At 63.8% G+C, this 55,000-nt stretch carries 58 protein-coding genes and 2 pseudogenes (1 of these 60 cut by a window edge); 19 read left to right on the plus strand and 41 right to left on the minus strand.

The features are described 5' to 3' along the window. From AC0L3D_RS12795 to tesB, 4 genes are all read right to left on the minus strand, one after another. On the minus strand, positions 1-1,151 hold a 1,151-nt coding region (locus tag AC0L3D_RS12795; protein ID WP_473644558.1), incomplete at its 3' end, for a DNA translocase FtsK 4TM domain-containing protein. Positions 1,152-1,523: 372 nt separating this feature from the next. Then, entirely contained in the window at positions 1,524-2,951 is a 1,428-nt protein-coding gene (locus tag AC0L3D_RS12800; protein WP_091592240.1) for an ammonium transporter, read from the minus strand. Between the two features lie 31 nt (positions 2,952-2,982). Beyond that, the gene (locus AC0L3D_RS12805; RefSeq protein ID WP_023800571.1) at positions 2,983-3,321 is read right to left on the minus strand and encodes a P-II family nitrogen regulator; all 339 of its coding nucleotides are present in this window, start codon (positions 3,319-3,321) and stop codon (positions 2,983-2,985) included. A gap of 219 nt (positions 3,322-3,540) precedes the next feature. Continuing rightward, positions 3,541-4,416: an acyl-CoA thioesterase II gene (tesB, locus tag AC0L3D_RS12810; RefSeq protein WP_128173684.1), complete on the minus strand. Its 876-nt coding sequence runs from the start codon at positions 4,414-4,416 to the stop codon at positions 3,541-3,543. A 158-nt stretch (positions 4,417-4,574) separates the two neighbouring features. On the opposite strand from tesB, the gene AC0L3D_RS12815 reads away from it, so the two are divergent. Continuing rightward, positions 4,575-5,834: a ubiquinone biosynthesis hydroxylase gene (locus AC0L3D_RS12815; RefSeq protein ID WP_473629508.1), complete on the plus strand. Its 1,260-nt coding sequence runs from the start codon at positions 4,575-4,577 to the stop codon at positions 5,832-5,834. Positions 5,835-5,876: 42 nt separating this feature from the next. On the opposite strand, the gene AC0L3D_RS12820 is transcribed toward AC0L3D_RS12815, so the two are convergent. The 3 genes from AC0L3D_RS12820 to AC0L3D_RS12830 all read right to left on the minus strand — a co-directional run bounded on the left by AC0L3D_RS12820 (position 5,877) and on the right by AC0L3D_RS12830 (position 7,089). Then, complete coding sequence (locus tag AC0L3D_RS12820; RefSeq protein WP_473629507.1) at positions 5,877-6,404, minus strand: hypothetical protein; 528 nt, start codon at positions 6,402-6,404, stop codon at positions 5,877-5,879. Between the two features lie 112 nt (positions 6,405-6,516). Beyond that, positions 6,517-6,873, minus strand: a complete 357-nt coding sequence (locus AC0L3D_RS12825; RefSeq protein ID WP_473629506.1) for a YciI family protein — start codon at positions 6,871-6,873, stop codon at positions 6,517-6,519. A 3-nt stretch (positions 6,874-6,876) separates the two neighbouring features. Next, the gene (locus AC0L3D_RS12830; protein WP_473629505.1) at positions 6,877-7,089 is read right to left on the minus strand and encodes a hypothetical protein; all 213 of its coding nucleotides are present in this window, start codon (positions 7,087-7,089) and stop codon (positions 6,877-6,879) included. Between the two features lie 195 nt (positions 7,090-7,284). Here AC0L3D_RS12830 and AC0L3D_RS12835 point away from each other — a divergent pair, with 195 nt between their 5' ends. After that, positions 7,285-7,710, plus strand: a complete 426-nt coding sequence (locus AC0L3D_RS12835; RefSeq protein ID WP_473644559.1) for an OsmC family protein — start codon at positions 7,285-7,287, stop codon at positions 7,708-7,710. A 285-nt stretch (positions 7,711-7,995) separates the two neighbouring features. Here the strand turns inward: AC0L3D_RS12835 and AC0L3D_RS12840 are convergent, their stop codons facing one another. The 6 genes from AC0L3D_RS12840 to AC0L3D_RS12865 all read right to left on the minus strand — a co-directional run bounded on the left by AC0L3D_RS12840 (position 7,996) and on the right by AC0L3D_RS12865 (position 13,337). Further along, positions 7,996-8,634 (minus strand): YceH family protein, encoded by a 639-nt coding sequence (locus tag AC0L3D_RS12840; protein ID WP_473629504.1) that lies wholly within the window; start codon positions 8,632-8,634, stop codon positions 7,996-7,998. Positions 8,635-8,721: 87 nt separating this feature from the next. Continuing rightward, on the minus strand, positions 8,722-9,501 hold the full coding sequence (locus tag AC0L3D_RS12845) for a succinate dehydrogenase iron-sulfur subunit (protein WP_023800578.1): 780 nt from the start codon (positions 9,499-9,501) through the stop codon (positions 8,722-8,724). 382 nt (positions 9,502-9,883) lie between these two features. Continuing rightward, positions 9,884-11,722, minus strand: coding sequence for a succinate dehydrogenase flavoprotein subunit (gene sdhA / locus AC0L3D_RS12850; protein ID WP_091592471.1), 1,839 nt, complete (start codon positions 11,720-11,722; stop codon positions 9,884-9,886). A gap of 4 nt (positions 11,723-11,726) precedes the next feature. Continuing rightward, a complete protein-coding gene (gene sdhD / locus AC0L3D_RS12855; RefSeq protein WP_268929907.1) occupies positions 11,727-12,101 on the minus strand; it encodes a succinate dehydrogenase, hydrophobic membrane anchor protein in 375 nt (124 codons plus the stop codon). 23 nt (positions 12,102-12,124) lie between these two features. Beyond that, positions 12,125-12,544, minus strand: a complete 420-nt coding sequence (gene sdhC / locus AC0L3D_RS12860) for a succinate dehydrogenase, cytochrome b556 subunit (protein WP_023800581.1) — start codon at positions 12,542-12,544, stop codon at positions 12,125-12,127. A gap of 448 nt (positions 12,545-12,992) precedes the next feature. Continuing rightward, positions 12,993-13,337: a hypothetical protein gene (locus AC0L3D_RS12865; protein ID WP_023800582.1), complete on the minus strand. Its 345-nt coding sequence runs from the start codon at positions 13,335-13,337 to the stop codon at positions 12,993-12,995. Positions 13,338-13,565: 228 nt separating this feature from the next. On the opposite strand from AC0L3D_RS12865, the gene AC0L3D_RS12870 reads away from it, so the two are divergent. Next, complete coding sequence (locus tag AC0L3D_RS12870) at positions 13,566-13,937, plus strand: hypothetical protein (protein WP_473644561.1); 372 nt, start codon at positions 13,566-13,568, stop codon at positions 13,935-13,937. On the opposite strand, the gene AC0L3D_RS12875 is transcribed toward AC0L3D_RS12870, so the two are convergent. After that, the gene (locus AC0L3D_RS12875; RefSeq protein ID WP_473644563.1) at positions 13,921-15,141 is read right to left on the minus strand and encodes a GGDEF domain-containing protein; all 1,221 of its coding nucleotides are present in this window, start codon (positions 15,139-15,141) and stop codon (positions 13,921-13,923) included. The two genes, AC0L3D_RS12870 and AC0L3D_RS12875, sit on opposite strands and share 17 nt — an antisense overlap. A gap of 76 nt (positions 15,142-15,217) precedes the next feature. After that, a complete protein-coding gene (locus AC0L3D_RS12880; RefSeq protein WP_473644565.1) occupies positions 15,218-15,388 on the minus strand; it encodes a hypothetical protein in 171 nt (56 codons plus the stop codon). Positions 15,389-15,504: 116 nt separating this feature from the next. Here AC0L3D_RS12880 and AC0L3D_RS12885 point away from each other — a divergent pair, with 116 nt between their 5' ends. Then, positions 15,505-15,816: a hypothetical protein gene (locus tag AC0L3D_RS12885; protein ID WP_027153728.1), complete on the plus strand. Its 312-nt coding sequence runs from the start codon at positions 15,505-15,507 to the stop codon at positions 15,814-15,816. A gap of 50 nt (positions 15,817-15,866) precedes the next feature. Here the strand turns inward: AC0L3D_RS12885 and leuC are convergent, their stop codons facing one another. The 5 genes from leuC to rplS form a co-directional block, all read right to left on the minus strand. After that, positions 15,867-17,276 (minus strand): 3-isopropylmalate dehydratase large subunit, encoded by a 1,410-nt coding sequence (gene leuC / locus AC0L3D_RS12890; protein ID WP_091592223.1) that lies wholly within the window; start codon positions 17,274-17,276, stop codon positions 15,867-15,869. A 272-nt stretch (positions 17,277-17,548) separates the two neighbouring features. Next, entirely contained in the window at positions 17,549-18,184 is a 636-nt protein-coding gene (locus AC0L3D_RS12895) for a class I SAM-dependent DNA methyltransferase (protein WP_287284731.1), read from the minus strand. A 56-nt stretch (positions 18,185-18,240) separates the two neighbouring features. Then, positions 18,241-19,056 carry an amino acid ABC transporter permease gene (locus AC0L3D_RS12900; protein WP_473644567.1) on the minus strand — a complete coding sequence of 272 codons (816 nt, stop codon included), beginning with the start codon at positions 19,054-19,056 and terminating at the stop codon, positions 18,241-18,243. A 250-nt stretch (positions 19,057-19,306) separates the two neighbouring features. Continuing rightward, positions 19,307-20,104 (minus strand): transporter substrate-binding domain-containing protein, encoded by a 798-nt coding sequence (locus AC0L3D_RS12905; RefSeq protein WP_287222735.1) that lies wholly within the window; start codon positions 20,102-20,104, stop codon positions 19,307-19,309. A gap of 257 nt (positions 20,105-20,361) precedes the next feature. Continuing rightward, positions 20,362-20,901 carry a 50S ribosomal protein L19 gene (rplS, locus tag AC0L3D_RS12910; protein ID WP_023800592.1) on the minus strand — a complete coding sequence of 180 codons (540 nt, stop codon included), beginning with the start codon at positions 20,899-20,901 and terminating at the stop codon, positions 20,362-20,364. Between the two features lie 333 nt (positions 20,902-21,234). Here rplS and AC0L3D_RS12915 point away from each other — a divergent pair, with 333 nt between their 5' ends. Next, positions 21,235-21,987, plus strand: a complete 753-nt coding sequence (locus tag AC0L3D_RS12915; protein WP_473629497.1) for a sulfite exporter TauE/SafE family protein — start codon at positions 21,235-21,237, stop codon at positions 21,985-21,987. Here AC0L3D_RS12915 and trmD read toward each other — a convergent pair. Together trmD and rimM are read right to left on the minus strand one after the other, a co-directional pair. After that, positions 21,969-22,667, minus strand: coding sequence for a tRNA (guanosine(37)-N1)-methyltransferase TrmD (trmD, locus tag AC0L3D_RS12920; protein ID WP_023800593.1), 699 nt, complete (start codon positions 22,665-22,667; stop codon positions 21,969-21,971). The two genes, AC0L3D_RS12915 and trmD, sit on opposite strands and share 19 nt — an antisense overlap. Continuing rightward, on the minus strand, positions 22,664-23,263 hold the full coding sequence (rimM, locus tag AC0L3D_RS12925; protein WP_473629496.1) for a ribosome maturation factor RimM: 600 nt from the start codon (positions 23,261-23,263) through the stop codon (positions 22,664-22,666). The genes trmD and rimM overlap by 4 nt, the downstream gene beginning before the upstream one ends. A 132-nt stretch (positions 23,264-23,395) precedes the next feature. Here rimM and AC0L3D_RS12930 point away from each other — a divergent pair, with 132 nt between their 5' ends. Continuing rightward, complete coding sequence (locus AC0L3D_RS12930; protein WP_473644569.1) at positions 23,396-24,334, plus strand: tyrosine recombinase XerC; 939 nt, start codon at positions 23,396-23,398, stop codon at positions 24,332-24,334. 113 nt (positions 24,335-24,447) lie between these two features. Next, a complete protein-coding gene (locus AC0L3D_RS12935) occupies positions 24,448-25,530 on the plus strand; it encodes a TraB/GumN family protein (protein WP_473644571.1) in 1,083 nt (360 codons plus the stop codon). A 708-nt stretch (positions 25,531-26,238) separates the two neighbouring features. Here the strand turns inward: AC0L3D_RS12935 and lpdA are convergent. From lpdA to mdh, 11 genes are all read right to left on the minus strand, one after another. Continuing rightward, complete coding sequence (gene lpdA / locus AC0L3D_RS12940) at positions 26,239-27,645, minus strand: dihydrolipoyl dehydrogenase (protein WP_128175390.1); 1,407 nt, start codon at positions 27,643-27,645, stop codon at positions 26,239-26,241. Between the two features lie 38 nt (positions 27,646-27,683). After that, positions 27,684-28,439, minus strand: coding sequence for an SDR family oxidoreductase (locus AC0L3D_RS12945; RefSeq protein WP_128175389.1), 756 nt, complete (start codon positions 28,437-28,439; stop codon positions 27,684-27,686). Continuing rightward, positions 28,436-28,924: a hypothetical protein gene (locus AC0L3D_RS12950; protein ID WP_287067342.1), complete on the minus strand. Its 489-nt coding sequence runs from the start codon at positions 28,922-28,924 to the stop codon at positions 28,436-28,438. The genes AC0L3D_RS12945 and AC0L3D_RS12950 overlap by 4 nt, the downstream gene beginning before the upstream one ends. Positions 28,925-28,992: 68 nt before the next feature. Continuing rightward, complete coding sequence (gene odhB, locus AC0L3D_RS12955; protein WP_128170454.1) at positions 28,993-30,300, minus strand: 2-oxoglutarate dehydrogenase complex dihydrolipoyllysine-residue succinyltransferase; 1,308 nt, start codon at positions 30,298-30,300, stop codon at positions 28,993-28,995. A 50-nt stretch (positions 30,301-30,350) separates the two neighbouring features. Continuing rightward, entirely contained in the window at positions 30,351-33,335 is a 2,985-nt protein-coding gene (locus tag AC0L3D_RS12960) for a 2-oxoglutarate dehydrogenase E1 component (protein ID WP_128175384.1), read from the minus strand. A gap of 148 nt (positions 33,336-33,483) precedes the next feature. Continuing rightward, positions 33,484-34,386 carry a succinate--CoA ligase subunit alpha gene (gene sucD / locus AC0L3D_RS12965; protein WP_023803366.1) on the minus strand — a complete coding sequence of 301 codons (903 nt, stop codon included), beginning with the start codon at positions 34,384-34,386 and terminating at the stop codon, positions 33,484-33,486. Between the two features lie 15 nt (positions 34,387-34,401). After that, positions 34,402-34,596 carry a hypothetical protein gene (locus tag AC0L3D_RS12970; RefSeq protein WP_473644572.1) on the minus strand — a complete coding sequence of 65 codons (195 nt, stop codon included), beginning with the start codon at positions 34,594-34,596 and terminating at the stop codon, positions 34,402-34,404. Beyond that, positions 34,586-34,816 (minus strand): hypothetical protein, encoded by a 231-nt coding sequence (locus tag AC0L3D_RS12975; protein ID WP_023803364.1) that lies wholly within the window; start codon positions 34,814-34,816, stop codon positions 34,586-34,588. Before AC0L3D_RS12975 ends, AC0L3D_RS12970 begins: the two co-directional genes overlap by 11 nt. 22 nt (positions 34,817-34,838) lie before the next feature. Continuing rightward, complete coding sequence (locus tag AC0L3D_RS12980; protein ID WP_091592200.1) at positions 34,839-35,210, minus strand: cupin domain-containing protein; 372 nt, start codon at positions 35,208-35,210, stop codon at positions 34,839-34,841. A 4-nt stretch (positions 35,211-35,214) separates the two neighbouring features. Continuing rightward, a complete protein-coding gene (sucC, locus tag AC0L3D_RS12985) occupies positions 35,215-36,408 on the minus strand; it encodes an ADP-forming succinate--CoA ligase subunit beta (RefSeq protein ID WP_473644574.1) in 1,194 nt (397 codons plus the stop codon). A gap of 42 nt (positions 36,409-36,450) precedes the next feature. Continuing rightward, the gene (mdh, locus tag AC0L3D_RS12990) at positions 36,451-37,419 is read right to left on the minus strand and encodes a malate dehydrogenase (protein WP_473644576.1); all 969 of its coding nucleotides are present in this window, start codon (positions 37,417-37,419) and stop codon (positions 36,451-36,453) included. Between the two features lie 238 nt (positions 37,420-37,657). On the opposite strand from mdh, the gene AC0L3D_RS12995 reads away from it, so the two are divergent. Further along, positions 37,658-38,086 (plus strand): GNAT family N-acetyltransferase, encoded by a 429-nt coding sequence (locus tag AC0L3D_RS12995; RefSeq protein ID WP_128175380.1) that lies wholly within the window; start codon positions 37,658-37,660, stop codon positions 38,084-38,086. A gap of 117 nt (positions 38,087-38,203) precedes the next feature. Here AC0L3D_RS12995 and zapE read toward each other — a convergent pair whose 3' ends face one another. Then, positions 38,204-39,406 (minus strand): cell division protein ZapE, encoded by a 1,203-nt coding sequence (gene zapE, locus AC0L3D_RS13000; RefSeq protein WP_128245823.1) that lies wholly within the window; start codon positions 39,404-39,406, stop codon positions 38,204-38,206. An 81-nt stretch (positions 39,407-39,487) separates the two neighbouring features. Continuing rightward, positions 39,488-40,027, minus strand: coding sequence for a protease inhibitor Inh/omp19 family protein (locus AC0L3D_RS13005; protein ID WP_128170462.1), 540 nt, complete (start codon positions 40,025-40,027; stop codon positions 39,488-39,490). A 293-nt stretch (positions 40,028-40,320) separates the two neighbouring features. Between AC0L3D_RS13005 and AC0L3D_RS13010 the strand changes: the two genes are divergently transcribed. The 9 genes and pseudogenes from AC0L3D_RS13010 to AC0L3D_RS13050 all read left to right on the plus strand — a co-directional run bounded on the left by AC0L3D_RS13010 (position 40,321) and on the right by AC0L3D_RS13050 (position 47,877). Continuing rightward, a complete protein-coding gene (locus tag AC0L3D_RS13010) occupies positions 40,321-41,331 on the plus strand; it encodes an MBL fold metallo-hydrolase (RefSeq protein WP_473644578.1) in 1,011 nt (336 codons plus the stop codon). A gap of 95 nt (positions 41,332-41,426) precedes the next feature. After that, complete coding sequence (locus AC0L3D_RS13015; RefSeq protein WP_023803355.1) at positions 41,427-41,588, plus strand: DUF1328 family protein; 162 nt, start codon at positions 41,427-41,429, stop codon at positions 41,586-41,588. A gap of 176 nt (positions 41,589-41,764) precedes the next feature. Further along, positions 41,765-42,649, plus strand: a complete 885-nt coding sequence (dapF, locus tag AC0L3D_RS13020; RefSeq protein ID WP_473644580.1) for a diaminopimelate epimerase — start codon at positions 41,765-41,767, stop codon at positions 42,647-42,649. Continuing rightward, complete coding sequence (mtaB, locus tag AC0L3D_RS13025; RefSeq protein ID WP_473644582.1) at positions 42,649-43,965, plus strand: tRNA (N(6)-L-threonylcarbamoyladenosine(37)-C(2))-methylthiotransferase MtaB; 1,317 nt, start codon at positions 42,649-42,651, stop codon at positions 43,963-43,965. The genes dapF and mtaB overlap by 1 nt, the downstream gene beginning before the upstream one ends. A gap of 11 nt (positions 43,966-43,976) precedes the next feature. Next, positions 43,977-44,819: a hypothetical protein gene (locus tag AC0L3D_RS13030; RefSeq protein WP_473644584.1), complete on the plus strand. Its 843-nt coding sequence runs from the start codon at positions 43,977-43,979 to the stop codon at positions 44,817-44,819. A gap of 67 nt (positions 44,820-44,886) precedes the next feature. Continuing rightward, positions 44,887-45,927 (plus strand): annotated as a pseudogene (gene ftsY, locus AC0L3D_RS13035) (signal recognition particle-docking protein FtsY); the annotation flags it as partial. Positions 45,928-45,989: 62 nt separating this feature from the next. After that, the gene (locus tag AC0L3D_RS13040; protein WP_023803351.1) at positions 45,990-46,664 is read left to right on the plus strand and encodes a septation protein A; all 675 of its coding nucleotides are present in this window, start codon (positions 45,990-45,992) and stop codon (positions 46,662-46,664) included. Between the two features lie 18 nt (positions 46,665-46,682). Continuing rightward, a complete protein-coding gene (locus tag AC0L3D_RS13045; RefSeq protein WP_473629483.1) occupies positions 46,683-47,303 on the plus strand; it encodes a pyridoxamine 5'-phosphate oxidase family protein in 621 nt (206 codons plus the stop codon). A 40-nt stretch (positions 47,304-47,343) separates the two neighbouring features. Beyond that, positions 47,344-47,877, plus strand: a complete 534-nt coding sequence (locus AC0L3D_RS13050) for an NADPH-dependent FMN reductase (protein WP_473629510.1) — start codon at positions 47,344-47,346, stop codon at positions 47,875-47,877. 211 nt (positions 47,878-48,088) lie between these two features. Here AC0L3D_RS13050 and AC0L3D_RS13055 read toward each other — a convergent pair whose 3' ends face one another. Further along, on the minus strand, positions 48,089-49,003 hold the full coding sequence (locus tag AC0L3D_RS13055; RefSeq protein WP_473524083.1) for an SMP-30/gluconolactonase/LRE family protein: 915 nt from the start codon (positions 49,001-49,003) through the stop codon (positions 48,089-48,091). Between the two features lie 292 nt (positions 49,004-49,295). Here AC0L3D_RS13055 and AC0L3D_RS13060 point away from each other — a divergent pair, with 292 nt between their 5' ends. Beyond that, on the plus strand, positions 49,296-49,445 hold the full coding sequence (locus AC0L3D_RS13060; protein ID WP_473629511.1) for a hypothetical protein: 150 nt from the start codon (positions 49,296-49,298) through the stop codon (positions 49,443-49,445). 89 nt (positions 49,446-49,534) lie between these two features. Here the strand turns inward: AC0L3D_RS13060 and AC0L3D_RS13065 are convergent, their stop codons facing one another. The 4 genes and pseudogenes from AC0L3D_RS13065 to ccmA all read right to left on the minus strand — a co-directional run. After that, entirely contained in the window at positions 49,535-50,113 is a 579-nt protein-coding gene (locus AC0L3D_RS13065) for a DsbE family thiol:disulfide interchange protein (RefSeq protein WP_023803345.1), read from the minus strand. Further along, entirely contained in the window at positions 50,110-50,277 is a 168-nt protein-coding gene (gene ccmD / locus AC0L3D_RS13070; RefSeq protein ID WP_023803344.1) for a heme exporter protein CcmD, read from the minus strand. The genes AC0L3D_RS13065 and ccmD overlap by 4 nt, the downstream gene beginning before the upstream one ends. Positions 50,278-50,426: 149 nt before the next feature. Then, positions 50,427-51,092 carry a heme exporter protein CcmB gene (ccmB, locus tag AC0L3D_RS13075; RefSeq protein WP_023803343.1) on the minus strand — a complete coding sequence of 222 codons (666 nt, stop codon included), beginning with the start codon at positions 51,090-51,092 and terminating at the stop codon, positions 50,427-50,429. Between the two features lie 27 nt (positions 51,093-51,119). After that, a pseudogene (gene ccmA / locus AC0L3D_RS13080) lies at positions 51,120-51,695 on the minus strand (heme ABC exporter ATP-binding protein CcmA); the annotation flags it as partial. A gap of 285 nt (positions 51,696-51,980) precedes the next feature. Here ccmA and acnA point away from each other — a divergent pair. Beyond that, the gene (gene acnA / locus AC0L3D_RS13085) at positions 51,981-54,671 is read left to right on the plus strand and encodes an aconitate hydratase AcnA (RefSeq protein WP_473644586.1); all 2,691 of its coding nucleotides are present in this window, start codon (positions 51,981-51,983) and stop codon (positions 54,669-54,671) included. Positions 54,672-54,747: 76 nt separating this feature from the next. On the opposite strand, the gene AC0L3D_RS13090 is transcribed toward acnA, so the two are convergent. Beyond that, positions 54,748-55,000: the 3' portion of a ceramidase domain-containing protein gene (locus tag AC0L3D_RS13090; protein ID WP_473644588.1), read on the minus strand. 443 nt of this gene lie beyond the right edge of the window; the window shows 253 of its 696 coding nt (coding positions 444-696); the start codon falls outside the window, past its right edge — the gene reads right to left on this strand; its stop codon occupies positions 54,748-54,750.

Genomic DNA, 55,000 nt, shown 5'->3' on the forward strand with positions numbered 1-55,000 from the left:
TGGTCGTTGGGCGCGCACAGCACAGCCCGCCAGGGCTTTGCGATTGGTGCGGCGCCGATCCGCGCGGCCGGGGCGGCGCGCGGGCCCCGCGCGCCCGGCCCCGGCCGCGGCGCCGGCGCCGCGACGCGGGTGGCTGCATCGGAGCGGAACGGCTGCACCTTCGCATTGGGCGCAGCGCGGCGCTGGCCCGCGGGCTCCGGCGCAAAATCGATGTCATCGTCAAAAACATCGGCGTCGTCGGGATCGAGCGAGGCGCTGCGGTCGTTGACCATGGCGGCGAAGAATTCCGGCTCGACGCGGGCCCGGCCGTCGGCGCTCATCCGCGATTCGGCGAATTCGGCCGATTCGACCCGTTCGGCAGCGCGCCGCCAGGCGCTGGCGCGCGGCTCCGGTTCGAAATCGTCGCGCTCGCGGCGGCGAGCGGCGCGGCGGCGGAGATAGGCCCGCAACGACAGCCACCAATGCGTGATCGCGCCTAGCGCCAGAATGCCCTCGTCGCCCTCGTCCTCATCATTGTCGAAAAGCAGGTCGTCCTGGTCGGCTGCGGCCGGTTGCTCCAGGACGGCGAAACCATTCTTGCGTGCAATCAGCGCCGAGCCGTAGGCAAACAGCCACAGTGCCGGCGCGGACAGAAGCACGGCGAGCACGCTGGCGATGAGACCGGTCGGATAGCCGCCGACGACGAGGCCGGGAATCTTCAGCACCATGTCGCCGAACACGCCGCCGAGACCGGTCGGCAGCGGCCAGGTCTTGGGAGGCACCACGCAGCCGGCCATGGCCGCGGCAAGCACCGCGTAACCGAACCAGGCGAGCCCGCGCTTCGGCAGCCTGTCGACGCCGGGTGCCGAAAACAGCAGAAATCCCCAGGCCACCGCCGGCACCAGCGCCGCGACCGCGGCAAGGCCGAAGAACTGCATGGCTAGGTCAGAGAAGACAGCGCCCACATAGCCCATGGCGTTGGTGACGATGTTGTCGGTGGCGTGGGAGAAGCTTGGGTCGGCGACGTTCCAGGTGGCGAGGCTGGCGACGCCGAAGGCGACCAGCGCAAACAGGCCGGCGCCAAGCAGCCGGCCGACCTGACGCCGCGCGAACGCCCGGATGCCGTGCCCCGTATCGGCCAGCGCAAGCGGTGCTGTAGCCCCTGAACGCATTCGTCGTTCCCCGTCTGTCTTGGACTGGCCGGACGCATGACGCACTCCGGCAGATTCGGATGCCAGACTATCGGCGCGAAGGTTAAGGCCGCATTAACCATGGGTGCGTGCCGGCGCTCCCCGATTGGAAACCAGTCACACAAATGGCGGGCACGCTGGCCAGCCCGATGTTTCATCGCCAAGATCGATCAGGCGCCCGATCAAGCGATTGTGACCGAGCCTGGACTGCCACCGGGCGCGGCATCGCACGAAAAAAGAGGCCCGGAACCGGTCCGGGCCTCAATGCGTGAGCCCTTTTCGGGAGCGTCACGACGGGAGGGAAGGTGTTGGGCGGCCGAGGCCGCCCCAGACAAGACCCACAGGTGGCCTGGCTTACGGGTGATAGGCCGCTTCGCCATGCGCGGTGAGGTCGAGCCCTTCGCGCTCTGCATCGGCTGTCGGGCGCAAGCCTACGATCATATCGACGATCTTGTAGAGGATGGCGCTGCCGATGCCCGACCACAGGACGGTTACCAGGACACCCTTGAACTGCGACCACAACTGGGTCGCCGTGCCGGCATAGCCGGCGGCGAAGTCGGCCGTCGAATAATCGACGATGCCGGCGCCGCCGAGGGCGGGATTGACCAGGATGCCGGTGCCGAGCGCGCCGATGATGCCGCCGACGCAGTGGATGCCGAAGACATCGAGGCTGTCGTCGTAGCCGAACTTGTTCTTCACGACCGAGACGAAGAAGTAGCAGACGCAGCTGGCGACGATGCCGAGCACGATGACGCCCATCGGTCCGCCAAAGCCGGCGGCGGGCGTGACGGCGACAAGGCCGGTAACAGCGCCCGAAACCGCGCCAAGCATGGAGGCTTTGCCGCGCAGCAGCGTTTCGAGCACGATCCAGGTCACTGCCGCCGCCGCTGTGGCGACGAAGGTGTTGACCATGGCCAGCACCGCATAGGCGTTGGCTTCGAGGTTCGAACCGGCGTTGAAGCCGAACCAGCCGACCCACAGCAGCGACGCGCCGACCATGGTCAGTGTCATCGAATGCGGCGCCATGACGTCTTTGTTGTAGCCGATGCGCTTGCCGATCATCAGCGCGCCGACAAGGCCGGCGATGCCCGCATTGATGTGGACGACGGTGCCGCCGGCGAAGTCGATGGCGCCGAAGCTGAAGATGAGCCCCGACGGGTCGCTGTAAGCGCTCGGGCCGCCCCAGAACCAGACCATATGCGCGATCGGGAAGTAGACGAATGTGACCCACAGGATGGTGAAAAGGATCACAGCCGAAAACTTGACGCGTTCGGCGAAGGCGCCGACGATCAGGGCAGGCGTGATGCAGGCGAAGCTCATCTGGAAGATCACGAACACCAGTTCAGGAATGGCGACGCCCTTGGTAAAAGTTTCCGACACCGTCGTCACGTCGACGCCGGCGAGAAACATCTTGGAAAGGCCGCCGACGAAGGCGTTGCCGGGGGTGAAGGCAAGGCTGTAGCCGTAGAAAACCCAGACGATCATGACCACGCTGGTGATGGTGAAGACCTGCATCAGCACCGACAGCATATTCTTGGCGCGAACCAGGCCGCCGTAGAAAAGGGCAAGGCCGGGAATGGTCATCAGCAGCACCAGGATGGTGGAGATCATCATCCACGTCGTGTCGCCCTTGTCGACGGTAAAGGCCGGCGCCGCTGGCGCGGCCGGTGCGGCCGGCGCCGCTTCCTGCGCGAATGCGGCGACCGTGCCCAGCGCTGCGATAGCGAGTGAGCCCAGCAGCGCGGTGCGCGCCACCGACTTCAAAGTAGAAGGAATATTCATTGAACTCTCCATTGGAATACGTTTCCGCAGCTCAAAGCGCGTCGGTGTCTGTTTCGCCGGTGCGAATGCGCACCGCCTGGTCGATGCCGAAAACGAAGATCTTGCCGTCGCCGATCTGACCGGTCTTGGCCGCCGCAGTGATGGCTTCGACGGCCTTGTCGACCATGTCCAGGCCGACCGCGACTTCGATCTTGATCTTCGGCAGGAAGCTGACCGCGTATTCCGCCCCGCGATAGATTTCCGTGTGTCCCTTCTGACGCCCGTAGCCTTTGACTTCGGTGACGGTCAGGCCCTGGATGCCGACTGCGGTGAGCGCTTCGCGCACCTCGTCGAGCTTGAACGGCTTGATGATTGCCATCACGATTTTCATAAGGTTTCACCCTTTACTGTTGCGGGTCCCCGCGTTTGCACGACTTCGCCGATCCCCATGAGAGCCGGAGAGTGCCCGCTAGGATTCAAGCTCCGTGCCAGTTGCCGAAGCAGGGTGTTAAGCTGCTGTTAAATAACGACTTGGGGAAGGTTTGTCGGCTGACTGTTCATAGTCGCGGCAGCGCATCTGTTTAAAAAATAGGCAATTTTGCAAAATTGCCTATTCCGCGGGCGGCCGCTTCAGCCTGATCAGGCCTTCCTGGGCAACCGAGGCGATCAACGTGCCGTCGCGGGCAAACAGCGACCCGCGCGTGAACCCCCGCGACCCTTGCGTCGACGGGCTGTCCTGCGTGTAGAGCATCCAGTCGTCGAGTGGATGGCTGCGATGGAACCACATCGCGTGATCGAGGCTCGCCGCCTGGATGTCGCTATCGAAGATGGCGCGGCCATGCGCAAAGGTCGAGGTATCGAGCAGCGTCATGTCGGAAAGATAGGCAAGCACGGCCGCCTGCGTGGCGCGATCGCCCGGAACCGGGCCGGTGGTGCGGATCCAGATGTTCTGTTTCGGCTCCAGCTTCTCCCGGCTGGTGTAATGCTCCAGCATCACCGGCTTCATCTCGATCGGCCGGTCACGCTCCCAGTAGCGCCTGATGCCGTCGGGCACGGCCGCACCGAACTTGCCGATCAATTCGCGCTGCGACAGCAATGTGTCGGGCGCCGGCACGTCCAGCGGCATCGGCACCTGGTGCTCGAGACCGACCTCGTCCTGCTGGAACGAGGCTTCCAGCGAAAAGATCGCCTGGCCGTGCTGGACAGCCACGACACGGCGCGTGGTGAAGGAGCCGCCGTCGCGAATGCGGTCGACCTGGTAGATGATCGGCACCTTGGTGTCGCCCGGCCGCATGAAATAGCCGTGCAGCGAATGCACGTGGCGTTCGGGCTCGACCGTTCGCTGGGCGGCGACCAGCGCCTGGGCGATGGTCTGGCCGCCGAAGACACGCTGCCAGTCGAGTTTGGGGCTGCGACCACGGTACAGGTTGTGTTCCAGCTGCTCGAGGTCGAGAATGCCGAGAAGCTCGTCCATGGCCGCCGTCATGTTTCGCGCCCTCGTGTCGTTTTGATTCCGAAGTTCGCCTTAATTTCGATATTTCACTCGAAGCGAGCATCAGAAGCCGCAAAAGTGTTATGGCGGTTTCCGACAGGAATGACGGGCAGTCAAGGCCGGAAAGGAATTTGGCCGGAAAGGAATTTGCCATGCTCGACAAGGCGGATGCAAAAAACCGAACCGCGCTCGACATTCTGGTCGCCGGCGCCGGCTATGTCGGCCTTGCCGCCGCCGTATCGCTGAAACAGGCACGACCGAGCCTGGCCGTCGCTGTCGTCGACGCCGCGCCCGCCGGAATCTGGCAAAAGGACGGCCGCGCCTCGGCGATCGCCGCTGCCGCTTGCCGCATGCTCGACCAGCTCGGCGTCTGGGCCGAAATCGCCCCCGAGGCGCAGGCGATCACCGAGATGATCGTCACCGATTCGCGCACCTCCGATCCGCTGCGCCCGGTGTTTCTCACTTTCGATGGCGAGGTCGCGCCCGGCGAAGCGTTTGCGCATATGGTCGCCAACAGGGATTTGAACGGCGCCCTGCGCCGGCGCGCTGAAACACTCGGCATCGACATCATCGAAGGCGTCGCCGTCAGTGCCTTCGACGTCAACGGCGCCGGCATCACCGTGCATCTTGCCGACGGCGCGACGCTGAAGGCGCGGCTGCTGATCGCCGCCGACGGCGTCAACTCGAAGCTGCGCGACATGGCCGGCATCAAGACGGTGAAATGGGACTACGGCCAGTCCGGCATCGTCTGCACCGTCGCGCATGAACGGCCGCATAATGGCCGCGCCGAAGAGCATTTTCTGCCAGCCGGCCCGTTCGCCACGCTGCCGCTCAAGCCGGACAAGGACGGCACCCACCGCTCGTCGATCGTCTGGGTCGAGCGGTCGGAAGACGCCGAAAAACTGGTCGACGGCGACGACCTCGTCTTCGAGCACGAGCTGGAACAGCGGTTTGGACTGAAGCTCGGCGAAATTCGCGTCGCCGACAGGCCACGTGCCTGGCCGCTCGGCCTGACCATCGCCCGCGATTTCGTCGCGCCGCGCATTGCGCTCGCCGGCGACGCCGCCCACGGCATCCACCCGATCGCCGGCCAGGGCCTCAATCTCGGTTTCAAGGATGTGGCGGCGTTGGCCGAAGTGGTGGTCGAGGCCGACCGGCTCGGCCAGGATGTCGGTGCGCTCGACGTGCTCGAACGCTACCAGCAGTGGCGGCGCTTCGACACGCTGCAGATGGGCATCACCACCGATGTCCTGAACCGGCTGTTTTCCAACGACATCGGCCCGTTGCGCGCCGTCCGCGACATCGGCCTCGGTCTCGTCGAACGCATGCCGCGGCTGAAGGATTTCTTCATCCGCCAGGCGTCCGGTCTGTCCGGCGACACGCCGAAACTGCTCAAAGGCGAGGCGATCTGAACCCGACTGACGGGCCGGCATCACCTGAATATCAGCACACCCTTAGTTGACCTCGAAGCCGAGCTTCTGGCGCAGCCGCAGTATCCTCTGGTCGGATATTTTTAGGGGTTGCTCACCAGCCTGCGCCGCGCGGTTCACCATCTGCAGCAAATCGTTTCGCTCAGTCACATCGAGACGTTCGCGCAGGAACGGCGCCAGTTTGTCGATGACGATCGTGGCATCGTCGATCTGGGACGCCGCCCATTTGGCGTAGACCACGGCCTCATCGGTCTTCTTGTCGTCTGCAATCTCCGAAATCACCGACCGAATCACGGCTTCGCGCTGCGGCAGGACAGGGCCGTTCTCGGAAATGATTGCGGTGATCAGCGTCGCGGCCGCCACGACCGGATCGTCGATCGCCGTCAGCGGTGAGAGCGCCGCCTGCTTGCGCAACCTCTTGCGCCGAATGTTGCCTTGCACCCGCCCGACGACGTCCGCGACCTCGCGCGCCGCATCGTTCATGGCCTTCATCCGATACCACCAGAACGCCGCCGCTCCCAACAGCCCAATTGCAGCAATCAGTATATGCATGCCCGAAATCCCCCAACCGCAGCGACGATAGGAGAAGTGCTGTCTCGCTTCAACACGCAAAAGTTGCGCCCGCCGAAGAAATCGATTCCGCCGGACGCAACCGGAATTATGTTCAAGATCCCGGCACGTTGTAGATCGCCCTGACCTCGATGGTGCCGATTTCGGCCAGCGGAATCCCGCCGGCAATCCCCAGCGCCTCGTCGATATCCCCCGCCTCGATCATGACGAAGCCGAGCAATTGCTCCTTGGTCTCGGCGAAGGGACCATCGGTGATCAGCCGCTTGCCCTTGCGCCGGCGCACGGTTTTCGAGGTTTTTACCGACTGCAGCGCCTGCGCGATGATCAGCCGGCCGCTTTGCTCCACCGATTTGTCATAGGCCAGCGAGTCGGCGTCGAGCCTGGCCAGCCTCTCCGGGCTCATCGCGTAAAGGTCTTTTTCCTCACCATAAACCAGGCAAACATATTTCATCTCTCATCTTCCTTGTTGGGACGAACTGTTGGCGACCAAGGTCCCAGCCGGGCTTTTGACCGCCGCATGATCGAGAAGGGATACCGCAACCCCTATCATGGCGACCGCAGCAAGCAGTCGACCGAAACCGGAAGGTTGCCGATCCAACCGGTCAGGTTCCTGTTCAGCCGCCTTTCGGCCGGTGTCACCCCAGTGAGCAGAAAACAGATTATTCATGGTGTCCTCCATTCGGCCACGAAACCCGTGGCCGCCCGCAGGACGGCCGAGGCAGATGGAAGTCGACATTTTTGCACGCGGATTTTTTTTACGCGTCGCCATTGGCGCGAAAGCACGGGTGGCCTTAGTGCCCGCGCGCGCTATAGTCGACCAGACGCCGATCACGGCTCAGCCACCACAATCAAGGAGGACTTCATGGACCGCACCGCAAACGCCGTCTGGAAAGGCAATCTGAAAGAGGGCAACGGCACGCTCGACACGCAGAGCGCGGCCCTGAAAGGCACGCCGTACTCGTTCAAGGCGCGGTTCGATGACGAAAGCGGCAAGGCCGGCACCAATCCGGAGGAACTCATCGCCGCCGCGCATGCCGGCTGCTACGCCATGCAGTTCTCTCACTTCCTGGCCGAGAACGGCACCCCCGCCACCGAACTCGACGCCAAGGCGGTGGTGACGCTGGTCCCTGGCACGGGGATCACCGGCAGCGCGCTCACGGTGGTCGGCAAGGTGCCGGGCATCGATGCGGCGAAGTTCCAGGAGCTGGCCGAGAAGGCCAAGGCCGAATGCCCGGTCTCGAAGGCGCTCGGCGCCATAAAGGTTTCGCTCGACGCCAAGCTCGGCTGAGAGCGCCTTCACATATGACCAATTCCAGCCGGTGTAGGAAGCCATCATTGTTGAAGCCGGCTCCGCCCCTCATTGCCCTGCCGGGCATTTCTCCCCGTATAATGACGGGGAGAAAGAAGCTGGCCGCAGCTACGGCACCCTTCTTGCAACGCTGATAATTGCCGAAACGGCCGATGAGCATCCCTCTCCCCGTCACTATACGGGGAGAGGTCGCCGGCAGGCGGGTGAGGGGCAACGAACAAGATACCTAGAGAGGGCGCTCCCCTCCAACGCCTCAAAAGGTCATCAGCGTCCGTCGCCGGTCAGCGCGTCGATGCGTGCGCGCAGCTGTGCGACCTCTTCCTCGAGAGCCTGCACGCGCGCTTCGAGATCCGAGGCCGGCGAAGGCGCTTGCAAGGGCGCTACGGCAGCCGACAGCTGCACCGGCCCGCCCAGGAGATGCACATAGCGGTCCTCACGCTGGCCGGGACCACGATCGATCTGCTGAACGAGCGGCGGCTTGCGGCCGATCAACAGGTCGAGATTGCTGCGAAGCTCGTCGATGGAGGGCAACCGCGCCATGCGCTCGCTGCGCGCCAGCAATTCATAGGCGGTCTGCGGACCGCGCAGCAACAGCAGCCCAAGCAGCGTAATCTGCGCCGAGGTCAGCGAAAAGCGCTGCGCGACGACATGCTCGTAGCGCTCGACGCGCGAGGCAAAGACCTGCCTGACGAGCCCCTTGTGCTCGAGTTGGCCAAGCGCTCGTCTCACCTCGACAAGCTCGACCGACATCACCGGCTCGCGCGCCGTCTTCTGGTTGGCGGCGGCAAGTGCCGCATTGAGCGTCAGCGGGTAGATGTCGGGCGTCAGTTCCTTCTTTTCGATCAGGCAACCGAGCACGCGCGCTTCGACGGGAGAGAGGATGGGGAGTTCGGTATCGGTCATGGGTCGGCTTCCTTTGAAGTCGGCGGGACAGCGCCGGCGCGAAGGATCACTACCGACGAAATGATCCCTGCAGCAACCCGTCCGAAGCTAAACCCTTCTCTCCACCATCATCTTCTTGATCTCGGCGATCGCCTTGGCCGGGTTCAGCCCCTTGGGACAGGTCTGGGCGCAGTTCATGATGGTGTGGCAGCGATAGAGCCGGAACGGGTCTTCGAGATTGTCGAGCCGTTCGCCCTTGGCCTCGTCCCGGGAATCGATCAGCCAGCGATAGGCCTGCAGCAGCGTCGCCGGACCGAGATAGCGGTCGCCGTTCCACCAGTAGCTCGGGCATGAGGTCGAGCAGCAGGCGCACAAGATGCATTCATAGAGCCCGTCGAGCTTTTCGCGGTCCTCATGGCTCTGCAGCCATTCCTTGGCCGGTTCGGGCGACACCGTCTTCAGCCACGGCTCGATCGAGGCGTGCTGGGCGTAGAAATTGGTGAGGTCTGGCACCAGGTCCTTGACCACCGGCATATGCGGCAGCGGGTAGACCTTGATCGCGCCGGAAATGTCGTCGCAGCCCTTGGTGCAGGCCAGCGTGTTGGAACCGTCGATATTCATGGCGCAGGAGCCGCAAATGCCCTCGCGGCAGGAGCGGCGCAGCGTCAGCGTCGGGTCGATCTTGTTCTTGATGTAGAGCAGCGCGTCGAGCACCATCGGCCCGCAATCGTCCATGTCGACGAAATAAGTGTCCATGCGCGGGTTCTCGTCATCGTCCGGCGACCAGCGGTAGATGCGGTACTCCCGCAGATTGGTCGCACCTTCCGGCTTCGGCCAGGTTTTCCCGGCCTTGATCTTCGAGTTCTTGGGAAGCGTCAGTTCGACCATTACCTCAGGTCCTTTCGGATCGGCGTGCCGGAATATGCTGCGACCGCCAATGCCACCCTATTTCTCCGCGTGAACATAGCGGGAATTTACGAATCCCGTGCAACTGCCGTATACGCGCACTTCCACGGCTTTCTCTATAATTTGCCTTCTCGCGGCACGGGCTGGCAAATCCCCGTCTCCTACCACGCACCTAACTGGCCCATTGCCTTTCTCGAACCAAAATCTGTTTGACGACTGCGCGCTGGATGCGTCCCTCCAAACCGGGATGTCGTTAAACATCTTTGAGAATCTGCCTGCGTTATCATAAAGATAGACAGTGTCAGCTGACGTCGTGCAACCACCGGCAACAATCGAAAGCATCGGGACGGCTAAGTATTTCACCTCAATACACCCTGGCCTTGGGCGCGATCTTGGCCAGGTTGATGCCGCCGTCGGCTTCCCTAAGCAGCGGCTCGGTGTGCACCGGCCGATAGCTGAGCGACACCTCGCCGGCCTCGCTGAGCCGGGACAGCGTGTGCTTGCGCCAGTTCGCGTCGTCGCGCGCCGAAAAATCCTCCCGCGCATGTGCGCCACGGCTCTCCTTGCGCGCCTCGGCGGCGTAGACCGTGGTGATGGCGTTGGCCATCAGGTTTTCCAGTTCCAGCGTCTCGACCAGGTCGGAGTTCCAGATCATCGAGCGGTCGAACACTTTTACGTCCTTGAGCTCGCCCCAGATCTGCGAAATGCGCTTGCAGCCGCTTTGCAGCGATTCCTGGGTGCGGAACACCGCCGCATCGTCCTGCATCGCCTTCTGCATCTTTTCGCGCAAAACCGCCGTCGGCGTCGAGCCGTTGGCGTGGCGCAGCCGGTCGAAGCGGTCCATGATCCTGTCGACCGAGGCTTCGTTGGGCGACGGGATCGCCGCGTTGCGGTCGATCACCTGGCCGGCCCGGATCGCCGCCGCGCGGCCGAACACCACCAGATCGATCAGCGAGTTGGAGCCCAGCCGGTTGGCGCCGTGGACGGAGGCGCAGCCGGCTTCGCCGACCGCCATCAGCCCGGGCGACACCTGGTCCGGGTTCAAGGCGGTGGGGTTGAGCACCTCGCCCCAGTAATTGGTCGGCACGCCGCCCATATTGTAGTGGACCGTCGGCAGCACCGGGATCGGCTCCTTGGTCAGGTCGACGCCAGCAAAGATCTTTGCCGACTCCGAAATACCCGGAAGGCGCTCGTGCAAAACGGCCGGATCGAGGTGGTCGAGGTGGAGGAAAATATGGTCCTTGTTCTTGCCGACGCCGCGTCCCTCGCGAATCTCCAGCGTCATGCAGCGCGAGACCACGTCACGCGAGGCAAGGTCCTTGGCCGACGGCGCATAGCGCTCCATGAAGCGCTCGCCTTCTGAATTGACGAGATAGCCGCCTTCGCCGCGCGCGCCCTCGGTGATCAGGCAGCCGGCGCCGTAGATGCCGGTCGGGTGGAACTGCACGAATTCCATGTCCTGCAGCGGCAGCCCGGCCCGCGCCGCCATGCCGCCGCCGTCGCCGGTGCAGGTGTGCGCCGAGGTCGCCGAGAAATAGGCGCGGCCATAGCCGCCGGTCGCCAGCACCACCATTTTTGCCGAAAAACGGTGGATGGTGCCGTCGTCAAGATTCCAGGCGACGACGCCGGTGCAGGTGCCGTCCGGCTCCATGATCAGGTCTAGCGCGAAATACTCGATGAAGAACTGCGCGTTGTTCTTCAGCGACTGGCCGTAGAGCGTGTGCAGGATGGCGTGGCCGGTGCGGTCGGCGGCCGCACAGGTGCGCTGCACCGGCGGGCCGTCGCCGAAATTCATCATGTGGCCGCCGAACGGCCGCTGGTAGATCTTGCCCTCTTCGGTGCGCGAGAACGGCACGCCGTAGTGTTCGAGCTCGTAGACGGCGGCGGGTGCTTCGCGCACCAGATATTCCATGGCGTCGACGTCGCCGAGCCAGTCCGATCCTTTCACGGTGTCGTACATGTGCCACTGCCAGGAATCGGGCCCCATGTTGGACAGCGAGGCGGCGATACCGCCCTGAGCGGCGACAGTGTGCGACCGCGTCGGGAAAACCTTGGTGATGCAGGCGGTGCGCAGGCCCTGTTCGGCCATGCCGAGCGTGGCGCGCAGGCCGGCGCCGCCGGCGCCGACCACAACCACGTCGAATTTGTGGTCGACATAGCTGTAGGCGGACGCCGTGTTGGCGTTGTTCGCGTCCTTGGCCAAAATTTCAGCCTCCAAATGCCAGTTTGAGCAGGGCGAAGATCGAGGCGACGCCGACCACTACGGGAAAGAATGTGTTGAGGGCGAGCAGCGCCAGCCTCATGCCCTCGCCATGCACATAATCCTCGATGATCGCCTGCATGCCGAGCCGCATATGGTAGAGCCCGGACAACAGCACCAGGGCCAGGACCAGCGCCACGAACGGGTTGGCAAGTGCGGCGCGCACTTGCGCATAGCCGGCGCCGTTCAGCGCGATCAGAAAGCCGACGAAGAACAGGATCAGCGGAATGTTGGCGATCGCCGTCAGGCGCTGGCGCCAGAAATGCTCGGTGCCCTCGCGGGCGGAGCCGAGGCCGCGGACCTTGGCCAGCGGCGTGCGCATGTCGGTGTTGTGGTGGCTCACGATCAGGCTCCCCGCGCCATGTAGCCGGCGATCCAGATCAGCAGCGTCAGTACGACCGAGCCGGCCAGCGTCGCCCAGGCGACCCTGGAGGCGGTGTCCTTTTCAAGACCGGCCCCGGTGTCCCAGATCAGATGGCGCACGCCGCCCAGCATGTGGTGCATCAGCGCCCAGGTATAGAACAACAGCACCAGCCGCCCCAGCCACGAGCCGAAGGCCCAGTTGACGGCATCGAAGGTGGATTGCGAGCTCGCCGCCGCCATCAGCCACAGCGCGACCAGCAGCGTGCCGAAATAGAGCGCCCCGCCGGTGATGCGATGGATGATCGACATCGTCATCGTGATCGGCGGTCGATAGACGGTCAGATGCGGCGAAAGCGGCCGTTCACGTCTGGCAAATTCGCGGGTGGCTGGTGATTTGCTCATGGCTCCCCCAGTTCGGCGTCTCTGGAGCCCCAGGTGGAAATGCGGCATTACCGCTTCCGGTTGCGACTTTGGACAGCCCGGTTTCTAATGCTCTTTTTGCACCGCGTCAAAGCCGGAAAATCGTTTCGAAAACCTAATTTAGTCTGACAAAAGGCGGTGTTTGGCTTCAATCGATTAGGGCGCGACCCAAAGCCGGCGCAATGTTCGCTGCGGTGCGGTATGTGGTTTCGATCCTACGGCTTGGGGCATGTTGAGATTCAGGTCAGGCCGTGGCGAAAACAGTGGTTCCGAGAACGGAACGGAGCGTACTTTTGGGTACGTGAGTACCGGCCTCCGCCGGCCGTAGCCTTAACTGCCGCTACCGCTCATGAGTGCTTCGGCCGGCGGAGGCCGGAAGCGCAGGAAACCACTGTTTGCAGACCGGCCTCACCTGAATATCGGCATGCCCCTAGCGCTTGCAGGTCAGCGGCGTCCTCCCGCCCTTCATCACCAGCGCGTCGCGCCCGTCGATCACGATTGCGTCATGCGCCGCGCCAAAGCGGCTGTTTTGATTGGCTGGCGAGGCCGGCAGGTCCTCGCTGGCGCCGTCCGGGCCAAGCACCCGCACCGAAGTGCCGAGATTTTCGATGGTGATCCTGGCGCCGTCGGCGCAAGTATAGGTCGCGGTGCGCGGCTGCGGTGAATCGGCGAGCGGATTTCCGGCCTTCGGCGCATTGGTCTGAGACACGCAGGCAATTGTGGTCAGCAATGGACAAAGGGCCAGCGTCACCCGAAACGTCCGGCCTAACGCCATATGCTGCCTCCCTGCGCGTCAATCCAGCCGCGATGCTTTGCCAAGATCACCGATGTCGCGCTCGGCGCCGGCCGCGATGGTGGCGGCAAGCATGGCCGAAAGATGGCCGCGGATATTAACCATGTTTGCCGAGACCTGGCGTCCAACAGGGCTGGCCTCTTAACAATGGTTAAGAAAAGGTTAATTTGTGATTCGAGCAAGACTCGGCCTCTGACAAATGGGGACGCCATGCGTTCGAATTCAGGCAGATCGCGCCTTCCGGCGCCCGTCTCGATGGCCGTCCTGGTGGCGGTGGCCATCGGCTTCGCATTCGCAGCGCCGGCACGCGCCGGGACGCGTGACCGCGTCTATGCCGATTCGTTCGGCAATCTCATCATCGAGAGCGCCGCCGGCTACAAGCGCATCCTCGTTGGCGAGGGCGAATTGGCCAAGGAAATGTCGGATTACGTCGGCGCCGGCCGGCCCAAAATCGTCTATCAAGACGAACTGGACGATGTCAGCAGCCGCGACTGCTACAGGCCGCCGGTTTTCGTCAAGGGCCGCAGCTATATGTACGGGCTTTCCGACGGCGAGATGCCGGAGCTTAGCCCCTGCCGCTGATCTTCGGCCCGGCATTGGCGACAGCCGGCTGCCGGGCGGCGATTGATCCTATCGAGATCCGCACGCAATTGCGTCCGCCGCCCTTCGCTTGATAGAGCGCTTCGTCGGCGCGCCGCAGCAGGTCGGAAAAATTCTCAGTCGGGTGGAGCTCGGCAACGCCGAAGCTGGCGGTGCAACGATGGTTCGCCGGCAGACAGTCGATCGGCAACGCCCCGAAAGCGCTGCGCGTGCCTTCGGCGAAGAGCCGCGCGGCGGCGAGGTTGGTTCCCGGCAGGATGATGGCGAATTCCTCACCACCGATGCGGCCGGCGACGTGATGCTCGGCGGCCGCATCACGCAGTAAGCCGGCAAAGGCCTCGATGACCCTGTCGCCGGATGCATGGCCGAAACTGTCGTTGATGCTCTTGAAATGATCGAGGTCTGCGATGACCAGGGCGACCGGAATACCCTTGCGCGCGACGTCACGCATCGCGAGCTCGGCATGACGTTCGAAGCCGCCGCGGTTGAGCAGCCTTGATAGCGTGTCCGTCTCCGACTTCGACGTCGCCTCGGCGAGCACGTCACGGACCAGAATGACCAGAATAAGAAGCGCGATTGCCATGCCGAACACGGTGCCAAGCGATTGCGACACCAGAGCGTAGTTGCTCTGCAGATAGGCCTGCGGATTGACGCCCCAGCCACCCAATGCATGGGCGATGAACGGCTTGCTCACGAATTGCAGGACGCTGGCCGCCAGAACGGCCATCAGCGCATGGTCGAGCCAGTCGCGTCTTTGCCTGGACGACCAGACTATGCCGACGCCGACCACCTGCATGGCGGCATAGGGAAGCTGGTAGGCCATCATACGGGCAAGCGACTGGCGCGGCAAATCCTCCACAAAATACACGACCGCGGTGGCCGCAAACAGGAAGACGAGCATCGGCAGCCAAGACGGCGCCATGCCGTATTTACGCGCAAGCCCGCCATTGAAGGCGATGGTGGCGCCAAGGAAAACCGCGAAGCCCGCGACGACCGCGGGTCGCGCATTGTCGAAGAGTGGAATGCTGAACTCGATGGCGAAGTAGGCCATCCCGAGCAGATATCCGAAGACCAGCCAGCGAGCCGACGCGCGCGCCACATCATAAAACGAGATGATCATGAAGGCAGCCGCCAGTAGGCCGGCGACGAGCAGGTTGATTGCAAGAATGAACTCTGCGCCGCCCATGTGGTTCTATCACTCCCAGCGACAGCAAATCACGAACGGGCGAAAAAGACGTTAACGTGGCCCCAGGCGCAGATGATCAGCCGGCTTTGAGCGGTTCCACTACGAGCACCGTTTCCGACCGTTCATAGGCAGGCCATTCATCAGATAGCCGCACGCTGTCGCGGCCGTTCCTTTTGGCCCTGTAAAGCGCCTCGTTGGCGCGGCGCATCAGCGGCTCCAGCCCTTCCTCGCCGGTTCGGGCCGCCACCCCGAAGCTCGCGTTTACTTCTTGTGCCGGGCGAAAGCCCATCGACGCCATGAAGCTGCTGCACGGAACTTGAAACCGCGGCCGGCGTTTTCCGGCAGCAACCAGGAGACACTTTCATGGCCGATACGATCATGCTGACCGACCACGAGGCAATTCGCTCATGGGCCGCGGCGCGCGCTGGATTTCCGGCAATCGTCGACGTGTCGCCCGAAACAGGTACGCAAGCTATGCTGAGGCTGGTCTTCGGCCAGCATGCCTATCAGGACCTGGATGAGGCCGAACGCCCGGTCAACGCGGGCGGCTACGAACTGGTCGAATGGGACGAATGGTTCAAGCTGTTCGACGAACGGCAGCTGGCCCTGGTGGTCGCCGCGGAGCAACCCGGCCGGCGTGAGCAATTCCATGAGATCGTGAGGCGCCCGGGGTGAAGAAAACCCGAACCGCATCGCGGTTCGGGTTCTGGCAACTCGTCAGCGGGTTATTTCCACTCGCGGATGTCGACGAAATGGCCGGCGATCGCCGCCGCCGCCGCCATCGCCGGCGACACCAGATGGGTGCGGCCCTTAAAACCCTGGCGGCCCTCGAAATTGCGGTTCGAGGTCGAGGCGCAGCGCTCATGCGGCTTCAGCCGGTCGTCGTTCATGGCAAGGCACATCGAGCAGCCCGGCTCGCGCCAGTCGAAGCCAGCGGCGACAAAGATCTTGTCGAGACCTTCGGCCTCCGCCTGCTCCTTGACCAGACCGGAGCCCGGCACGATCATCGCATCGACGTGAGGGCTGACTTTCTTGCCCTCGACCACCTTGGCGACAGCGCGGAGGTCCTCGATGCGGCCGTTGGTGCAGGAGCCGATGAAGACGCGGTCGAGCGCGATATCGGTGATCTTGGTGCCTGGGGTCAGGCCCATATAGTCGAGCGCGCGCTGCTTGGACGTACGCTTGTTCTCATCGGTGATATCGTCGGGGTTCGGCACGATACCCTGGACCGAGACGACGTCCTCGGGCGAGGAGCCCCAGGAGACGATCGGCGGCAGTTTCGCGGCGTCGAGCACGACCACCTTGTCGAAATGCGCGCCCTCGTCGGACTGCAGCGTCTTCCAGTAGGCGAGCGCGGCGTCCCATGCCTCGCCCTTCGGCGCGCGCGGCTTGTCCTTGACATAGGCGAAGGTTGTCTCGTCAGGCGCGATCAGGCCGGCCCGGGCACCGCCCTCGATCGACATGTTGCAGATGGTCATGCGGCCTTCCATGGACAGCGCGCGGATCGCTTCGCCGGCATATTCGATGACGTAGCCGGTGCCGCCGGCAGTGCCGATCTCGCCGATGATCGCCAAAATAATGTCCTTGGCGGTGACGCCTTCCGGCAGCACGCCGTCGACGCGCACCAGCATGTTCCTGGCCTTGCGCTGGATCAGTGTCTGCGTGGCCAGCACATGCTCGACTTCCGACGTGCCTATGCCGTGCGCCAATGCGCCGAAAGCACCATGCGTCGAGGTGTGGCTGTCGCCGCAGACGATGGTCATGCCAGGCAGCGTAAAACCCTGCTCCGGACCGATGATGTGGACGATGCCCTGGCGGATATCCTTCTCGGAATAGTATTCGACGCCAAAATCCTTGGCGTTCCGGGCCAGCGCCTCGACCTGGATGCGGCTTTCCTCGTTCTTGATGCCGAACTTGCGCTCGGGCGAGGTGGACACATTGTGATCGACCACAGCCAGCGTCTTTTCCGGATGGCGGACCTTTCTGCCGGTCATGCGCAGGCCTTCGAAAGCTTGCGGGCTGGTCACTTCATGGACGAGGTGACGGTCGATATAGAGCAGGCAGGTGCCGTCGTCCTGGCGGTCGACGACATGGTCGTCGAATATCTTGTCGTAGAGGGTGCGCGGTGCGCTCATGTGCGTAAATCCGTCGATATGAAAATGGGAAGCGACTAGCGCCGGCTAGCCGGCAAACACGGCCTAGCCCGGATATCTCAGCGAAGTCGGCTGGTCAGAGCGCCGGAAACGCGCGCCGAGAACCGCGACGGCAGGCGTTTTCTGTCCTGCAGCACGAACCCCTTGTAAGCCGGATCGCCAAAAAGCTGTTCCATGGCGTGGCTCATACCAATGTTTTGGCTTTTCGGCAATCGCGGCGGCGTTCGCAGAACCTGGGTTCTGCAAACCGGTATTCAAACCACCTCGAACACAAATGTCTTCACCAGCGCCTCAGGTTCGGCGATCGCATAGCAGCGGAACCACGGGCTTTCTTCGACCGGCCGCCATTTTTTCGCCTGCTCCAGTTCGTCGAACGTCGCCTGGAACCCGCCGCTCGCAAAAACCTGGTCGCGAACGGTGAAGATGGCGTGGCCGCCCTTCCTGGTGATGCGCACCAGTTCATGCAGGCCGGAGGCCGGTGCATGGCTGATGGTGAACACGCCGGTCGAGAAGAAGGCGCGGAAATGCCCATCCGGCCAAGGCAGCGGATCGCCGAGCATCGCCTGTTTCAGCTCGCTGTAAGCCTGCCGGCTGCCGGCGATTTTCAGCATTTCAGCCGACAGGTCGAGCCCGGCGATGTCCTCATAGCCCAGCGCCTTGAGCGACGGTCCCGACAGGCCGGTGCCGCAGCCGGCGTCGAGCAGCGGCCCCTCGCCTGACGGCACATGGCGCGCCACCCAGGCGGCGACCAGGAACGGCAGGAGGTAGCCGAGCGCGGCGGTTTCGCTGTCATAGGTCGCAGCCCAGGCGGCGTAGGCCTTGGCAAGCGCTTCCGGCGTGTCGGCCGTATACACCGCATCCAGCGCCGCATTGGCTTTGTCGACGATCACTGCTTTCTCCGGACACAGGACATATGCCGCATGGTAGCGCCGTCCTCGCCTGCCGCCTATCGCTCATCTTGGCGGCGCAACCGCTTCTCCAGCGCCCGCAGGGCCAGCGACAGGCCGACCGTCAGGATGAGATAGATATAGGCGACGATCGAATAGGTCTCGAAGAAGCGGAACGAGCCGGCTGCATAGATCTTGCCCATCTGGGTGATGTCGGCGACGCCGAGCACCGAGACCAGCGAGGAATCCTTGACCATGGCGACGAAATCATTGCCGAGCGGCGGCAGGATGGTGCGGATCGCCTGCGGAAAGACGATCAGCCGAAAACGCTGGGTGCGCGTCAGCCCCAGCGCCTTCGCGGCCTCGATCTGGCCCTTCTCGACCGCCTCGATGCCGGCGCGGAAGACCTCCGAGATGAAGGCCGAGTAGCCGATGGTCAGCGCCATGATGGCGCGCCATAGCAACGATACGTCGCGTATCATTAGCTCGCCGAACAGGCCGGCGCTCTGCAGCGGCGCCGTCAGCGCGTTCCATCCCGCGACCAAGGCCGGCGCGCCGGCGAAGGCGATCCAGAACAACAGCACCAGCATTGGCACGCCGCGAATGATCTCGACATAGAAGCGAGCGATCTGGCGCAGCCAGCGCGACCCCGACAGGCCTATCAGCGCAATGCCGAGCCCGATCGCCGAGGCCAGCGCGAAGGCGACCATTGTGACGAACACGGTGATGCCGATGCCCTTGGCAACGGTTGCGAAAACCTGGGCATAGAGGTCGCTTGCGGCGATGAAGATAGCCGCTGCCAAGGCGAGCGCCGCGGCCACGGCGAGCCACCAGGGGAAGTCGGACTTGGCGGTTGAAGATGCGGGCGTTGCCATCAGGGCGCGCCGACGAACCAATGTCGCGCCAGGCCACCCCCCTCTGGCCTGCCGGCCATCTCCCCCTCAAGGGGGGAGATCGGCAGCCTTGACGTCGCCGCCCATTCTGCAACGCTGAAAATTGGCGAAAGCCGATGCGAAAGCCAATCTCCCCCCTTGAGGGGGAGATGTCCGGCAGGACAGAGAGGGGTGCACGGGCACAGAGTCAGCGCGAGTTCCTGCGCGTCCCGCAACGTCCGCGACAAAAGTCCTACTGCCCCATCTTGTAATCAAGGAACCATTTCTTGTTGAGCGCATCGAGCGTGCCGTCGGCCTTCAGCGCGGCGATGGCCGCATTGACCGGTTTCACCAGATCCGAGCCTTTCGGAAAAATAAAGCCGAAATCCTCGGTGCCGAGTGGTCCGCCGATCAGCTTCAGCCCGCCATTGGACGCCTCGACATAGCCCTTGCCGGCAGTGCCGTCGGTCAGCACGACATCGACGTCGCCGGTCTTCAGCGCCTGCACCGTGGCGCCGAACGTCTCGAACAGTTTTATGCGCGGGTTCTGCTCATTGCCGTCGAGGACGCTGTAGACAGCGGTGTAGAACGGCGTGGTGCCGGCTTGCGCGCCGATCAGCCCGTCCTTGAAGGCGCCGAGCGTCTTGGCGTCGGTGAAGCGCTTCTCGTCGCCGCGCACCAGCATGAACTGTTCCGAGCGCATATAGGGGTCGGAGAAATCGACCTTCTGCTTGCGATCGTCCTTGATGGTGATGCCGGTCATGCCGATGTTGTACTGGTTGTCGGAAACTGCCTGGATCATCGCGTCCCAGGAGGTGTTCTGGTATTCGACCTGGAAATTCAGCCGCTTGGCGATCTCGTTCATCGCGTCATATTCCCAGCCTATCTGCTTGCCGGTCTTGGCGTCGATGAACTGCAGCGGCGGATAGGCGTTTTCCGTCACCACCACCACCTTCTTGCCGCCGAGATCGGGCAGCGCCTGCGCCAGGCCGGCGACGGGCGCAAGTACCAGAGCCAACAGGCCGGCCAACATCAGTTTCGATTTGATCATGGTACACCCCGAGCATTTGAACGGCCTCGACATTGTCGAGGCTTGCAGGAAATCCGGCGCCGACTTTAGCTTTCCGCAGGCGCCTTGCAAGCCGGCTTGATGCGGCTTCGCGCGAAAATGGATTCCATGCTTTCAACGGCATTACGGAACGATCCGTTTCGATTGCGCACCGGCGGCCCGGCAAAATCGAAACCCATTCCGCGAGGCAAAAAAGGCGGCCGAAGCCGCCTTTCCGAAACATGGTTTTTGAATTCGCCTTATTCGGCGGCAGCGGCTTCCTCGGCCTTGGCGGCCTCGTCGGCGGCCTTCTTCTCGGCGGCTTCCTGCGCGGCCTTCTCGGCGGCCAGCGCCTGGGCGGCTGCCACCTTCTCGGCCTCGATGCGGGCCTTCTCGGCGTTCAGCGCATCGCGCTCCTCATCGTTCAGCTTGCGGGCGCGCACGCCGGTGTTTTCCGAAATGCGGGCCGACTTGCCGCGACGATCGCGCAGGTAATAGAGCTTGGCGCGGCGCACCTTGCCGCGGCGCACGATCTCGACGCCCTCGACCATCGGCGAAAAGACTGGGAACACGCGCTCCACGCCTTCGCCGTAGGAAATCTTGCGAACGGTGAAATTCTCCTGGAAACCGGCGCCGGCGCGGGCGATGACGACGCCCTCATAGGCCTGGACGCGGGTGCGGGTGCCTTCGGTCACGCGGACCTGGACGCGTACGGTGTCGCCGGGCTGGAATTCGGGAAGCTTGCGCTTGGCTTCGATCTTGGCGGCCTGTTCGGCCTCGAGCTGACGGAGGATATCCATCTCTACAAATCCACTTCTTGTTCTTCCGACAGTCAGAGCGTCCGACACTCGCCTTGCAGTTCCATTGACCGCTCGGCTATGCCCTTTGTTCGAGAACATCTGGGTTCGAGAACATCGGGCAGGGACGACTACACCGTCATTGTTGACGGGTCCGGCAGATTTTCTCCCGGTTCGGCGCGCACATACAGCTATTTCGACGCTTTGTCACGCCTTTGCCGCGTTCTTTTTTGGTCGTTGGTCAACGTCGCAATCTTCCGGCACAGGGGTTGCGTTGAAGGCCCAAGCTTTTTAAGTCGGGCAGAACGTGACTTTCCTCCGGCGGCAACACCCTCCATGCCAGTTCTCGATGCGGCCCTGCTCTTTTTCGCGGGCTTTCTCTCAGGTGCCGTCAACGCCATAGCCGGCGGCGGGACATTCATAACCTTCGGCGCCATGTCGCTGGTCGGCTTGCCGCCGATCGTCGCCAACGCCACCTCGTCGCTGACGCAATTTCCCGGCTACATCACCTCGACGCTCGCCTACTGGTCCGACATCAAGCATTTCTGGCGCACCGCGTTGCTGCTCGGCCTTATCTCGGCTTTTGGCGCGCTGGCCGGTGCGCTCATCCTTCTGGCGCTCGACAATCCGTCGTTCCGCGTCCTGGTGCCCTGGCTGCTGCTCGCGGCAACCGCGCTGTTCGCCGCTGGGCCGTGGCTGAAGCCGGCGCCCAAGCCGGGCCGTCAGGCCGCGGTGGGTTCGCTGGTCGGTTCCCTGGCGCAGTTCGCCACCGCCGTCTATGGCGGCTTCTTCGGCGCCGGCATGGGCGTCATGATGCTGGCGACGCTCGGCCTCACCCAGGCCGGCGACTATCACCGCCTCAACGCGCTGAAGAACCTGCTGGCCGTGGTCATCGCGGCAGTAGCCATCCTGGTCTTCGTCTCCGGCGACCTCATCGCCTGGCGGCAGGCGATCGTCATGATACCGGGCGGCGCGCTGGGCGGCTATGCCGGCGTCTGGATCGCCAAGCGCGTGCCGCAAATTGCCGTGCGTGGCTTCGTCGTCGGGGTCGGCGTGTTTCTTACCTTCTATTACTTCACCAGGGGCTGAGCGGCTAACAGGTCCGGCCGCCGCTCTTTCGTCAATCTTTCCGATTCGGCGCGCCGCCACGCGGCGATCTTCTGATGATTGCCCGAGGTGAGAACCTCGGGGATTTGCCGGCCCTCGAATTCCTGCGGACGCGTGTAGTGCGGATGTTCGAGCAGGCCGTTTTCAAAGCTCTCTTCATCGCCCGACACCGTATTGCCCATCACGCCGGGCAACAGCCGCACCACGGCGTCGAGCAGCACCAGCGCTGCCGGCTCGCCGCCGGAGAGGATGAAGTCGCCGACCGAGACCTCCTCCAGCCCCCGCGCGTCAATCACCCGCTGGTCGACGCCTTCGAAGCGTCCGCAGACGATCACCGCGCCCGGCCCCGCGGCCAGTTCGCGCACACGCACCTGCGTCAGCGGTTTTCCACGCGGGCTCATCAGCAGCCGTGGCCGTGGATCGCCCGGTGGCGAGCTATGGTCGATCGCCTTGGCCAGAACGTCGGCGCGCATCACCATGCCGGCGCCGCCGCCGGCCGGCGTGTCGTCGACGGTGCGATGGCGATCGGTGGCGAAATCGCGGATCTGGATTGCTTCCAGCGACCATGTGCCGGCCTCCAGCGCCCGGCCGGCCAGCGACACGCCGAGTGCACCGGGAAACATTTCGGGATAGAGCGTCAGCACCGAGGCGGAAAAACTCACCGGTTGCCCCCGGCGTCCTTCGGCCCGCGCGGCCTGCCCTTCGGGTCGAAACCATCGCTGCCGGGAGCATCGCTGTCTTCGTCATCGATCAAGCCCGCCGCCGTCGGATCGATGCGGACGTAGCCGTCCTTGATCGACACGTCAGGAACGGCAGCCTGCGTGAACGGGATCAGCACGCCTTTGCGCCCCGCCAATGTCACGTCGAGAATATCGCCGCCGCCGAAATTATGCACGGCGACGACCTTGCCGATGTCGGCACCGGTATCGTCGCGGACCGTTAGACCGACGAGATCGGCATGATAGAACTCGTCCTCTTCGCCGTCGTCCGGCAGCATCGAGCGGTCGACGAATAATTCCGTGCCGGCGAGCGCCTCGGCAGCGTTTCGGTCGCTGATACCTTTGAAGCGCACCACCACGACGTTATTGGTCGGCCTGATGTCGACGATCTGGAAGGCGCGGCCGTCCCTGGCATAGAGCGGCCCGTAGTCGGCCAGCGCCAGCGGATCGCCGGTGAAGGTTTTCACGCGCAATTCGCCCTTGATGCCATGGGCGGCGCCGATCACGGCCATCTGGACAGGGTTTTGCGGTTTGGTCATTGGTGGAAAAATCCTTTGCCTTGCTCTAGCTCCACGCTCTTGTCATTTCAATGACGCGGCTCTTCACCGCTTCCTAACCCGGCTGCCGGAAGATCGCCCGGAAATGGAAGAGCGGCATATCGGAAGAGCGCAATGCAGGAATTCCTCATCCCGGCCAAGCCAGACCTTCAGGCGGCCCGCGAAAGCTGGCTCAAGATGCTGGCGCGCGAGCGCCGGCTGTCGCCGGAAACCGTGGAAGCCTATGAGCGCGACACGCGCCAGTTCCTGCACTTCCTGACCGGCCATTGCGGCGGCTCGCCCGGCATCTCGGATATAGCCGATCTGCGCCCGGCCGATCTGCGCGGCTTTCTGGCTGCCCGCCGTGCCGGAGGCGCCGGCGCCCGCACGCTCGGGCGGGGGCTCGCCGGCATCCGCTCGCTGCTGCGCTTTCTGGAGCGGCGCGGCCTCGTCAATGCGGCGGGTGCTGCGGCACTGCGCGCGCCGCGGCAGCCGAAGTCGCTACCCAAGCCGCTGACGGCAAGCGATGCGAAACACGTCGTTTCGGTGGAAGGCCAGCTGGCGGAGCAACCGTGGATCGCCGCCCGCAACGCCGCCGTGCTGACGCTGCTCTACGGCTCGGGCCTGCGCATTTCCGAGGCGCTCGGCCTGTCCGGCGGCGATCTGTCGTCGCCTGATGAAACGGTGCTGCGCGTCACCGGCAAGGGCGGCAAGACGCGGCTGGTGCCGGTGCTGCCGATCGCGCTGCGGGCGATCGCTCAATACCGCCGGCTCTGCCCCTATCATCTCGATCCGAAGGGTCTGCTGTTTCGCGGCGCCCGCGGCGGCCCGCTCAACCCGGCCATCGTCCAGCGCGACATGGCCAAGCTGCGCTCGGCGCTCAATCTGCCGGGCACCGCCACGCCGCATGCGTTGCGCCATTCCTTCGCCACACATCTGCTTGGGCGCGGCGGCGACCTGCGCACCATCCAGGAACTTTTGGGCCACGCCAGCCTGTCGACGACGCAGATCTATACCGGCGTCGACACCGCGAGGCTGCTCGAAATCTATGAAGCGGCCCACCCGCGGGCGTAGCCGACGCATGATTTCGCAAGTTGCAGCCAGGGTATGCGCCGTGGAACGATGTCCGAGACAATTTTGCCGCGCCGGTTAACCGTTTCGCCGTTCTTTGTCTCTAAAAGCGAGCCATGAAACGCGTCATTGCTATCGCCGACCGCACCGCCTTTGCTTCGCTGAAGCTGCTCGTCGCGCTGAACGTCCTGTTTTTCCTCTCTTTCCTCGTCATCGCTCTGCTCGCCGCCGGCAGGGCGCGCGCTGAAACCCCAGGGGCTGAAACCCAGGTCTGCGCCGGCGCCGACATGCTGTCGGCCTTGCAGAAGGACGACCCGGCCGCCTACCGCAAGATCGAGACGGAAGCGGCCGCGACACCGAACGGTAAGGGCCTGTTGTGGAAACTGGAAAAGGCGGGCGAAAGACCGTCCTTCCTGTTCGGCACCATGCACATGACCGACCCGCGCGTGACCAGGCTGCCGCCCGCCGCGCAAAAGGCCTTTGACGCCGCCGACACTGTCGTCATCGAGACCACGGAGGTGCTCGACAAGCAGAAGATGATGGCGGCGTTCCTGAAAGAGCCGGAGCTAATGATGTTCACCGACAGCACCACGCTGTCCTCGCTGCTGTCGCCGGACGATGCGGCGGCGGTGAACAAGGCGCTCGACGCGCGCGGCATTCCACCGGCGAGCGTTGCCAAGATGAAGCCGTGGATGCTGTCGACCATGGTCGCGCTCCCGGCCTGTGAACTGGCCCGCCAGGCCGGCGGCACGCCGGTGCTCGACATCAAGCTTGCAGAGGACGCCAAAGCCTCAGGCAAGGCCGTCGATGGGTTGGAGACCGTCGCCGAGCAGCTTCGCGCCATGGCCTCGCTGCCGCTTGCGTTTCACATGAAGGGCCTCGTCGACACCCTGAAGCTCGGCGACAGGGTGAACGACGTCAATGAAACCATGATCGTGCTTTACCAGCGCGGCGACACCGGCATGCTCTGGCCGCTGTTTCGTGCCGTCCTTCCCGGCGACGAAGACGATTCAGCAAGCTATGCCGCCTTCGAGGAAATCATGATCACCAGCCGCAACAAGGTGATGATCGACCATGCCAGGCCGATCCTCGCCAAGGGCAACGTGTTCATGGCGGTCGGCGCCCTGCACCTCCCTGGCGCGGAGGGCCTGGTCGAGGATTTCCGCAAGGCCGGCTACACCGTCACTGCCGTCGACTGAGTTGCACGGTCGAGTTGCAGACCCGGCAAGGCGTGACTCGGGGCGACGCTTTGCCCGAGTCGCCGGAGGATTGTCTCAGTACAGGACGGTCGAAAGGTCTAATTTGGCTCGATCACGGTGAGTTTTGCGAGTAAAGTGCTTGCAGACAAACGATTCCCGGCGAAGAATGCCCTGTTTTCGGCGTTTTCGATTCCTAGCGTGAAACCTGTTCAACGATTGCGCGTTGATGTGTGTTGATTGATACTTTTCATCCACGGAGGACACTTTTATGGCGAATCCAAACGACCCGTACACCACTCCGACCCCCCCTCCCAAGTCGGGTGGCGGCAGCACCGGCTGGCTGATTGCCCTGGTCGTCGTTATCCTGGCCATTGTCGCTTATTATATTTTTGGAACAAGCGGTGAGGCGCCAGAGCCTGGTGAACCGCCGGCTGCAACCACGCCGGCCCCGGCGCCAGCGCCCGCTGAACCGACGCCTGCCCCGGCCCCTGCAGAGCCTGCACCTGCCCCGGCGCCGGCAGAACCAGCGCCCGCTCCGGCGCCAGCAGAACCAGCTCCGGCTCCGGCACCCGCAGAGCCAGCACCTGCTCCGGCGCCCGCACCAGCCCCGCAGTGATCGGCTGCTGACTTCAAATACGAACGGCCCGCTGAAAAGCGGGCCGTTTTTGTTTGAGCCGTCAGATGGCTGCCGGGGTTCCTTGGGAAGGCCTACATGTGGATCGGCTTAAAGAAGGTCGCAAGTGCCGCTTCCTTCACCGCTTCCGACATCGTCGGATGGGCGTGGCAGGTGCGGGCAAGATCTTCCGACGAGCCGCCGAACTCCATCAGCACCGCCGCCTCGTGGATCATCTCGCCGGCGCCGAAGCCGACGATGTGGACGCCGAGCACGCGGTCGCTCTGCTTGTCCGCCAGGATCTTCACGAAGCCGTCGGTATGCAGCATGGCGCGCGCCCGGCCATTGGCGCTGAACGGAAACTTGCCGGCCTTGTAGTCGATGCCGGCCGACTTCAGCTCTTCCTCTGTTTTGCCCACCGAGGCGATTTCCGGACTGGTGTAGACGACGTTCGGGATCACCCCGTAATTCACATGGCCGGCCTGGCCGGCAATGATCTCGGCCACCGCCACGCCCTCGTCCTCGGCCTTGTGGGCGAGCATCGGCCCGGCGATGACGTCGCCGATGGCGTAGATGCCGGGGACATTGGTCGTGAGATGGCCGTCGGTCTTGACTCGGCCGCGCTCGTCGACCTCGACCCCGGCATCCTTCAGCCCGAGACTGTCCGAATAGGCCCGGCGTCCGGTCGCGATCAGCACCCCATCCGCCTCGATCGTCTCGGCCGCGCCGCCCTTAACCGGCTCGAAGGTGACGGTGGCGCCCTTTGTGGCCTTGGCGACACCGGTCACCTTGGCGCCGAGCCTGAATTCGATGCCTTGCTTGGACAGCATGCGCTGGAACTGTTTGGCGACCTCGCCGTCCATGCCGCCGAGAATGGTGTCGAGGAACTCAACGACGGTCACCTTGGCGCCGAGCCGCGCCCATACCGAGCCGAGCTCCAGCCCGATGACGCCGCCGCCGACCACCACCAGGTGGCCCGGCACCTTGCCCAGCGACAACGCGCCGGTCGACGACATGATTACCTTCTCGTCGATGTCGACCTTTACCCCCGGAATGCCGGCGACGTCGGAGCCGGTGGCGATGACGATGTTCCCGGTCTCGATCTCCTCGACCTTGCCGTCCTCGCCGGTCACCGACACTTTTCCGGCGGACAGGACCTTGCCGGTGCCGCGAAAGCTGTCGATCTTGTTCTTCTTGAACAGGAAGGCGACGCCGTTGACGTTGGACGCCACTGTCGCGTCCTTGTGCGCCATCATCTTTTCCAGATTGAGCTTCGGCTTGCTGATTTCGACGCCGAGTGTATCAAAGGAGTGGCCGGCCTCAGAAAAAATCTCGGAGGCATGCAGCAGCGCCTTGGATGGGATGCAGCCGATATTGAGGCAGGTGCCGCCGAAGGTCGGGTTCTTCTCGACCACCGCCGTTTTCAGGCCGAGCTGCGCCGCCTTGATGGCGCAGACATAGCCGCCTGGTCCCGATCCGATGATAACGACGTCATAAGCCATGATTTGTCCTTCTGGTCTGCACTCAGCCTTGGCTGGGATTAGCGGCCGCCGCCCACTTCCAAATTCGCGCCTGTCGTATAGGACGCCCCGTCCGACAGGAGCCAGAGAATTGCCGCGGCGACCTCTTCGGTGGTCCCCGGCCTTTGCATCGGCACGCCGTGACGCATCCTCTCGACGCGATCCGGCTGTCCGCCGGAGGCATGAATTTCGGTATCGACAATCCCTGGACTGACCGCGTTGACGCGAATGCCTTCGCCGGCTACCTCGCGCGCCAGGCCGATCGTGAAAGAATCGATCGCGCCCTTCGAGGCAGCGTAGTCGACATATTCGCCCGGCCCGCCAATTCTCGCTGCAATCGAGGAGACATTGACGATGGCGCCGCCGTTGCCGCCATGGCTGGTCGACATGCGCTTCACCGCTTCGCGGGCACAGAGCATGGGGCCAATGACGTTGATGCGCATCATGCGCTCCAGCCGTGCTCCGCTCATTTCGTCGACACGCGCCCTCTGGTCGACGACGCCAGCGTTGTTGACGAGCGCATCGAGCGGCCCGAAGACATGATCGATCCTCTCGAACATCGCCTGGATATCGGCCTCGCTGCCAACGTCGCCCTTGATGGCCAGCGCTTCGCCGCCGGCCTGTTCGATTGCCTCGACAAGCGCCGTGGCAGCAGCCTCATTCGATGCGTAGTTGATCGCAACACGGTATCCAGCCGTGACGGCAAGCCTGGATGTGGCAGCGCCGATGCCGCGGCCGCCGCCGGTCACCAGCAGCACTTTTTTGGCCGCGCTCATTCCTGACAGCCCTTCAACGAAAAAACATCCCACGGCACCTTTGAAAACCCGTTGGCGCCATAGGCGGTCGACCTCTGCAGCGACGGTCCGAGGTCGGGAAAGATCAGGGTCTTCGGAGCATCTACCCCTTCGGCCGGCAACAGAGCGATGTTGCCCTTGTCATCCGCACTGTAGACGACCCCCTCCCACAGCGTGCAGGCGGCGAGCTCGTCGCCGGTGACGTCGCCTGTCGGGCATTTGTACATCAGCGAACCATGCGGCCGCGCCACGCCTTGCGTCCACATGACAATCCCGTCGAGAACGACATCGTTATCGAGCACCATCTTGAAGGTGTTGGTGACGACAGCCGATCCCCCGGTCGGCCTGAAATCGATCTCGGCCGCACTTTCGGCATCGCCATAGACGGCGAGTTCGAGCGGGCATGCGGCAAAGGCTGCCGATCCCGCCTGCGCAATGCCGGCCGCGAGCACAGCTGCGAAAAACATTCCGGAGTGCAAACGAGAGGAACTCATTCGGTGGCGCAGATCCATTCTCCGGCTCACCTCGACCGGGCCTAGAGATCGAGCACCAGCCGTTCCGGATCCTCCAGGCTTTCCTTGACCCGCACCAGGAAGGTCACCGCTTCCTTGCCGTCGACGATGCGGTGATCGTAGGAGAGCGCCAGATACATCATCGGCCGGATCACGATCTGGCCGCCGACCACCACCGGCCGCTCCTGGATCTTGTGCATGCCCAGAATGCCCGACTGCGGCGCGTTGAGGATCGGCGTCGACATCAGCGACCCGTAAACGCCGCCGTTGGAAATCGTAAACGTGCCGCCCTGCATGTCGGCGACCGACAGCTTGCCATCACGCGCGGCGATGCCCAGCCTGCCGATATCTTTCTCGATCTCGGCTATTCCCATCTGGTCGGCATCGCGCACGACAGGCACGACGAGGCCTTTTTCGGTGCCGACTGCGACGCCGATATGGGCGTAATTCTTGAAGATGATGTCGGTGCCGTCGATCTCGGCATTGACGGAAGGGATTTCCTTCAGCGCATGGGTGACGGCCTTGGTGAAGAAGCCCATGAAACCCAGCTTCACGCCGTGCTTCTTCTCGAACACATCCTTGTATTTGGTCCTGAGCGCCATCACCGCGCTCATGTCCACCTCGTTGAAGGTGGTCAGCATGGCGGCGGTCGACTGCGCTTCCTTGAGGCGGCGGGCGATGGTCTGCCGCAGCTTGGTCATGCGCACCCGCTCTTCACGCGACGCGTCGTCGGCCGAGGACGGCGCACGGGCGGCGACCGGTGCAGGGGCCTTCGGCGTCTCGGAAGGCTGCGACGGAGCGCCCCTGGCGATCGCGTCGAGCACGTCGCCCTTGAGCACCTGGCCGCGCTTGCCGGAACCCGAGATCTGGTCGACCGCGAGATTGCTCTCGGCCAGCAGCTTCGCCGCCGCTGGCGCCGGCGGCATCGCGCGCGCCTCGATCGGCCCGGCATCGCCGGCGATCTTTGCGGTCTCGGCCGCGGCTTGCTTGACGGTGGCTGCGGCGGTCGGCGCCGAGGCCTGCGATACCGCGTCCTGCTTCGCTTCGGATGTTGACGGCTTCGCGGCTTCGGGTGCTGCCGCCTTTGCCCCGTTGCCCGCCGAAATCATGCCGAGCAAAGCACCGACTTCGACCGTCTCGCCTTCCTTGACGGCGATCTCGCTGAGCGTTCCTGCGGCCGCGGCCGGCACTTCGACCGTGACCTTGTCGGTTTCGAGCTCGACCAGCGGCTCGTCGGTGGCGATCGCGTCGCCCACCTTCTTGAACCATTTGCCGATGGTCGCCTCGGTGACGGATTCGCCAAGAGTGGGGACGCGGATTTCGGTAGCCATTGTGCCTGTCCGTTCTTCTGTCGGTTCTGTTCTATTCGCCGAACTCTGTTCTATTCACCGAGCGCGTCTTCGAGCAAGGCGGCAAGCTGGGCGAGATGCTTCGACATCAACCCGGTCGCCGGCGACGCGGCGGCCGGCCGGCCGGTATAGCGCACCCGCTGGTGCTTGGCGTCGATATGCGCCAGCACCCATTCCAGATACGGATCGATGAACGACCAGGCGCCCATATTCTTGGGCTCCTCCTGGCACCAGACCATCTCGGCGTTGCGGAAGCGTGACAGTTCGGTGATCAGCGCCTTGGCCGGGAACGGATAGAGCTGTTCGACGCGCAGCAGGTAGATGTCGTTGATGCCGCGCTTCTCGCGCTCCTCGTAGAGGTCGTAATAGACCTTGCCCGAGCAGAGCACGACGCGGCGAATCTTCGAATCCTTGGTGAGCTTGATCGCCTGGCCGGGGAGTTGCTGGGCATCGTCCCACAACAGCCGGTGGAACGCGCTTTCGCCCGACATCTCCGGCAGTGTCGACACCGCCCGCTTGTGGCGCAGCAGCGACTTCGGCGTCATCAGGATCAGCGGCTTGCGGAAATCCCGCTTCAACTGCCGGCGCAGGATGTGGAAGTAGTTGGCCGGCGTCGTGCAGTAGGCCACTTGCATGTTGTCTTCGGCGCAAAGCTGCAGGAATCGCTCGAGCCTGGCCGACGAATGTTCCGGCCCCTGGCCTTCATAGCCATGCGGCAACAGGCAGACGAGGCCCGACATTCTGAGCCACTTGCGCTCGCCCGACGAGATGAACTGGTCGAACACCACCTGGGCGCCGTTGGCGAAATCGCCGAACTGCGCTTCCCAAAGCGTCAGCGCCTTCGGCTCGGCCAGGCTGTAGCCATATTCGAAGCCGAGCACGGCCTCTTCCGACAGCATCGAGTTGATGACCTCGAAACCGGCCTGCGCCGCCGACAGATTGTTGAGCGGGATGTAGCGTGTCTCGTCGCGCTGGTCGTAGAGCACGGAGTGGCGTTGCGAGAACGTGCCGCGCTCCGAATCCTGTCCGGACAGCCGGACCGGATTGCCGTCGAGCAGAATGGCGCCGAAGGCCAGCGCCTCGGCCGTCGACCAGTCGATGCCTTCGCCCGACTCGATCGCCTGGCGGCGGTTTTCGAGAAACCGCATGATCGTCTTGTGGGCCGCGAAATCCTTCGGCACCTCGGTCAGCTTCTTGCCGATTTCCTTCAGCGTCTTGACCGGCACGGCGGTCTTGCCGCGCCGCTGTTCGTCCTGGTTGTCGGCTGTGCGCAGGCCCGACCAGGCGCCATCCAGCCAGTCGGCCTTGTTGGGCTTATAGTGCTGGCCGACCTCGAATTCCTGCTCGAGATGTGCCCGCCAGTCGGCCTTCAGCTTGTCGAATTCGGCCTGGCTGATGTGGCCTTCGGCGATCAGCCGGTCGGCATAGATCTGCACCGTCGTCTTATGGTTGCGGATGTTGCGATACATGATCGGCTGGGTGAAGGCCGGTTCGTCGCCCTCATTGTGGCCGAAGCGGCGGTAGCAGAACATGTCGACCACGACAGGCTTGTGGAACCTCATGCGGAATTCGATGGCCACCTTGGTGGCATGGACCACGGCTTCCGGATCGTCGCCATTGACGTGGAAGATCGGCGCCTCGATCATCTTGGCGACATCCGACGGATAGGGCGACGAGCGCGAAAAGCGCGGGTTGGTGGTGAAGCCGATCTGGTTGTTGATGATGAAGTGCAGCGTGCCGGCGACGCGGTGGCCGCGCAAGCCGGACAAGCCGAGGATTTCGGCAATCACGCCCTGGCCGGCAAAGGCGGCGTCACCATGCAGGAGCAGCGGCAGCACCTTGGCGCGCTCTTCCAGCGGCACGATCTCTTCGCGGCTGCGGCCGAACAGAGAGTCCTGCTTGGCCCGCGCCTTGCCCATCACCACCGGATCGACGATTTCCAGGTGCGATGGATTGGCGGTCAGCGACAGGTGCACCTTGTTGCCGTCGAACTCGCGGTCCGACGAAGCACCGAGATGGTACTTCACGTCGCCCGAGCCCTCGACCTCGTCGGGCGCGGCCGAGCCGCCCTTGAACTCGTGGAAGATGGCGCGGTGCGGCTTGGCCATCACCTGGGAGAGCACGTTCAACCGGCCGCGATGCGCCATGCCGAGCACGATCTCCTTCATGCCGAGCTGGCCGCCGCGCTTGACGATCTGCTCCAGCGCCGGGATCAGCGCCTCGGCGCCGTCGAGGCCGAAGCGCTTGGTGCCCTTGTACTTGACGTCGATGAACTGCTCGAAGCCTTCCGCCTCGACCAGCTTCTGCAGGATCGCCTTCTTGCCGGCGGCGGTGAAGGAGATCTCCTTGTCGGTGCCCTCGATGCGCGCCTGGATCCAGGCCTTCTCCTCGGGATCGGAAATATGCATGAACTCGACGCCGAGCGTCGAGCAATAGGTGCGGGTCAGGATGTCGAGCATCTGCCGGATGGTGCCGAATTCGAGCCCGAGCACATTGTCGAGGAAGATCGGGCGGTCGTAGTCGGCTGATGTGAAGCCGTAGTTTTCCGGCGACAGCTCGTTGTAATCCTCGAGCTTGGCGATGCCGAGCGGGTCGAGATTGGCGTGCAAATGGCCACGCATGCGGTAGGCGCGGATCATCATGATGGCGCGCACTGAATCGCGCGTCGCCTGATGGACGTCGGCGTCGGACAGGGCGACGCCGTTCATCACCGCCCTGTTCTGGACCTTCTTCTCGATGTGCTTCTCGACGATGCCCCAATCGCCGTCGAGCGCCGACACCAGTTCGCCATTGGCCTGCAGCGGCCACGAGGGCTTGGCCCATGAGGCGCCCTTGGCATTCTTGCGGACATCGCCGGCATCGTCCTTCAGCGCCGCGAAAAAATCCTGCCATTCGGGATCGACCGAAGCGGGATCGTCCTCATAGGCGGCGTAGAGCGCGTCGATATAATCGGCATTGCCGCCATAGAGGAAAGAGGTAAGCGAAAATTGGTCGTTGGCCTGATCTTGTCTTGCCATTTTTTCCGCGGAGCCTGGCTCCGTCTCCTGTTTTGGAGGGGAGTAGGGCAGTAAGGCAGTAGGGCAGTAGGGAGAACCAGGCACTTGCCATCGTTCGTCCCGTTCTTCCTATTCCCCTACTCCCATACTGCCCTACTCCCTTACTGCCTTAACCTTTTATCGCTTCGACCAGCGTCGTGCCGAGCCGAGCCGGCGACGGCGAAACCTTTATTCCGGCCGATTCCATCGCCGCGATCTTGTCCTCGGCGCCGCCCTTGCCGCCGGAAATCACCGCGCCTGCGTGACCCATGGTGCGGCCGGCCGGGGCCGTGCGCCCGGCGATGAAACCGGCCATCGGCTTCTTGCGGCCACGCTTGGCTTCGTCCTTGAGGAACTGCGCGGCGTCTTCCTCGGCCGAGCCGCCGATCTCGCCGATCATGATGATCGACTGTGTCTCGTCGTCGGCGAGGAACATCTCCAGCACGTCGATGAACTCCGTGCCTTTGACGGGGTCGCCACCGATGCCGACGGCGGTGGTCTGGCCGAGACCGACATTGGTGGTCTGGAACACTGCCTCATAGGTAAGCGTTCCCGAGCGGGAAACAACGCCGACCGAGCCCTTGCGGAAGATGTTGCCGGGCATGATGCCGATCTTGCATTCGTTGGGTGTCAGGACGCCGGGGCAGTTGGGACCGATCAGCCGCGATGTCGAGCGGTCGAGCCGCGCCTTGACCTTGATCATGTCGATCACCGGGATGCCCTCAGTGATGCAGATGATCAGCGGGATTTCGGCTTCGATCGCCTCCAGGATCGCCTCGGCGGCGCCTGCCGGCGGCACATAGACGACAGATGCATTGGCGCCGGTCTTCGCCTTGCCTTCAGCGACGGTGGAAAAGATCGGCAAGCTCTCGCCCGCGGCGCCGGTCCACGTCTCGCCACCCTTCTTCGGGTGGATGCCGCCGACCATTTTTGTCCCGTGATAGGCCAGCGCCTGTTCGGTATGGAACGTGCCGGTCTTGCCGGTCAGGCCCTGCACGAGCACCTTGGTGTTCTTGTCGACGAGAATGGACATTTTTTAGCGACCTGATCAGTGAGTGCGGAAGGGGGTGACGGCGACCACGGATCCGTAGGCCTGCCCGTGGTTGAGGTCTTCGGTGTAAAGTGTCTTGACGCCAAGGCGCTCGGCGGCGGCGATGATTGCGCCATACTCCGCGCGCTTGGAATCGTGTCCGATGGCGGCACAGACGAGAATGTTCGTGTCGAGGCGGCACTCAGCGGTCATGGAGAGCTGCCCGGTTCCAAGTCTTGCTGCCCATGTCGCCTGAAGCCTCGTAGGCAAGCCTAAGCAGGGCTTGCCGAGCCCCGTCGTTGGCATGGCGCTTCGCGGCCACTGTCGCGAAAAACTCCCGCACCAAGGCGTCGACGGTTGTGCCCTGTTCAGCGGCCGTCAGCTTGACCTGCTCCAGAACCTCGTCTTCGACCGCCAGAGTGATGTTCTTCATTTCTCTTCCCCGCACAAGCTCCCTAAAGCCGCTTGAGATCGGCGACTGTGAGGTCGCTCTTGGCGTTGCCGGTGTTGAGCGTCGTCGCCGGCTCGAACATCAGCACCACCGGCTGTTCGCTCAGCGAGCGCGGCCGGTGCTCAATGGCGCGCGGCACGACGATGAACTCGCCGCTGCCAAGCTCCACCGTGCCGTCGCGGAAATCGATGGCGATGCGGCCGCGCAGCACCAGGAACGCTTCGTCCTCGTTGTCATGCGCGTGCCAATCGAAGATATCGCCGAACTTGGCGATCTTGACCTGGGCGTCGTTGACGTCGCCGGCGATATGCGGATCGAAGACCTTTTTGATCTTCTGATCCGCCGCCTCGACCAGGTTTATCTTGTGCGGAGGCACCAGATCAGCCCTTCACCGCCGCCACGATTTTCTTGGCCGCGTCGTCGAGGTCATCGGCCGAGACGACGTTGAGCCCGCTGTCGTTGATGATCTTCTTGCCGAGCTCGGCATTGGTGCCTTCCAGCCGCACCACCAGCGGCACTTGCAGGCCGACTTCCTTGACCGCCGCGATAACGCCCTCGGCAATGATGTCGCACTTCATGATGCCGCCGAAGATATTGATCAGGATGCCTTTGACCGCCGGGTCCTTGGTGATGATCTTGAACGCCGCCGTCACCTTCTCCTTCGACGCACCGCCGCCGACGTCGAGGAAGTTGGCGGGCTCGGCGCCGTAGAGCTTGATGATATCCATCGTCGCCATGGCGAGGCCGGCGCCGTTGACCATGCAGCCGATATTGCCGTCGAGCGCGACATAGGCGAGGTCGTATTTCGACGCCTCGATCTCCTTCTCGTCCTCTTCGGTAATGTCGCGCAGCTCCATCACGTCGGGATGGCGGAACAGCGCGTTGTTGTCGAACGACACTTTTGCGTCGAGCACGCGCAACCGGCCATCCTTCATGACGATCAGCGGGTTGACTTCGAGCAGGCTCATGTCCTTCTCGACGAAGGCTTTGTAGAGGATCGGGAACAACGTCTCGCCGTCCTTGGCGGCGTCGCCGTCGAGCTTCAGCGCGCCGTTGAGTTCTTTCAAATCATCCGCCGTTATGCCTTTTTCCGGGTCGATGGCGACGGTGATGATCTTTTCCGGCGTGTCGTGGGCGACCGCCTCGATATCCATGCCACCCGCGGTCGAAACGACGAAGGCGATGCGGCCGACGGAGCGATCGACCAGCAGCGACAGATAGAGCTCGCGCTCGATGTCGGCGCCGTCCTCGATGTAGAGGCGGTTGACCTGCTTGCCCGCCGGGCCGGTCTGCTTGGTGACCAGCGTGTGGCCAAGCATTTCCTTGGCGTTGGCGACGACCTCGGCCACCGATTTCGCCAGCCTGACGCCGCCCTTGGCGTCGGGGCCAAGCTCCCTGAACTTGCCCTTGCCGCGGCCGCCGGCATGGATCTGGCTTTTCACCACATAGAGCGGGCCGGGCAGTGCCTTGCCGGCGGCTTCCGCCTCGCTTGCCCTAAACACCGGCACGCCTTCGGCCACCGGTGCGCCAAAGCCCTTCAGCAGCGCCTTGCCCTGATATTCATGGATGTTCATGCGCGTTGTCTCCAGATCACTTTACTGGCGGGTCACTTCGGATCATTTGGCGGCGAGTTGCGGAGCGATCTTGACGCAAGCCTCGCACAGGCCCTGCACCGCCGCCACCGAATTGTCGAACATATTCTGCTCGGCCTTAACGAGCTCGATCTCGATGACGCGCTCGACACCGCCGGCGCCGATCACCACCGGCACGCCGACATAGGTGTTCTTGACACCATACTGGCCGGAGAGATGCGCAGCACAGGGCAGCACGCGCTTCTTGTCCTTGAGATAGGCTTCGGCCATGGCGATCGCCGAGGCGGCCGGTGCGTAGAAGGCCGAGCCGGTCTTGAGCAGGCCGACGATCTCGGCGCCGCCGTCGCGGGTGCGCTGCACGATCTGGTCGAGCTTTTCCTTCGAGGTCCAGCCCATCTTGATGAGGTCGGGCAGCGGGATGCCGGCGACCGTCGAATAGCGGATCATCGGCACCATGGAATCGCCATGGCCGCCGAGCACGAAGGCGGTGACATCCTCGACCGACACCTTGAACTCTTCGGCCAGGAAATAGCGAAAGCGCGAACTGTCGAGCACGCCGGCCATGCCCACGACATGGCTCTTCGGCAGGCCGGAAAACTTCTGCAGCGCCCAGACCATGGCGTCGAGCGGGTTGGTGATGCAGATGACGAAGGCTTTCGGCGCGTATTTCTTGAGACCCGCGCCAACCTGCTCCATGACCTTCAGATTGATGCCGAGAAGGTCGTCGCGGCTCATGCCGGGCTTGCGCGGCACGCCGGCGGTGACGATGCAGACGTCGGCACCCTCGATGCCGGCATAATCGTTGACGCCGGTCAGCCTGGAATCGAACCCATCAACCGGCGACGACTGCGCGATATCCAGCCCTTTGCCTTGCGGGATGCCCTCAGCGATATCGAACAGCACAACGTCGCCGAGATCCTTGAGGCCGATCATGTGGGCGAGCGTGCCGCCGATCATGCCCGAGCCGATGAGCGCTATCTTGTTGCGTGCCATGTCAGGATGTTTTCCCTTTAGACTGTGACGGCGCCCAATCCCTTAAGGAATTGGATGACGGCGTCGAGGAAGGAGGCCGGAATGCTGCGGGGAAGCCGCGAAGATTTCGCCGCACCCAATAGCCCCGGCGCATAAAATATTCAAACGATTATTTTGGAGTGAGATTTTTCAATCGGTTAGATGGATTGGGATTTACGTAAACGTCAAAAGAATTGAGCCGACTTGGGAAAGTTACGCAATGAAGATGGAAATAAGAAGGCTGTTTTCCGGCGATGACGCCCTTGTGATGCGGGTCGCCGAAGATGTGTTCGATGAACCCGTCAGGCTGGATCGGTTGGCAGCGTATCTCCGCGAACCCGGTCATTTCATGATCGTGGCATTGGCCGATGGCACAGTCGTCGGCCAATGCGCGGCCGTCATCCACCGCCACCCGGACAAGGTGAGCGAACTCTACATCGACGAAGTCGGCGTGGCGCCGGCCTTCCAGCGCCAGGCCATAGCGACGAAGATGCTCGACGCCATGTTTGAGCTCGGCCGGGAGCATGGCTGCGAGGAGGCCTGGGTCGGCACCGAGCCGGACAATGTGGCGGCCCAGGCGCTTTATGAGTCGCGCAAGGAGCCGCACGGGCCGGCGGAGGCGTTCGTCATGTATGTGTATCGACTATAGACGCCGGCGGGACAGCGCCCCCCTCTGTCCTGCCGGACATCTCCCCACATGGGGGGAGATCGGCGGTTTTGACGACGGAGGACAGAGGGGGTGTGCCGGAACTCTACGAAATGAGGTTCAGGCCCGAACCTGCCTCGCCTCCGCAGGCACCACCCGCGCCTTCTGCCTCTCCACCCAGTCTTCCAGCCATTCGTGGCTCTGCATCTCGATCAGCCGCGACGCGGTGCGCTCGAACTCGAAGACCTCGTTGCCGCGCCTAGCCGTATACAGCTCCGCTGGCGGTGCGGCGGCGCTCACCACCAGCCGCACATGATGGTCGTAGAGCGTGTCGATCAGCAGGATGAAGCGCTTCGCCTCGTTGCGCATGCCTTCGCCAAGCACCGGCACATGATCGATGAAGACGGTCGAGAAGCGGCCGGCAATCGCCAGGAAATCTCGGGCACCGAGCGGGTTTTCGCAGAGATCGGCAAAGGAAAACCGCGCCGCTTCGCCGGCGGCGCGCGGCACGACGATCTGCCGGCCCTTCACGGTCAGGGCCGCTGCCTCCGTCGGCCTGCCATGCGTCATCACTTTCCAGGCCTCATCGAGGACAGCATCGGCCGCGGCATCGGCAGGGGTGACATAGACCGGCAGGCGGCTGAGCTTGTCCAGCCGATAGTCCTTGTCGGCATCGAGGGCAATCACCTGCGCATGCCGCTCCAGGATGCCGATGAAGGGAAGGAAAAGCTTGCGGTTCAAGCCGTCGCCGTAGAGATCCTGCGGCGCGACATTGGACGTGGCGACCAGCACGACGCCGTTGGCAAACAGCGCCGAGAACAGCCGCGACAGGATCATCGCATCGGCGATGTCGGTGACGGAAAACTCGTCGAAGCACAGCACCCAGGCTTCCTCGGCCAACGCGCGGGCCACCGGCGCGATCGGGTCGTCTTCCCTGACGGTGCCCTCTTTACGCGCCTGCCGGTGCTTCTGGATGCGGTCCTGCACATCGGCCATGAAGTCGTTGAAATGCACACGGCGCTTGCGCCGGACCGGCACCAGCTCGAAGAACATGTCCATCAGCATGGTCTTGCCACGGCCGACGCCGCCGTGGATATAGAGGCCCTTGACGGCCTCGCGCGTCTCGCGCTTGCGAGCGAACAGCCAGCCCAGCGCGCTCGATTTGTGCGCCAGCCGTTTTGCCGAAATCTCGTCGATCAACCGATCGAGTGCCGCGACGACCCGCTCCTGCGCCGGATCGCGGTCGATCACGCCCGTATCGACCCAATGGTCGTAACGCTGCCGGACGGTCGCATGGGTCTGAAGGCCGTCACGCAGATGCATCGGTCACGTCGTTCCGGAGCAATTCCAAGAAAAATGTGTAGCGGTTTTCGGAATCGCCTAAAAACAATAAGGGCGGGCGGGTCAGCCTCTTGTAAGCGAGATCGGCAGGCCGTTGGAAGTCTGGCCGTCGAATTTCTCTCCGCCCGAGGAATAGAGCCGTGCCAGCGTGCCGCCATTCGCGTCGTACAGCGTCAACTGCTTGCCGGCGACGTTCCAGGATTTGATGCCGTCGATCGGCGCCGGGCAATGCAGTGGTCCAGCCCGATAGCCGGAGCCGAATTTGGTTTGCGGCGTCGCCACCTGGCAGCTCTGGCCGGACACGCTGGCCTTCCACACGCCGGCGACGCTGCTTGCGGTAAGATCCGGGGCTCCGGCCGGAGCCGTTCCGTCCGGCGGCAGCGAGGCGACCTGAGGGCCTTGCGGCGCCGTCGGAAATTTCGACGGGTCGGCGGTGCCAGGCGACGCCGGCGGCGGCAGCTGGTTTGCGGTCACCGTGCCGGAGGGCGCGGCTTGCAGCGGCGCCGGCTGCTGGTCCATCGGCGAGAACCGTGACGTTGAACAGCCGCTCGCAAAGAGCGCGGCCAGCGATACGGCCAGCAGACCGGTTTTCGAAAAATTCATTTCAAACCTCCGTCGGGTCCGGCCGGGCTGCCGTCCGCACAATATCCCCCTTACCAAGACGGAGAAGGTGGCAAAATTTCAACCCTGTATGGTTAAAATAGCATTTGCGGCGGCACCTGTTGCAACTTTGCCACAAATGCGTGCCGCCCGAAAACCTGTCCTGGGGGTCTGACGCGAGACTGCGCAGCGGTTTGCCAGGACAGGCCTGCCCCTGGCGTCCGGCCGCCAAATGCTTGCGCCAGCCCGCTTCGGTCCTATCTCTGATGAAACCGAACCTTGCCGGAGGCGAAATCTTGGCTGCGAGGAAAAGGGCGGCCAACCGCTACTATAGCGGGCCGCCCAGCGATCATTTCGACGGCACCTTGTTCTTCAATCCCAACGGCAAGTTGCCTGCCCGCTTTTCCGATCTTTTGAAGTGGCAGCTGGGCGGCGAACGCTCGAAATGGCCGTCGGCGAATCCAAGTCCGTTTCATCAGGCGACACCGGCCAAACGGATCGACGGCTCTGAACTGAGGCTGACCATGGTCGGCCATTCCACGCTGCTCATCCAGACAGCCGGCCTGAACATCCTCACCGACCCGGTCTGGTCGCGGCGCGCCTCGCCGCTCCCCTTTGCCGGGCCGAAACGGGTCAATCCGCCCGGCATCGCCTTTTCCACCCTGCCGCCGATCGATCTCGTATTGGTCAGCCATAACCACTACGACCATCTGGACCTCGCCACGCTGAAGCGGCTGAAGACAAAGCATGACCCGCTGGTGCTGACGCCGCTCGGCAACGACGCCATCATCGACGATGGCGTTCCCGGAATGCGGCTTTCCGTGCATGACTGGGGCGAACGGGTCGAGATCGGCAAGGACGTCGCCATCCATGTCGAGCCGGTGCACCATTGGTCGGCGCGCGGCACCCGCGACCGGCGCATGGCGCTGTGGGCGGGTTTTGTGGTCGAGACGCCGGGCGGAAAGGTCTATTTCGCCGGCGACACCGGTTTCCACGATGGCATCAACTACCGGCTGATGGCCGCAAGGCACGGCGGCTTCCGCCTCGCCATCCTGCCGATCGGCGCCTACGAGCCGCGCTGGTTCATGGCGCCACACCACCAGAACCCGGAGGAGGCGGTGCAAGGCATGCTGTTGTGCAACGCCGCCTATGCCGCCGGCTGCCATTGGGGCACGTTCCGGCTCACCAACGAGCCGATCGACGAGCCGGCAAGAAAGCTGGGCGAGGCCCTCAACGATCAAGGTGTCCCGCAAGAACGCTTTCGCGCCCTGCGTCCCGGCGAAGTCTGGGACGTGCCGGCGCTCTAGGCTGGCGACCCGGCCCCCCAGAGCCCCCGGGGGAACCCGGGACGTCGTAAACGCGTTGGTGGTGGTCCACAACCGTCGGCTGCGAGGGATTTCCCATGATCAAATGGATTGTGATTCTTCTGATAATCGCGGCCGCGGCCAGCCTGCTCGGCATGCCGGCATTGGCCGGAGCCGCCGCCACCGGCGCCCGCATTCTCATCGGCATTGTGTTGATCATCTTCCTGCTGGTCATGCTTGGCGTCTTGGCGGTGGCATAGACCGCATCCGCCCGAAAATCGGAATCGATTTTCAGGAAGCACGATGCGCAGGTTTAAAAATGTCAGAGCGTACTTTGTGCGTCCAAGTCGACGCACGTCGCGCTGGCGTCTCGCACTGGTAATTCCGGCCGCTATCCGCCATATAGGCGCCAAACCGGCATGAGACCTTTCGATCCATGGCAAGCACTGCCCCCTTCGCCAAGATGAACGGCATCGGCAACGAAATCATCGTTGCCGACATGCGCGGTCGCGCCGACCGGGTGGCGCCGGCTGCCGCCCTTGCGCTCAATGCCGATGCCGCGACGAAGTTCGATCAGATCATGGCGATCCACGACGCCAGAACGCCGGACACTGCCTTTTTCATCGACATCCTGAATTCCGACGGAACTGGCGCGCAGGCCTGCGGCAACGGCATGCGCTGCGTGGTGCAGGCACTTGCCGCCGAGACCGGCCAGAAGACATTCGCCTTCGAGACCGTCGCCGGCATCCTCAACGCCGAAGAACATGCCGACGGGCTGATCTCGGTCGACATGGGCAAGCCGCGTTTTGGCTGGCAGGATATTCCGCTCGCCGAGGAATTCCGCGATACCCGCATGATCGAGCTGCAGGTCGGCCCGATCGACGCGCCGGTGCTGCACTCGCCCTCGGTCGTGTCGATGGGCAATCCGCACGCCATCTTCTGGGTCGACCGCGACGTCTGGTCCTATGAGCTCGACCGCTTCGGTCCGCTGCTCGAAAACCACCCGATCTTCCCCGAACGAGCCAACATCACCATCGCGCGGGTGACCTCGACCGAGACGATGGTCATCCGCACCTGGGAGCGCGGCGCCGGCCTGACCAAGGCCTGCGGCACGGCGGCTTGTGCCGCCGTCGTCGCCGCGGCGCGCACCAGGCGGACCGGACGCAGCGTCTCCCTGGTGACGCCCGGCGGCGGCTCCTTGCATGTCGAGTGGCGCGGCGACGACCACGTCATCCTCACCGGTGCCGCCGAATGGGAATTTTCCGGCAGCTTCGACCCGGCGACCGGCGTGTGGGCCCGCGACACCGAAAGCGCCGCTTGATGGCCGCTCTTGCCAAGGGCCCCGCTCTTCCCAAAGGTGTTGACGTCGTCACCTTCGGCTGCCGGCTGAACACTTATGAATCCGAGGTGATGCGGCGAGAGGCGGAAAGCGCCGGCCTTGGCGCGCTGGAAGGCGGCGCCATCATCTTCAACACCTGCGCCGTCACCGGCGAGGCGGTGCGCCAGGCAAAACAGTCGATCCGCAAGGCCCGCCGCGAGAATCCGGCCGCCCGCATCATCGTCACCGGCTGCGCCGCGCAGACCGAGCCGCAGAATTTCGTCGCCATGGACGAGGTCGATCTCGTCCTTGGCAACGAGGAAAAGCTGAAGGCGCATTCCTATCGCGCGCTGCCGGATTTCGGCGTCAACGACACCGAGAAGGCTCGCGTCAACGATATCTTTTCGGTGCGCGAGACGGCCGGCCACATGGTCGACGCCATCGAAGGCCGGGCGCGGGCGTTCGTCCAGGTTCAGAACGGCTGCGACCACCGCTGCACCTTCTGCATTATCCCCTATGGCCGCGGCAATTCGCGCTCGGTGCCGATGGGCGCCGTGGTCGAGCAGGTCAAGCGGCTGAGCGGCAATGGCTATGCCGAGATCGTGCTGACCGGCGTCGACATGACCAGTTTCGGCGCCGACCTGCCGGGCAGCCCGAAGCTCGGCAAATTGGTCAAGACAATCCTGAAGCAGGTGCCTGACGTGAAACGCCTGCGCCTTTCCTCGATCGATTCGATCGAGGCTGACGACGATCTGCTCGACGCCATCGCCACCGAGCCTCGGCTGATGCCGCATCTGCATCTGTCGCTGCAGTCCGGTGACGACATGATCCTGAAACGGATGAAGCGCCGGCACAACCGGGATCAGTCGATCCGTTTTTGCCAGGATTTGCGCAAATTGCGTCCCGGCATCGTCTTCGGCGCCGACATCATCGCCGGCTTCCCGACCGAGACGGACGCCATGTTCGAAAAATCGTTGGAGATCGTCGAGGAATGCGGCCTGACGCATCTCCACGTTTTTCCGTTTTCGCCGCGCGAAGGCACCCCCGCCGCGCGCATGCCGCAGCTTCGCCGCGAACTGGTCAAGCAGCGTGCTGCACGGCTGCGCGCCGCCGGTGACACCGCCTATCGCAGCCACCTTTCCTCGCTCGCCGGAACACGCCAGTCGATCCTGGTCGAGCGCGACGGGCTCGGCCGCACCGAAGGGTTTACGCTTGCCGCGATCTCCGAGGGTGCGCCGGGCGAAATCGTCGAGGCCGCTATCGCCGGCGATGACGGCTCGCGGCTGATCGCGGCGCCGCTTGCCGCCCGCGCCGCCTGAGACGCAAGAACATGGCTGGTTTTCTCAAGAAGATTTTTTCGTTCGGCAAGAAGGAAGTGGTCGAGGAGCGGATCGACGAGACCGCACCGCTGCCGCCGATCAAATGGGACGCGCTCGAGGCACTGAAACCGGCGGCCGAGCAAGCCGTTCCGGAATTTTTGAAACGCGAAGAGCCTTGGCCCGAAGCGGAAGCTGCGCCTCCGGCACAGCCGGTGCCTGTTGAAGAGGCCGAGCCTGCTCAGCCGGAGCCTGATCCGGTCGAAGAGCCAGAGCAGATTCCGGCTGCTCCCGTCATTCCCGAGCCAACTCCGGAGCCGCAGGACGTTCCTGAGCCCGAGCAGCCGGAAATCGCCCCGAAGAAACAACCCGAACCTGCGTCCGTCGAAGCGTCCACTCAGCTTCCATCATCAGCGGCTGGCGCCGCCCCTCATCCGCCTGCCGGCACCTTCTCCCCGTATAGGGACGGGGAGAAGGGTGCTGATCGCGCCGCCGGAACCACTCCCGCAGAGGCCGAGGAAGAAGCGGCTGCGCTGACGCCCCCCTCTCCCCGTCCTTCACGGGGAGAGGGTAAGGGTGAGGGGCAGCGCGAACCTGCGCAAGATGCCGCACCGACGGCCGAAATCCCGCCCCCCATTCGCCAGCCAGCGCCGATCGAGGCGAAGCCGGTCCTTACCGAGATCGCGCCCGAACCTGAAGCCATTCCAGCGCCCCACCCTCGCCTCGATGGGGAGGGTCGCCGCGAAGCGGCGGGGTTTGGTGACACCCGGCCCGCCCGCCCGCGCCCGCCCCCCCCCCCCCCCCCCCCCCCCGCCCGCGCTGGGGGGGGGCCCGCCCCCCGGGGGGGGGTGGGGTGACCGCGCGGGCGCGGGCGCCAGTCACCCCCACCCCCGAGCTTCGCTCGGGACCTCCCCCATCGCGGGGGAGGTAAAGCGCGAGCCCGTTCCACAACCGCCGCCGGAGCCAAAGCCGGCTCCCGGCAAGGTCACCGTCACCAGGAACGTCGAGCAGAGAGCCGAACCGCAGAAGGCGCCGGAACCGGCCCCGAAACGCTCGTGGTTCCAGCGCATGAAGGAGGGGCTCGCCCGCTCTTCCCGGGAACTGTCAGGCAACATCGCCGGCGTCTTCACCAAGCGCAAGCTCGACGAGGACACGCTGCAGGATCTGGAGGACGTGCTGATCCGCGCCGATCTCGGCATGGAGACGGCTTTGCGCATCACCGATTCGCTGGCTGCCAGCCGCTACGGCAAGGACGTCTCCGAGACGGAAGTCCGCGCCATCATGGCGACCGAGGTGGAGAAGGTGCTGACCCATGTCGCCTTGCCGCTGGAGCTCGACCTCAGCCACAAGCCGCATGTCATCCTTGTCGTCGGCGTCAACGGCACCGGCAAGACCACGACCATCGGCAAGCTGGCGGCAAAGCTGACCGACGGCGGCCTGTCGGTGATGCTCGCCGCCGGCGACACGTTCCGTGCCGCCGCGATCGAGCAATTGAAGATCTGGGGCGAGCGCACCAGGTCGCCGGTCATCGCCTCGAAGCTTGGCGCCGACGCCGCCGGCCTCGCCTACGATGCCTTCGAACAGGCCAGGCAAGCCGGCTCCGACGTGCTGATCATCGACACCGCCGGGCGGCTGCAGAACAAGACCGAGCTGATGGCGGAACTCGAAAAGATCGTCCGGGTGCTGGGCAAGCTCGATCCGGAGGCGCCGCACACCGTGCTGCAGACGGTCGACGCCACCACCGGCCAGAACGCGCTCAACCAGGTCGAGATCTTCCGCAATGTCGCCGGCGTCAACGGCCTGGTGATGACCAAGCTGGACGGCACGGCACGCGGCGGTATTCTGGTGGCGATTGCGGCAAAGCACAAATTGCCGGTTTATTTCATCGGCGTCGGCGAACAGGTCGACGACCTCGAACCATTCTCCGCAAGCGAGTTCGCCAGGGCGATCGCTGGAGTGGCATAACAAGCTTGATCCCAGGAAGTTGCAGACTTTTTGGACAGGATCATGCGCAAGAAGGAAAGCCTATGAACCCGCGCATCCTCGAACGCGACCCGTCCGACCCGCAGAAACAGAAGAAGGAAGGCGTCAATCCGCTGCTCAAGCTGGTGCTGGAGCTCGGCCCGTTGATGGTGTTCTTCTTCGCCAACGCCCGTGGCGCATGGCTGTCGCAGAAATTTCCGGTGCTGGCCGAATTCGGCGGACCGATCTTCGTCGCTACCGGCCTGTTCATGGCCGCGACCGCGATCGCGCTGGCCGCGTCCTGGCTGCTCACCCGCACGTTGCCGATCATGCCGATGGTGTCGGGCGTCGTCGTCTTCGTCTTCGGCGCGCTGACGCTCTACCTGCAGGACGACATCTTCATCAAGATGAAGCCGACAATCGTCAACATGCTGTTCGGCGGCGTGCTGCTCGGCGGCCTGTTCTTCGGCAAGTCGCTGCTCGGCTACGTCTTCGATTCGGCCTTCAGCCTCGATGCCGAGGGCTGGAAGAAACTCACCTTCCGCTGGGGCCTGTTTTTCCTGTTCCTGGCCCTTGTCAACGAAGTGGTCTGGCGGAATTTTTCCACCGACGCCTGGGTTACCTTCAAGGTCTGGGGCATCATGCCGATCACCCTTCTTTTCACCTTCAGCCAGATGCCGCTGATCATGCGCCATTCGCTTGAAGGCAAGACCGGAACGGAAGGGAAGCCCGGCAAGTAACGATTTTAAGGAGAGGGCATGGAATTCGTCACCACGCGCGAAGAGCTGAGAACGATCTACAAGACGCCTCGGCCGACCGACGGCTCGATCCGCAAGGAACTGAAGGCGCTGGATGGCCACGGCCGTTCCTTCATCGGCAAAAGCCCCTTCGTGCTGATTGGCTCCTCGGACTGCGCCGGCAATGCCGATGTGACGCCGAAGGGCGATAGGCCGGGTTTTGCCGCCGTGCTCGACGAGAAGACCATCGCCATCCCCGACCGGCCCGGCAACAACCGGCTCGACACGCTGGAGAACATTCTTCTCAACCCTTCGGTCGGGCTGCTCTTCCTCATCCCGGGCATGAACGAGACGCTGCGCGTCAACGGCGACGCCCGCATCACCGTCGATGCGGCTTTGCGCGAGCGGCTCGCCGTCGACGGCAAGGAACCGCAAAGCGTCGTCCTGGTGACGGTCAAGGCCGCCTACATGCATTGCGCCAAGGCTTTCATGCGCTCCGATCTGTGGAAGCCGGAAACCTGGTACGACCGCGCGACGCTGCCGACGCTCGGCCAGATCCTGCGCGACCAGCTGGCGCTTGCCGATTCGGCCGAGGCGACCGATCGCTGGCTGGACGAAGAATACAAACACACCATGTGGTAGTGTGCCCGGCAACGAATCGTCCAAGCTGATCTCCATTCCTTTGCTCAACATCCTTGCAATCTCTGGCAGCCTGCGCGCCGCCTCGACCAATTCGGCGTTGACCGCGGGTTTGGCGCAAAATGCGCCGACTGGCTGCCGCGTCATCGTCTATGACGAGCTAGGCCGCTTGCCGATTTTCAATCCGGATGACGAAGGCGAGCGGACGCCACCGCAAGCATCCGCGCTGATCGACGCGGTCACCGCCGCTGACGGTGTGATCGTCTCCTGCCCTGAATATGCCCATGGCGTGCCGGGCGGGCTGAAGAACGCGCTCGACTGGCTGGTGTCGCGCGACGCCGCTGTCGCCAAGCCGGCCATGCTGGTGCACGCCTCGCCGCGCTCGCTGTTTGCCCGCGCGGCTCTGGCCGAGATCATGCGCACCATGTCTTTCGCGCTTTTTGAAGACACCGCGCTCGAAATCGCCCTGCTCGGCAAGAGGCCACCGGAGGTGGACAAAATCCTATCGGAGCCGGCAAGCCAACTGGCAATGCACAACGCCATTTCGGCCTTCGCCGATTTCATCCGGTCGCGTTAAGCGGCGGCCACCGTGCTTTCGTTATCCCGGGCGGAGCGAACGCTAAGCGCGTCGGCGACGAAGCCCCCAAGTGGGGGAGATGCCCGGCAGGGCAGAGCGGGGCGCTGTCCCGCAGCCTCTCGCAAATTTCCCTTCGGTCTCAACGCCGCGACATTGGTCTCGCCGACGAACGAGTCACGCGCAGCAACCTCTTCGAAGACCCCAGGACCGCTCAAAATGTCTTTGCGCCGTTGACCATCAGCCGGACCATGTAGAGCGAGGTCGTGCCGGCGATGTAGAGGCAGTTCAGCTTGCCGCCGCCGAACACGCAATTGGCGACGACTTCCGGCACCTTGATCTTGCCGATCAGCGTTCCGTCGGGATCGTAGCAATGGATGCCGTCGGCGGCACTGGTCCAGATCCGGCCTTGGTCGTCGAGCCTAAAACCATCGAACAGGCCGGCCGTGCAATCGGCGAAGACCTTTCCGCCTGAGATCTTCTTGCCGGCCCCGTCGACATCGAACACCCGCATATGCGCCGGATTCTGCGCGCCATGCGTGCGGCCGGTATCGACGACATAGAGCTTGCTCTCGTCGAGCGAGAAGGCAAGCCCGTTGGGCCTGACCATGTCGGTGATCACCGCTTCGATCTCGCCGGTGCCGGGGTCGGCCCGGTAGACATGGCAGGCGCCGATCTCGCTCTCGGCCTTGTCGCCCTCATAATCCGTATCGATGCCGTAGGTCGGGTCGGTGAACCAGATCGAACCATCGGACCTGACCACCGCATCGTTGGGCGAGTTCAGCCGCTTGCCGCGCCATTTGTCGGCTATGGTGGTGATCGAGCCGTCATGCTCGGTGCGGCTGACGCGGCGGCCCGAATGCTCGCAAGTGACCAGCCGGCCCTGCCGGTCGACGGTGTTGCCATTGGAATTGCCCGACGGCTGCCGGAACACGCTGACGCTGCCGTCGGTCTCGTCGTAGCGCAGCATGCGGTTGTTGGGAATGTCGGACCAGACCACATAACGGCCGGCCGCAAACCAGGCCGGCCCTTCCGCCCACCGGCATCCGGTGAACAGCTTGTCCACCTGTGCGTTGCCGTTGAACAGCCGCGCAAAGCGTGGATCGAGAATTTCGTAGTCTTCGGCCATGGTTTTCTCCCGGGTCATGCAAATCGTTGGTGCCGGCGCGATCAAGCCAGCCGGCGATCGATATGGCAAGATCGTTGTATCGGGACAGGCAATGCGGCCCTTGCTCGAGTGACGGATGGAAGGACGGGCCCATGCGCCGTTAACCGGCTATGCGCCCAGCGCAATGGTGCATTGCAACATCTTCTTTTTGCGATGCACCATAACTATGTCATGCTGCGTATCGATCAGGGAGGAACAACCTGCCGCAACAATGCGGCACAGAAGGAACCTCGCTATGATTCTCGACAGTCTAATGAGCCGCGCTCGCACCAGCATCGCCAAGCGCCGGCAATACAACCGCCTCATCGCCGAAATCGATTCGTTTTCCAGCCGCGATCTGGCCGACATGCGCGCCGACCGCAGCGAAATGCTCTACCAGGTCCACAAGCAGGTCTACGGCTGAATCTTCGGTCGACCTATCACGTTCGTAATCCTTGGGCGTAACGACGCAAAGCGGAGTGAAGACCCAAGGATGACGAAACGGCGGGGCCATCAGCCGGGTGCTGCCAGCGCCTTCTCGATCTCCGGCAGCAGCAGCGCTTGTGCTGAGCCCGGCGTCAGCGGGCCGACGTGCTTGTAGGCGATCTTGCCGTCCTTGCCAACGACGAAGGTTTCCGGCACGCCGTAGACCCCCCAGTCGATCGCCGCGCGCCCTGCCGTGTCGACGCCGATCGCCTGGAACGGGTTGCCGAGATCGCCGAGGAACCGGCGGGCGTTTTCCGGCTGGTCCTTGTAGTTGAGGGCGGCGATGACGAAGCGCTTGTCCTGCGACAGCGCCAGCAGCAGCGGATGTTCGTCGCGGCACGGCCCGCACCACGACGCGAAGACGTTGACGAGCGTGACCTTGCCGGCAAACTGCCTGGAATCGAGCCCCGGCAAATTCATGCCCTCCAGCGCCGGCAGATTGGTCTGCGGCGCCGGCAGGCCGATCAGCGCCGATGGCACTTCCGAAGTGTCGCGGCCGGACAGCAGCTGCGTCAGGAACAGCCCCGCCAGCCCGAGGAAAATCAGCAGCGGCAACAGCACGATCAGGCGGCGTGAGCGCGCCGGCGTTTCCGTCTCCATGCTCATGATTTCCCCGCCTTATCGGAGCGCCGCCGCACGCCGGACGCTTCCAGCTCGGCGAGGTCTCGTCTGCGTGCACGCTGGTCGAGCAGGATCCAGCCGATCAGCCCGGCCAGCACCACGGCCGTAATGGCATAGGCAGCGGTCACATAGAGCGCATGCGCGCTCATAGGGGTCGCTCCTCCGGTGCAAAACCTTTCAGCCGGACCATTGCGCTTCGTTCCAACATGCCTTCCTTTAACCCTGCGTCATCGGCTTCGCAATCGACAGCAGCGCCGCAGCCTTTGACGCCCTGTAATCACCACCATGGCCGGCCAAATCAGTCGGTTCCATGGCGCAGCGCCAACGCTGCCGCAACCGGCCCCAGCACGGCAAGAAACAAGGTCAGCGCGGCAAGAATGAGGAAAGGCTGCAGAAACGGATCAGGGTTCGCCACCGCGCCATAGCTTGCCGAGACGCCGAAGATCAGCACCGGGATGGTCAGCGGCAGCACCAGCACCGAGATCAGCAGCCCGCCGCGCGGCAGTGCCACCGCCACCGCCGCACCGGCAGCGCCGATGAAGGTAATCGCCGGCGTGCCGACCAGAAGGGTCAGCGCCGTGGCGCCGATGCCGATCGGCTCCATGTTCATGAACAGGCCGAGCAGGGGTGCCGCGATGACCAGCGGCAGCACGCTTCCTGCCCAATGCGCCAGGCATTTTGTCAGCACGGTCAGCGCCAGCATCTGCCGGTCGTCGCCGAGCACCAGCAGATCGAGCGAGCCGTCTTCCCGGTCGGCCTGGAACAATCGGTCGAGACCGAGCAGGCAAGCCAGCAAGGCGCCGATCCACAGGATCGCCGGGCCGATGCGGGCAAGCAGATTGAGGTCCGGCCCGACGCCGAACGGGATCGTGGCGATCACCGCGAGAAAGAAGATCACGCCGGTCAGCGCCCCGCCGCCGGCCCGGATACTCAGGCGGATATCGCGCAGGAAGAGGGCTAGCATGGTTTTAGATGCCCTTGCCCAGGCACCCCCCTCCAACCCCAGTGGCAGATGCGTCGCCGCAATAATGATTCCGCCCTCGTTCAGATGCTCCCGCATCAGCCGGCCGAATCGCTCTTCTGAAGCCTTGTCCAATCCGGCCGTCGGCTCGTCGAGCAGCCACAGCGGCCGCCGGCTGACCAGCAGTTTTGCGATCGCCGCGCGGCGGCGTTGTCCGGTGGAGAGATAGCCGAACGGCAGATGGCCGATACCGTCAAGCCCGACCATTGCCAGCGCCTCTTCGGCGCTCAAGAAATCCGCGCCCGAAAAATCGCGCCAGAAGCGCAGATTCTCCGCCACGCTCAGCGCCGTCTTCATCGCGTTCTGGTGGCCGAGATAGTGGCAGGCCGAGGCGACCGACGGAAAATCCTCACCGCCACCTTCGACAAGCAAACGGCCTGCCACCACCGGCAGCAACCCGGCAACGACCCTGAGCAGTGTCGATTTTCCCGCGCCGTTCGGCCCGGTGACGATCAGCGCCTGGCCTTTGCCAAGGGCAAAGTCGAGGCCGGAAAAAACCGCCTCGCCGCCGCGTTCGCCGCCCAGATTTTCGGCGATCAGCCGCATTCCATGCCCGTCCCGAAAACATCGCGCCACGGCAGCTGCCGCATCGCACAAAATAGCCGTTCGACTGTCTAGAACTATTCCAGGAAATTCTCTATATGCGGGGCATCCGTGCCAGCGGTCGGCACGGGAAGCGAATTAGCGCCGAACCAGCGCACGCGCCGCCTTGAACGGCTCGGGTTGGCTGGGAACGGACAGCGGAAATGGCCGTACCCGCACCTTTGCGCGTGATTGCATGCCATCGGCGTCCGTTCCCTTTCAGGCTGAACAGACAAGGACGGATCGCACGTGTCAGAATCCCTCGATAGTTTCAATTGCCGCCGCACGCTGACCGCGGGCGGCTCCGATTATGTTTACTACGACCTCGTCGAGGCCGAGAAGAACGGCCTCACCGGCATCGCCCAACTGCCCTATTCGATGAAGGTGCTGCTGGAGAACCTGTTGCGCAACGAGGACGGCCGTTCCGTCACCAAGGAGAGCATCCAGGCGGTCGCCGGCTGGCTGACCGACAGGGGCACCGCCGGGGTCGAGATCGCCTATCGCCCGGCCCGCGTGCTGATGCAGGATTTCACCGGCGTTCCGGCCGTGGTCGACCTGGCCGCCATGCGCGATGCCATGGCCTCGCTCGGCGGCGACCCGCAAAAGATCAATCCGCTGGTGCCGGTCGACCTGGTCATCGACCACTCGGTCATCGTCGATGAGTTCGGCACGCCGCTGGCTTTCGCCCGGAATGTCGAGCTTGAATACGAGCGCAACGAGGAACGCTACAAATTCCTGAAATGGGGTCAGCAGGCCTTCCGCAATTTCCGCGTCGTGCCGCCCGGCACCGGCATCTGCCACCAGGTCAATCTCGAATATCTCGGTCAGGTCGTGTGGACCAACTCCGAAGGCGGCGAAACCACCGCCTACCCCGACACCTGCGTCGGCACCGATTCGCACACCACCATGATCAACGGCCTTGGCGTGCTCGGCTGGGGCGTTGGCGGCATCGAGGCCGAGGCCGCGATGCTTGGCCAGCCCGTCTCCATGCTGTTGCCCGAAGTCATCGGCTTCCGGCTCACCGGCAGGCTCAGGGAAGGCGTCACCGCCACCGATCTCGTGCTCACCGTCACCCAGATGCTGCGCAAGAAGGGCGTCGTCGGCAAGTTCGTCGAATTCTTCGGTCCGGGTCTGTCCAACATGACGCTGGCCGACCGCGCCACCATCGGCAATATGGCGCCCGAATATGGCGCGACCTGCGGCTTCTTTCCGGTCGATGGCGAAACCATCCGCTACCTCACCATGTCCGGCCGCGAGGAAAACCGCATCGCGCTGGTCGAGGCATACGCCAAGGCGCAAGGCATGTGGCGCGATACCGGGTCGGCCGATCCGGTCTTCACCGACCTGCTCGAGCTCGATCTCGGCAGTGTCGTGCCGTCGATGGCCGGCCCCAAGCGTCCAGAGGGCCGGGTCGCGCTCGAAGGCATTCCGGCCGGCTTTGTCAAGGCGATGGAAACCGAATACAGGAAGGCGGTCGAAATCGACAAGCGCTATGCCGTCGAGGGCACCGACTACGACCTTGGCCATGGCGACGTCGTCATTGCCGCCATCACCTCCTGCACCAACACCTCGAACCCGAGCGTGCTGATCGGCGCCGGGTTGCTGGCACGCAACGCCAACCGGCTCGGGCTCAAGCAGAAGCCGTGGGTCAAGACATCGCTGGCGCCGGGCAGCCAGGTCGTCGCCGAATATCTGGAGAAATCCGGCCTGCAGAAGGAACTCGACCAGATCGGCTTCAACCTGGTCGGCTTCGGCTGCACCACCTGCATCGGCAATTCCGGCCCGTTGCCGGCGCCGATCTCCAGGACCATCAACGACAAGGGCTTGATTGCTGCCGCGGTGCTTTCCGGCAACCGCAATTTCGAAGGCCGCGTCTCGCCCGACGTGCAGGCGAACTACCTCGCTTCGCCGCCGCTGGTCGTCGCCCACGCGCTGGCCGGGACCGTGACCAAGGACCTGACCACCGAACCGCTCGGCGAGGACCGCGACGGCAACCCGGTCTACCTCAGGGACATCTGGCCGAGCTCGGTCGAGATCCAGGAGTTCATCGAGAAGAACGTGACGCGCGAACTGTTCGCCCGCAAATATGCCGACGTCTTCAAGGGCGACGAAAACTGGCAGGACGTCAAGGCGCCGGAAGGCCAGACCTATTCCTGGGACAACAATTCGACCTATGTGCAGAACCCGCCCTACTTCGCTGGCATGACATCGGGCTTCGGCACGATCGGCGACATCAAGGCCGCCCGCGTGCTCGGCCTGTTCGGCGACAAGATCACCACCGACCACATCTCACCGGCCGGCTCAATCAAGGCGGCCTCGCCGGCCGGCAAGTACCTCATCGATCATGGCGTCGGCGTTTCCGACTTCAATCAATACGGCACACGGCGCGGCAATCACGAGGTGATGATGCGCGGCACCTTCGCCAATATCCGCATCCGCAACCACATGCTGGGCGAGAACGGCCGCGAGGGCGGCTACACGATCCACTATCCGTCGAAGGAAGAGAAATCGATCTACGACGCCGCCATGGAGTACAAGAAGGAAGGCGTGCCGCTGGTCATCTTCGCCGGTGTCGAATACGGCAACGGCTCGTCGCGCGACTGGGCGGCCAAGGGCACCAACCTGTTGGGTGTTCGCGCGGTCATCGCTCAGTCCTTCGAGCGCATCCACCGCTCGAACCTGGTCGGCATGGGGGTCATCCCCTTCGTCTTCGAGGAGGGCACCTCATGGGCCTCGCTCAACCTCAAGGGCGACGAACTGGTCGAAATCGACGGACTGAGCGCCATCAAGCCGCGTCAGAAGATGATTGCGAAGATCACTTATGGCGACGGCACGGTGAAGAACATTCCGATCATCTGCCGCATCGATACGCTGGACGAGCTCGACTACTTCAAGAACGGCGGCATCCTGCAATATGTGCTGCGCGATCTAGCCGCATAGAGAGGGGAGTAAGGGAGTAGGGCAGTAAGGCAGTAGGGGAAAAGTCGCCTCCGCTGCCTCGTCCTATTCCCTACTCCTACTGCCCTACTGCCCTACTGCCATACTGCCCTAATTTCGGCCCTCCGAACCGCGCTGCCGCCGCCAGCAGCACGCCGAGCATCAGCCCGTTGAGGATGTGCCACAGGAAATGCGTGCCGAGCGGGAAGCTGCCGCAGACCAGCGGATCGATCGTCCTGAAGATGACCGACACGACGAAGATCGCCGAGCCCGCCAGATTGTACCAGCCGGCGCGGTTGCCGCTCGCCGCCGCCCAGGCGCCGAAGAAGGCG

The sequence above is a fragment of the Mesorhizobium sp. WSM4837 genome (assembly GCF_055811435.1).

Excerpts from the sequence above, each read along its gene's own strand:
- sdhC (WP_023800581.1), bottom strand. The coding sequence starts at position 12,544 with ATGAGCAAATCACCAGCCACCCGCGAATTTGCCAGACGTGAACGGCCG.
- AC0L3D_RS12845 (WP_023800578.1), bottom strand. The coding sequence starts at position 9,501 with ATGGTCGAACTGACGCTTCCCAAGAACTCGAAGATCAAGGCCGGGAAA.
- AC0L3D_RS12870 (WP_473644561.1), top strand. The coding sequence starts at position 13,566 with ATGCGTTCGAATTCAGGCAGATCGCGCCTTCCGGCGCCCGTCTCGATG.
- odhB (WP_128170454.1), bottom strand. The coding sequence starts at position 30,300 with ATGGCTACCGAAATCCGCGTCCCCACTCTTGGCGAATCCGTCACCGAG.
- AC0L3D_RS12865 (WP_023800582.1), bottom strand. The coding sequence starts at position 13,337 with ATGGCGTTAGGCCGGACGTTTCGGGTGACGCTGGCCCTTTGTCCATTG.
- AC0L3D_RS12915 (WP_473629497.1), top strand. The coding sequence starts at position 21,235 with ATGCCAGTTCTCGATGCGGCCCTGCTCTTTTTCGCGGGCTTTCTCTCA.
- AC0L3D_RS12970 (WP_473644572.1), bottom strand. The coding sequence starts at position 34,596 with ATGACCGCTGAGTGCCGCCTCGACACGAACATTCTCGTCTGTGCCGCC.
- AC0L3D_RS12950 (WP_287067342.1), bottom strand. The coding sequence starts at position 28,924 with ATGTTTTTCGCAGCTGTGCTCGCGGCCGGCATTGCGCAGGCGGGATCG.
- dapF (WP_473644580.1), top strand. The coding sequence starts at position 41,765 with ATGGCAAGCACTGCCCCCTTCGCCAAGATGAACGGCATCGGCAACGAA.
- rplS (WP_023800592.1), bottom strand. The coding sequence starts at position 20,901 with ATGGATATCCTCCGTCAGCTCGAGGCCGAACAGGCCGCCAAGATCGAA.
- AC0L3D_RS12875 (WP_473644563.1), bottom strand. The coding sequence starts at position 15,141 with ATGGGCGGCGCAGAGTTCATTCTTGCAATCAACCTGCTCGTCGCCGGC.
- AC0L3D_RS12960 (WP_128175384.1), bottom strand. The coding sequence starts at position 33,335 with ATGGCAAGACAAGATCAGGCCAACGACCAATTTTCGCTTACCTCTTTC.
- AC0L3D_RS13015 (WP_023803355.1), top strand. The coding sequence starts at position 41,427 with ATGATCAAATGGATTGTGATTCTTCTGATAATCGCGGCCGCGGCCAGC.
- AC0L3D_RS12885 (WP_027153728.1), top strand. The coding sequence starts at position 15,505 with ATGGCCGATACGATCATGCTGACCGACCACGAGGCAATTCGCTCATGG.
- ccmB (WP_023803343.1), bottom strand. The coding sequence starts at position 51,092 with ATGCTAGCCCTCTTCCTGCGCGATATCCGCCTGAGTATCCGGGCCGGC.
- sucC (WP_473644574.1), bottom strand. The coding sequence starts at position 36,408 with ATGAACATCCATGAATATCAGGGCAAGGCGCTGCTGAAGGGCTTTGGC.
- rimM (WP_473629496.1), bottom strand. The coding sequence starts at position 23,263 with ATGACCAAACCGCAAAACCCTGTCCAGATGGCCGTGATCGGCGCCGCC.
- AC0L3D_RS13030 (WP_473644584.1), top strand. The coding sequence starts at position 43,977 with ATGGCTGGTTTTCTCAAGAAGATTTTTTCGTTCGGCAAGAAGGAAGTG.
- AC0L3D_RS12905 (WP_287222735.1), bottom strand. The coding sequence starts at position 20,104 with ATGATCAAATCGAAACTGATGTTGGCCGGCCTGTTGGCTCTGGTACTT.
- leuC (WP_091592223.1), bottom strand. The coding sequence starts at position 17,276 with ATGAGCGCACCGCGCACCCTCTACGACAAGATATTCGACGACCATGTC.
- AC0L3D_RS12800 (WP_091592240.1), bottom strand. The coding sequence starts at position 2,951 with ATGAATATTCCTTCTACTTTGAAGTCGGTGGCGCGCACCGCGCTGCTG.
- AC0L3D_RS12975 (WP_023803364.1), bottom strand. The coding sequence starts at position 34,816 with ATGAAGAACATCACTCTGGCGGTCGAAGACGAGGTTCTGGAGCAGGTC.
- AC0L3D_RS12935 (WP_473644571.1), top strand. The coding sequence starts at position 24,448 with ATGAAACGCGTCATTGCTATCGCCGACCGCACCGCCTTTGCTTCGCTG.
- zapE (WP_128245823.1), bottom strand. The coding sequence starts at position 39,406 with ATGCATCTGCGTGACGGCCTTCAGACCCATGCGACCGTCCGGCAGCGT.
- AC0L3D_RS13005 (WP_128170462.1), bottom strand. The coding sequence starts at position 40,027 with ATGAATTTTTCGAAAACCGGTCTGCTGGCCGTATCGCTGGCCGCGCTC.
- lpdA (WP_128175390.1), bottom strand. The coding sequence starts at position 27,645 with ATGGCTTATGACGTCGTTATCATCGGATCGGGACCAGGCGGCTATGTC.
- mdh (WP_473644576.1), bottom strand. The coding sequence starts at position 37,419 with ATGGCACGCAACAAGATAGCGCTCATCGGCTCGGGCATGATCGGCGGC.
- AC0L3D_RS12945 (WP_128175389.1), bottom strand. The coding sequence starts at position 28,439 with ATGAGCGCGGCCAAAAAAGTGCTGCTGGTGACCGGCGGCGGCCGCGGC.
- AC0L3D_RS13040 (WP_023803351.1), top strand. The coding sequence starts at position 45,990 with ATGAACCCGCGCATCCTCGAACGCGACCCGTCCGACCCGCAGAAACAG.
- mtaB (WP_473644582.1), top strand. The coding sequence starts at position 42,649 with ATGGCCGCTCTTGCCAAGGGCCCCGCTCTTCCCAAAGGTGTTGACGTC.
- AC0L3D_RS13055 (WP_473524083.1), bottom strand. The coding sequence starts at position 49,003 with ATGGCCGAAGACTACGAAATTCTCGATCCACGCTTTGCGCGGCTGTTC.
- tesB (WP_128173684.1), bottom strand. The coding sequence starts at position 4,416 with ATGACGGCGGCCATGGACGAGCTTCTCGGCATTCTCGACCTCGAGCAG.
- AC0L3D_RS12840 (WP_473629504.1), bottom strand. The coding sequence starts at position 8,634 with ATGACCGATACCGAACTCCCCATCCTCTCTCCCGTCGAAGCGCGCGTG.
- AC0L3D_RS12805 (WP_023800571.1), bottom strand. The coding sequence starts at position 3,321 with ATGAAAATCGTGATGGCAATCATCAAGCCGTTCAAGCTCGACGAGGTG.
- AC0L3D_RS12995 (WP_128175380.1), top strand. The coding sequence starts at position 37,658 with ATGAAGATGGAAATAAGAAGGCTGTTTTCCGGCGATGACGCCCTTGTG.
- AC0L3D_RS12825 (WP_473629506.1), bottom strand. The coding sequence starts at position 6,873 with ATGAAATATGTTTGCCTGGTTTATGGTGAGGAAAAAGACCTTTACGCG.
- sucD (WP_023803366.1), bottom strand. The coding sequence starts at position 34,386 with ATGTCCATTCTCGTCGACAAGAACACCAAGGTGCTCGTGCAGGGCCTG.
- AC0L3D_RS12930 (WP_473644569.1), top strand. The coding sequence starts at position 23,396 with ATGCAGGAATTCCTCATCCCGGCCAAGCCAGACCTTCAGGCGGCCCGC.
- AC0L3D_RS13045 (WP_473629483.1), top strand. The coding sequence starts at position 46,683 with ATGGAATTCGTCACCACGCGCGAAGAGCTGAGAACGATCTACAAGACG.
- AC0L3D_RS12815 (WP_473629508.1), top strand. The coding sequence starts at position 4,575 with ATGCTCGACAAGGCGGATGCAAAAAACCGAACCGCGCTCGACATTCTG.
- AC0L3D_RS13065 (WP_023803345.1), bottom strand. The coding sequence starts at position 50,113 with ATGAGCATGGAGACGGAAACGCCGGCGCGCTCACGCCGCCTGATCGTG.
- AC0L3D_RS12820 (WP_473629507.1), bottom strand. The coding sequence starts at position 6,404 with ATGCATATACTGATTGCTGCAATTGGGCTGTTGGGAGCGGCGGCGTTC.
- AC0L3D_RS12900 (WP_473644567.1), bottom strand. The coding sequence starts at position 19,056 with ATGGCAACGCCCGCATCTTCAACCGCCAAGTCCGACTTCCCCTGGTGG.
- AC0L3D_RS13060 (WP_473629511.1), top strand. The coding sequence starts at position 49,296 with ATGAGCCGCGCTCGCACCAGCATCGCCAAGCGCCGGCAATACAACCGC.
- AC0L3D_RS12835 (WP_473644559.1), top strand. The coding sequence starts at position 7,285 with ATGGACCGCACCGCAAACGCCGTCTGGAAAGGCAATCTGAAAGAGGGC.
- sdhD (WP_268929907.1), bottom strand. The coding sequence starts at position 12,101 with ATGCGCACGCCGCTGGCCAAGGTCCGCGGCCTCGGCTCCGCCCGCGAG.
- AC0L3D_RS12830 (WP_473629505.1), bottom strand. The coding sequence starts at position 7,089 with ATGAATAATCTGTTTTCTGCTCACTGGGGTGACACCGGCCGAAAGGCG.
- ccmD (WP_023803344.1), bottom strand. The coding sequence starts at position 50,277 with ATGAGCGCGCATGCGCTCTATGTGACCGCTGCCTATGCCATTACGGCC.